The organism is Salsipaludibacter albus, assembly GCF_019798055.1.
In the GTDB taxonomy this organism is placed as follows: Bacteria; Actinomycetota; Nitriliruptoria; order Nitriliruptorales; family Nitriliruptoraceae; genus Salsipaludibacter; species Salsipaludibacter albus.
In genome coordinates this window covers 1-54,396 of the sequence record NZ_JAHOPH010000028.1, presented here as the reverse complement: position 1 = coordinate 54,396, position 54,396 = coordinate 1, and the positions used below count along the sequence as shown (strand labels likewise).

Sequence of the window (54,396 nt, the reverse complement as noted above, 5' to 3'; positions counted from 1 at the left end):
CGGTCGCCGTCGGCGCGGTCGTGGGTTCGCGGTCTTCCTGGCCGCCCTGCTGGGGGCGGGACTCGGCACCCTCGGCACGCTGGTCGCCACCGGCGGCCTCGACGAGGCCGAGCCGACCGCTGCCCCGGCCGTGCAGTCCCCGACGCTGGAGGTGGCCGGCGACGAGGCCACGATCGTGTCGACGGTCGCCGAGGCCGTGACCCCGTCGGTCGTGCGCATCGACGTGCTGGGCGGGGTGGCCGGCGCCGAGCAGGAGCTGGGCCTGGGCTCCGGCGTGATCTACTCCTCCGACGGCCACATCCTGACCAACAACCACGTCGTCGAGGCGGCGGACGCGCTGCGGGTGAAGCTGGCGTCCGGCGAGGAGTACGACGCGGAGCTGGTGGGCACCGACCCCCTGTCCGACCTCGCCGTCGTGCACATCGAGGCGGACGGACTGCCGGCGATGTCGCTGCGCACCGAGTCGCCGCAGGTGGGCGAGACCGCCATCGCCATCGGCTCGCCGTTCGGGCTCGACGCCTCGGTCACGGCCGGCGTGGTGTCCGCCGTGGGTCGTGACATCACGGTGCCCGACGACGGGTCGGTCAGCGTCGTCCCCGCGGTGATCCAGACCGACGCCGCGATCAACCCCGGCAACTCGGGTGGGGCGCTGGTGGACCGTGAGGGACGGCTGCTGGGCATCAACACGGCGATCCTGTCGGGCTCCGGCGGCTCCCAGGGAGTCGGCTTCGCGATCCCGACCGCCCAGGCCGTGGCGACCGCCGACCAGCTGATCGAGTCGGGCGAGGTGCGCCACGCCCTCCTCGGCGTCAGCGGGGTCGACGTCACCAACGTCATCGCGGAGCGCCTCGACCTGGACGACCGCGAGGGTGCCCTGGTCCAGACGGTCAGCCCGGACTCGGGCGCGGCCGAGGCAGGGCTCGCCATCGACGACGTGATCGTGGCGCTCGAGGATCGCGACATCTCCTCGATCACCGACCTGGTGGCTGCGGTGCGCGCCCACCAGCCGGGCGAGGACGTCGAGGTGACCTATGTCCGCGACGGCCAGGAGGCCACCGCGACCGTGACCCTGGGTGAACGTCCCGAGGACTGACGACACACCCGCGCGACCGGGCCAGCCAGGAGACAGCAGGTGGACAGTTTCGGCATCCAGGAGATGCTCGTCATCGCCGTGGTCGCGCTGGTGGTCTTCGGACCGGAGAAGCTCCCCGAGCTGGCACGCCAGGCGGCCAAGTGGGTCAATCGCTTCCGGTCCACGGCGACCTCCTCCCTGGACGAACTGCGCAAGGCGGCGGACCTGCAGGACCTGGAGGACGAGTTCGGCGCCATCCGGGACGACATCCGCAGCGTGCGGGAATCGGTCACGCGCCCACTCCGCGAGGTCACCCGGGGCGACACGCCGCGCAGCGCCGACCACGCCCCACCGATCGACCTGGAAGCCACGTGACCCGCCGCCCGCGGCGCGCGACCGGCTCGCACCGACTGGCCGCCGCGGCGGTGCTGGCCGTCGGTGGCAGCTGGCTGACCGTGCGCCGTGGGGCCGGATCCGACCGTGGCCTGTCGCGGTTCGACGACATCCTGGGGCTGCAGTGGCGTCGGCCACGGGGCACGGCCGTCGACCGGGTCGTGGCGGCCACCACCGACATCGGCTCGGTGTACGGCCTCGCCGGGACGGCGGCCCTGCTGGCGGTGACTGGTCGGCCCCGCCAGGCCGGCGACGTCCTGGCAGCCGGTGCGATCGCCTGGAGTGCGGCCCAGGCCGTCAAGCCGCTGCTGGACCGGGACCGGCCCTACGAGGGTGGGCTCGGCGAGCTGATCGTGCACCCACCTGCCGGGTCGTCGTGGCCGTCGGGTCACACCGCGGTGGCCAGCGCCATCGCCACGATCGTCGCGGACAGTGGTCCGGCCGGCTCGTGGAGCGGGCTGGTCAGCGCCCTGTGGGTCGGCTGGTCACGGACCTACGTCGGGGCCCACCATCCCAGCGACATCGTCGCGGGACTGGGGGTCGGCGCACTGTCGGCGATCGCGTGGCGCCGGCTGCTGGACCGCTTCCGCGACCCGGACCGCCCCCAGGGCTGAGCCCGGGGCGGGTCGGCAGCCGGTCAGACGTTCAGCGGCAGGGACCGGCCGACGACCTTCGAGGGGGCCCGTGCCACCAGTTCCTCGGCGACCTTGTCGACCTGCTGCGAGACCGGTGCATCGGGCTCGGAGACCACGATGGGCGTGCCCTCGTCGGAGCCGGCGCGCAGCCGCGGGTCGATCGGGATGCGGGCGAGCAGGTCGGTGTCGAGTTCCTCGGCCAGCAGTGCCCCACCGCCGGAGCCGAAGATCTCGTGGACCGTGCCGGTCGCCGGATCGGTGAAGCCGGTCATGTTCTCGATCACGCCGACGACGTTCATGCCGGTCTCCTCGGTGGCCTTGCCGGCGCGCAGTGCGACCTTCTGGGCCGCGGGCTGCGGGGTGGTGACCACCAGCATCTCGGCGTTGGGCAGCATCTGGGCCAGCGAGATGGCCACGTCGCCCGTGCCCGGGGGCAGGTCCATCAGGAGGAAGTCGAGCTCGCCCCAGTACACGTCGGCCAGGAACTGCTGGAGGGCGCGGTGGAGCATCGGTCCCCGCCAGATGACCGAGCGGTCGGGATCGGTGAAGAACCCGATGGAGATGAGCTTGACGCCGTGGGCCTGCAGCGGCATCACCATGCCCTCGAAGGCGACCGGGCGTCCCTCGGCGCCCATCATCCGGGGAATGGAGTAGCCCCAGATGTCGGCGTCGAGCACGCCGACCTCGTAGCCCTTGCGGGCCAGCGACACGGCGAGGTTGGCGGTGACGGAGGACTTGCCCACGCCGCCCTTGCCGGACGCGATCGCGATCACGCGGGTCTTGGAACCGGCCTCGGCGAACGGGATCGTCATGTCGGCGTTGCCGGAGCCCTTCTCGGCCCGGAGTCGGGACGACAGGTTGGTGCGCTCGTCCTCGGTCATCGAGCCGAAGGCGACCTGGACGTCGGTCACGTCGTCGAGTTGGGACACCGCAGCGGTCACCTCGCGGGTGATGGTGTCCTTGAGCGGGCAGCCCGGGATGGTCAGCTTGATCTTCACCCCGACACGGCCCCCCTCGATGACGACCTGCTCGACCATGCCGAGCTCGGTGATCGGCTTGCCGATCTCGGGGTCGTCGACGGTCGCGAGTTGTTGGCGGACGAGTTCCTCGGTGGGCACGATCAGCGGCCTTCGGTGCGGAATTCGGCGGTGTCACGACGGCGGTCGGGAGCCGGCGAGGTGGATCCTCGATGGTATCGAGGGGCGCGTCGCCCCCGGCCACCGGTCGGCTGCGCCGTCACGGTCCACGGTCCCGGATGGCTACCGTGGCGGCGATCCGGCCCTGCCGACCGCACCCGGACGTCCGGCCCGCTCGGGGCCGCACCATCCCACCACTGCACGAGGTCCGCGACGATGACCCCGAACCCGGCGCCGGCCGCCCCGATCCGTCCGGGGCGAGGGCGATGGTCGCGAGCGATCACCGCGCTGGCACTGCTGGCCGTCGTGGTCGGGCTGTCCGGATGTCGCCTCGACCTCGACACCCGGGTGGAGGTGGAGGCATCCGGGGCGGGGACGATGGCACTGACGTTCCGACTCGACGGCGAGTTGGCCGAGGCGCTGACGGCGACCGGCTTCGACCCGGTCCCGGCCTCGGTGGCCGACTGGGAGGTCACCTCGACCGACACCGACGACGGCGGGCTGGAAGTGGCGGTCGCCACCGCCTTCGCCGACCCGTCGCAGCTGCAGGACCGGGTCGACGCCCTCCGGGAGGGGCTGGACGACGAGGACCCGGTGGTCGTCGAGTCGATCGACCTGCAGGTGGCCGACGACGGGGCGACCGACGTGGACGCCCGGGTCGGCGTGCTCCTCCCGTCATCGACCGGGGCGGTCGGCGGGGGATTGTTCGACGGGGACCAACTGGCGACGCTGGCCGCAGACCCCGAGGCCTTCGCGGCCACCTTCACCGTGGTCCTGCCGGGCCCCGTCCAGTCCGCCGACGCGGACCGGGTCGACGGCAACGTCGCCGTCTGGGACCTCCCCGTGGACGAGCTGGTCGACGCGACCGCGAGCGCCGGCCCGCCCAGTCCGCTGGGGACATGGGTCGTCCCCGCCATCGGCGTCGGGCTGTTGCTGGTCGTGGTGGTCGTCGGCGTCCTGGTGTTGCGCCGTCGACGTCGCGACCGGCAGACCGCACCCCACGGCCGCGTCGAGCGCCTCCAGCGCTTCTAGCGACGTCCGGCGCTTCGAGCGACGTCCCGCGCTGCTAGCCGTGGAGGGTGAGCTCGACCATCGTCGAGTCGGTGCGCCAGCGCTCGGTCGCCTTGATCCCGTCGGCGTTGTTGAGCCGGTTGGCCAGGCCAAGGGTCGCGATCTCGGCGAACTCGTCGCTGCCGTTGTCGACCACGCGCACGTCTGCCCGCATCGTCCCCAGTGCGGCCTTGATGTCCTTGGACTTGACCACCACGTCGACGGTGTCGCAGGCCTCGAGGTTGGGCAGCTCCTGCTCGCCGCCACCCTTGATCACGAACAGCCGGCGGCCCTTCTGGACGTACCACATGGGCCGGGTCGCAGTGCCACCGCGTGGCTGGGGGATGGTGACCCAGGCGATCGACCCCTTCTTGAGCGCCACCTCGGCGGCGTCGCCGACCACGCCCAGCGCCAGCGCCGACTGGCTCGCATCGATGTAGAGCGGGATCCGGCCGACCTCGCCACCGTCGACGAGGAAGACCAGCTTGTGCTCGTCGGGGGAGGAGATCTCGATCGGCGCGCGGATGGTGTCGCGGAACAGGTCCTCGAACATCTCGCCACGCAGTTCGATGAACCGCCACGGTCGTTGCCACACGACGACGTCGTCGGGATCCAGGATGAGGATGGACTCCTCGTAGCGACCCTGCGCCGCCTGGTAGACCCGGTTGATGTCGAACGGACGCGTCGAGCCGGGCAGCTCGCCGACCACCTTCAGCACCGGGTCGGGCAGCCCCTCGTCGCGGAAGGTCTGGGCGTCGAAGGCCATCGCGGACAGCAGTTCGATGGTCATGGCGGCTCGTCGGTCCGGTTGGTGGGGTCGGGGTGTCGAGGCCGTCAGGATAGTGCCCGCCTCACCCGGCCGGCTCCCGCGCGGGCAGGCTCCGGCGGGCACCGGGTGAGCACCGACCCAGCCCCGACGACGCAGTATCGTCGCGGCCATGTCCGGCCACGACCTCCACACCCACTCCACCGCCAGCGACGGCACCACGTCCGTGCAGGCCAACGTCGCCCTGGCGCGGCGGCTCGGCNCTGGCCGGGATCGCCGTGACCGACCACGACACGATGGCGGCGGTCGACGAGGCCGTGCTGGCCGCCGGTGACGACCTCGAGGTGATCCCGGGCACGGAGTTCTCCGCCGAACTGGACGGGGTCTCCGTCCACGTCCTGGGCTACTGGCCCGACCCACGGGACGTGGCGCTGGCCGAGGAGATGGACCGCCTGCGCAACGAGCGTGAACGACGGGCGGTCGCGATCGTCGACCGCTTCCACGACCTCGACGTCCCGGTGTCCATGGCGCGGGTCCGCGAGCTGGCCGGCGCCGCGCCCATCGGGCGACCCCACATCGCGACCGCCGTGGTCGAGACCGGCGCGGCCGCCACGACCCCCGAGGTGTTCGACCGCTTCCTGGCGGACGGAGGACCGGCCAACGTGCCCAAGCACGCCGTCGACCCGGTCACGGCGGTCCGCCTGCTGGTCGGGGCCGGCGGGGTGGCCGTGCTGGCCCATCCGGGCCTGTTCGGCAGCCGGACCGGCGAGACGATGGACGACGCGGTGGTCGAGGAGATGGCGGCGGCCGGCATGGGTGGCATCGAGGCCGACCATCCCGACCACACGCCGGAGCAGCGGACCCACTACCGGGACCTGGCGAGGGGCCTGGGCCTGGTCGTGACCGCCGGGTCCGACTACCACGGGGACGGCAAGGAGCAGGAGCTCGGCGACGCGTCGTGTTCCCGCGAGACGGTCGAGGACCTGCGCGCTCGCCGCCCCTGAGTCTTCGGGGAGCGCGCGCCAGCCTGCCTGCGCTGCGGCCAGGGGCCCGCTCACCCCGAAGAGTTGCAGCCTGTGCAACGGTTGCGCGCTCGCCGCATCTCCGAGGGGATGCCTTGCTAGGGTCGGACGGGCCACGCTCCGGAGCACCTGCGGCGCGCCCCCCCACCTTTGCGAGGCCGCCCCCGTTCGGGGGACCACCCAGACAGCCTCCCGCGACCGCGAGCCCACGGGACCTTTCCCCGGCCGGCATCGGAGCCGACATCGGGAGGGCACCGGAATGGCCAAGCGCGACCTGACCGAGGTGGAACAGGCCTACGAGGAGTACGAGCACGAGGAGCACGAGGAGCGTCGCCACGCCGTGTACAACCGGCGGCGGTTCGAGGGCCTGCAGATCGACCCCGACGTGGACTTCTACCCGGAGGTCGCCGACCGGGAGCCCGGCGACACCAACATCGAGAAGTACGGGTTCGACCTGCACCCGCAGGTCACCTTCTGGGCTGCTGGCTTCCTGGTCGTCTTCATCGCCTACACCCTGATCTTCCAGGAGCAGGCGTCGGCGGTGTTCGAGTCCATCCTGGCGTTCGTCAACGACAGCTTCGGCTGGTTCTACATCCTGTCCGCCAACATCTTCGTGCTGGCCTGCCTGTTCTTCGCCTTCAGTCGCTACGGCAAGATCCGCATCGGTGGCCCGGAGGCCAAGCCGGAGTTCACCAACGTCGCCTGGTACGCCATGCTGCTGTCGGCCGGGATGGGAATCGGCCTGATGTTCTGGTCGGTGGCCGAGCCGATCTTCCACCTGTCGGCTCCACCGCCACTGTTCAACGTGGATCCCAACACCGGGCAGGCCGCCAGCGCCGCCCTGGCGACGACCTACTTCCACTGGGGCATCCACCCGTGGGGGATCTATGCCCTGGTCAGCCTGGCGCTGGCCTTCTTCGCCTACAACCGTGGCCTGCCGCTGACCTTCCGGTCGGTGTTCTACCCCTTGCTGGGAAAGAAGATCTACGGCAACTGGGGCAACCTGATCGACGTCCTGACCGTGCTGGCGACCCTGTTCGGGTTGGCGACATCGCTGGGCTTCGGCGTGGGGCAGGCGGCGGCCGGGCTGAACTACCTGTTCGGCTGGCCCTCCGGCACCCCGTTCCAGGTCCTGTTGATCGCGATCATCACCGGGATGGCCACGATGTCGGTCGTCGCCGGACTCGACGGCGGCGTGAAACGGCTCAGCCAGCTCAACATGGGGCTGGCCGGGGCCTTCCTGCTGTTCATGATCATCGTCGGCCCGACCCTGTTCCTGCTGTCGGTGTTCGTCGAGTCGTTGGGCACCTACGTGTTCGTCCTGCCCGAGTTGTCGTTCTACAACGAGGCCTTCAGCGGGACGGACTGGCAGGGGTCGTGGACGGTCTTCTACTGGGGGTGGTGGATCTCGTGGTCCCCGTTCGTGGGGATGTTCATCGCCCGCGTCTCCAAAGGCCGCTCGGTCCGCGAGCTCATCCTGGGCGTGATGATCGTGCCCTCGCTCCTGTCGTTCTTCTGGATGGCGATCTTCGGTGGCACCGCCCTCAACCTCCAGCTGACCGGGGCCCGTGACGTCGCCACCGCGGTCAACGAGGACGTCGCGACCGCGATGTTCGACATGTTCCAGGCACTCCCGCTGTCGACGATCACCTCGATCTTCGCGGTGATCCTGGTCGTCGGGTTCTTCGTGACCTCGTCGGACTCCGGGTCCCTGGTGGTCGACCACCTCACCTCGGGTGGCAAGCTCGACTCGCCCAAGCCGCAACGCATCTTCTGGGCGGTCATGGAGGGCACGATCGCCGCCGTGCTGCTGATCGGTGGTGGGCTGTCGGCCCTGCAGACGGCGGCCGTGGCCACCGGACTGCCCTTCGCGATCGTCCTGCTGGTGATGATCTGGAGTCTGCGCACGGCCTTCCACGAGGAGCTGGACCTGCTGGAGGGCCACTACGACGCAGCCGAGTTCCGGGCCCAGCACGGCACCCTGCTCGAACGCATCGGGGCGGGACGGCGGCGCCGTGGCGAGGCGGTCGCACCACAGGAAGGGGGGTCGTCATGACCCGCAACGACCGCGCGGCCTCTCGGCCGGTGAACCGCGTCCCGGCCATCGTGCTGGTCGTGCTGGCCCTGGCGCTGGCGGCCTGCTCGGATCCCACCGCGACCGGCGGTGACGGGGGTCCGGCCGGCGGCGACGGTGGTGGCGGCGAGGCCGTCACCATGGCCCGGGCCACGTGGGACACCGGCTGGTTCCAGGCCGAGGTGTACCGCCAGCTGCTGGGCGAGCTGGGCTACGAGGTGTCCGATCCCGCGGACGCCACGCGAGACGCCAACGGCTTCTACCCGGCGCTGGCGCGTGGCGAGTTCGACCTGTGGGCCAACGGCTGGTCGCCGTTGCACGAGCCCTACCTCGAGGGCGAGTTGTTCACCGGAGCGACCTACGACACGGCGATCACCTTCGTCGGCCAGCAGGTCGCCGACGGCGCCCGCCAGGGCTACCTGGTCGACGCCGCGACGGCCGACGAGCTGGGCCTGACGTCGATGTCGGACCTCGCCGACGCGTCCGTGGCCGAGACCTTCGACGACGACGGCGACGGCCTGGCCGACCTGCTCGGCTGCAACGACGGCTGGGGCTGCAACCTCACCATCAGCGAACACCTCGAGCAGCTGGACTGGGGCGCCAACGTGGAACAGGTCGTGGGGGACTACCCCGACCTGTTCGAGCAGGCCATCGCCGACGTCGAGGCCGGCGAGCCCACGCTGTTCTACACCTGGACGCCCAACTGGACGGTCGCCGAGCTGGTGCCGGGCGAGGACGTCGTGTGGCTGGAGTCCCCGTCCCTGCCCGACGTCGACCAGACCGAGGTCGAGGGCCTGGAGGGCTGTGCCGGCGACGCCGACCCGTGCGACCTCGGCTGGCAGATCAACGACATCCAGGTCGCGGCCAACACCGACTTCCTGGACGAGCACCCCGACGTGCGTGCCCTGCTGGAGGAGGTCCAGATCCCGTTGGACGACATCGCAGCACAGAACGACGAGATGTACCAGGCAGCCGAGTACACGACCGAGGACCTCGAGGCGGCGGCCGAGACCTGGATCAGCGACAACCGTGACGCCGTGGACAGCTGGCTCGAGGCCGCCCGGAGCTAGTCGTCGAACGCGCCGAACCACCGCTCCCGCAGCTGCTCGTAGGCCCCGCTCTCGATCATGTCGAGCAGTGCGAGGTTGACCTGCTCGCGCAACTCGTTGTCGCCGTTGCGCAACGCGACGCCGTAGCGCACCTCGTCGAACACCGGGCCGACGGTGCGCACCCGGCCCGCTCCCTCGCGGGCCGCGTGGTACTGCAGCACGGGGGCGTCGAACACCACGGCGTCGGCGTCCCCGCTGTCCAGCGCCGCGTACGCGGCGTCGATGTCCGGATGGGGGACCGGCCCGACGCCCTCCTGGATCAGCCAGCGCTCGGCCTCGGTGTCGGCGACCGTGGCCACCGTGTGTCCCGGCAGGTCCGACGGCCCGGCGATCGTGCCACGCAGCTCGCTGATCGCCAGCGTCGAGGTGATCGAGGCCGTGAACGACGCGAACACGAAGTAGCCGGCGATCATCCACAGCAGGGCGAAGGAACGACCGGCGTTGCCAGTCGGTGCCTTGTCGCCGTAGCCGACCGTCGTGATGGTCACGGCCGACCACCAGAACGAGTCCCAGATGCCACGGCGGTAGGTCTCGGGGAAGTCCGGGTTGTCCCGACGCTCGAACCACCAGATCAGGTGGGCCGCCATCAACAGCACCAGTCCGAAGCCCAGGATCCACCACAGGAGGGTCGGGCGCAGGATCGACCGCGCGATCGTGCCTGCACGACCGAGGAACCCCGTCTGGCTGGCCGTGGGGACGAGGATCGTCAGTCCCGACTGGAACACCGGCAGCGAGAAGTCGTTGTCGAGCTCGCGCTCGGCGGTGATGCTCAGGCCCGCCAGGGCGATGTCGGCGGCCTCACGGTCGAGGTCGTCCAGCTGCTTGGCGATCGAGTTGACCGCCAGGATCTCGACCTCGCGCCCCATCCGGCTGGCGAGCTGCTCCGCGAGCTCGACCGAGTAGCCGGTGTAGACCCGGTTCTCGTAGAGCACGAACGGCTCGAGGGTGCGCACCGAGACGCGCAGGAGCTCGCCGCGTTCCGTGCCGGCAGCCTGCTCCTCCGTGACGGGCACGGCGTCCGGGTCGGCAGCCGACACCCAGTCGTCGACCGTGGACCGGTTGTCGCGGATCCACGACGTGGCCGCCGCCCGGATGTCGGCCGGGCTGCCCTCGCCCTCGATCATCCGGGCGTTCTGGTCGAGGATGTCGTCCAGCGGGATCGTGACCTGTTCGAGCAGCCTGCGCACCGGCGGGTTGTCGTCGAGGAACCCCTCGTTGGCCACGGCCCGGATGTCGTTGGGCGGCCAGCCGGTCTGGCACGGGTCGTCGGGGCAGCCCGCCAGGCCGGCCACCCTCGTGACGTCGTCGGGCAGGTCCGGTTGGTCCGGCAGGCTGGCGCCGGGGGTCTGCAGCCAACGCACGTCGCGCCCCGGCACCAGCTCGCCCACGGTCCAGTTGGGCGTGAAGGTGTAGTACAGCACCGGCTCGCCGGCGGCGACCCGGTCCACGGCGTCCAGCATCAGCGGCGAGTAGTCGGCCTGGACCTGCTCGACGGTGTCGGCCAGCCCGAACACGGCGAGGTGGTGGTCGACCACCGGTCCGCACGCCCAGGCGAGGTTGCAGCCGACCAGGTCGGCACGTCCGTTGCCGTCGTCGTCGAACAGCGCGGCGACCTCGGGGTCGGCCAGGTCGGCCAGCTCGGTGATGTCGTGCTCGACGGCGGTCGCGAGGTCCACGAAGTACCCCTGCAGGGCGCCGGACTCGACCTGGACCCCGACGGGCGTCGCCCCGTCGGTGAGCAGGGGCTGGTGCAGGGGGAACCACCCGTTGGCCCACAGGTCGACGTCTCCGGACGCGACGGCGGTGAAGAACTCCTCGTTGGACATCGTCCGCGGGCCCTCGACCAGGTACCCCAGCTCCATCAACAACTGGCGGTGGACCTCGGCCTGGAACCACCCCGTGTCCCACGTCGCGCGGGCCATGCGGATCGTCCGTGGCTCCTGCCCGGGGGACCCGGACGCGTCGGGGGAGGAGGACGGGGACGGGGAAGGGGCAGCCGTGGACTCCGACGAGTCGGCGGGCTGGGCCTGGGCCCCACCCGTGGCCACGAGCATGGCGACACCGGTGAGCGTGACGACCCGCAGCGCGGCCGCCGCCCCCGCGTGCGCGATCCAGGAGGCCACGTCGACCGGGCCGCCGCCGATCATGGTCGCACCTCCGTCGTCGCACACCAGCATAGGAATGCCGGGCGTCCAGCTCCCCGAGGACGGGTCGAAATGCCGGCCGATCTCCCCCTGCCCAACCGTCCCGACGGGGATCCGGCAAGCGGTAGGGTTGTCGCCGACGTGCTGGGTCCACGGTGGACCCGACTCGCAACGAGGAGTTGCCCGTGTCCGACACGCCCGAGGTGCGCAAGGCCAGCAAGATCGTGCCCGTACCGACGATCCACTTCAGCGACGGCCCGCTCGCGGGGACGGTGATCCGACTGGACCAGGACGAGGCGACGCTGGGTCGTCGGACCGACAACGCCTACGTCATCAGCGACCCGCGCATCTCCCGGGTCCACGCCACCGTGCGCAAGGAGGCGGGTGCGGTGATCATCACCGACCTCGGATCCTCGGGTGGCACGTCGGTCAACGACGAGGAGATCTCCGGCCCCACCGTGCTCGACCACGGCGACAAGGTCGGGTTCGGACCGATCGTCGGCGTCTTCGAGGACCCGGCTGCTGCGTCCAAGGGCGAGGAGACGACCGAGGTGCTCGAGGTGCCCAAGGTCGAGACCGGTCCGCACCTGTCCCCACGCCAGCAGCAGGTGCTCGAGCTGATGGCCGAGGGCATGACCAACGCCGAGATCGGCGACCAACTCGGCGTCACCGAGCGGACCGTGAAGGCCTACGCCCAGGAGCTGTACGACAAGCTGGGCGTCCGCAACCGTGCCGGTGCCGTCGCCGAGGCCGCGAAGCTCGGCCTCCTGTAGGCCCGCCCACCCCGATCACGGCGACGAGAGGCGACCGGGTGGCAGGCGACCGACCCAACGACGTGGCAGGGGTGCTGGGCAAGGCGTACGGGTTCGAGGATCCGTCGGTGGTGTTCGGGCGACCACTGACGGCCGACCTGGAGGACACGGTCGACGACGTCGCGGTGAAGGTGCCCCTGGCGTCGCTGAACAAGCACGGACTGATCGCCGGCGCCACGGGCACGGGCAAGACCAAGTCCCTGCAGGTCATGGCCGAGGGGCTGTCGGCCGCCGGGGTGCCGGTCTTCCTGGCCGACCTCAAGGGTGACCTGACCGGCCTGGCCATCCCGTCTCCCGGCCATCCCAGGATCGACGAGCGCATGGACGGGATGGCCCTGCCATGGGCCCCCGAGTCCTTCCCGGTGGAGGTGCTGTCGATCTCGGGCGAGGTGGGCTCGCCGCTTCGCGTTCCGGTGTCGGAGTTCGGCCCCCTGCTGCTGGCCAAGGTCATGGACTGCAGCGAGACGCAGGAGTCGGTCCTGCAGGTGCTGTTCAAGTTCGCCGACGAGCAGGGCCTGGCGCTGGTGGACCTCGTGGACCTGGTCGAGGTGCTCAAGTACCTCACCAGCGACGCCGGTCGATCGGTCCAGGCGTCCTACGGCGGGATGGCGACCTCGACCCTCAACGTCCTGTTGCGCAAGGCGATGGAGCTCGAGACCCAGGGCGCCGAGCAGTTCTTCGGCGAGCCCGCGTTCGACGTCGCCGACCTGGTCCGCACGCGTGACGGGCGTGGGGTGGTCTCGGTGATGAACCTGACCGACATGCAGGACCGTCCCAAGATCTTCTCGACCTTCACCATGTGGCTGCTCGCCGAGCTGTACGAGACGTCGCCCGAGATGGGCGACCCCGACCAGCCGGTGCTGGCCTTCTTCTTCGACGAGGCCCACCTGCTGTTCAAGGACGCCTCGTCGGCGATGCTGGACGCAGTCGAGATGACCGTGCGGATGATCCGGTCCAAGGGCATCGGGGTGTTCTTCGTGACCCAGAACCCCACCGACCTGCCCGAGTCGGTGCTGGCCCAGCTCGGCAACCGGGTCCAACACGCCCTGCGAGCGTTCACGCCCAACGACAAGAAGGCGTTGCGGGACACCGCTGACACCTTCCCCGAGACCGATGTCTACGACGTACGGGCAACCCTCCAGGGACTGGGGACCGGCGAGGCACTCGTGACGGTGCTCGACCCGGACGGGTCCCCGACCGCCACGGTCGCGACGCGGATGGTCGCGCCGCGGTCCACGATGGACCCGATCACCGACGAGCAGGCCGCCGAGATCGCCGCCTCGGGCGACCTCGGCGACACCTACGCCGAGGAACTGGACCGTGAGTCGGCTCGTGAGGTGCTGGCCGAGCGGATGGCCGAGTCGGTGGTGCCCGCGACGGAGGACGATGACGCCCCGGCCGCCGAGGCCCCTGTCGAATCGCGCGACGACGCGCCCACGCCCGAGGCCCCCGAGGCCGAGCGCGACGAGCCCCTGCTGTCGACCTCCGGCTGGAAGACCGTCGAGGACGTCGCGGCCGCGGTCACGCCCCACGGCCACAAGGGGCTGGTGCGCCGAGGGGTCAAGGTCCTGCGTGGCTTCCTGGGGAACCGGCGGCGCTGAGCCGGTGCGGCCCCCGTCACATGACGTGGTCGTCAGGTGGCTGGCCACGGTCCGAACCCATAACGTGCCAGCCACCGGCCGCCCCGCTGACCCCCCAGGACCACCATGACCGCCATCGTCCGTGCCATCGCCAACCAGAAGGGTGGCGTCGGCAAGACCACGACGGTGCAGTCCCTGGCCGCGGCGTTGACCGAGCTGGGTCGTGCCGTGCTGGTGCTGGACGCCGACCCGCAGGGGTCGCTCACCTTCTCGCTGGGCTTCGAACCCGACGAGCTCGATCCCACCCTCAACGACGTCGTCACCAAGCGGGCGAGCCTGGTGGACACGATCCTCCAGCACGACGAGGTCGACCTCGTCCCCGCCAACATCGACCTGGCCGGCGCCGAGGTGACCCTGCTGTCGCGCACCGGTCGTGAATACCTGCTGCGCGGGGAGCTGGCCGACCTGCTGGATTCCTACGACGACGTCCTGATCGACTGCTCGCCGTCGCTGGGCGTGCTCACGATCAATGCCCTGACTGCTGCCGACGACGTGATCATCCCGGTCCAGTGCGAGACCCTGTCACACCGCGGCGTCGCACAACTGCTCGAGACGATCGACGACGTGCGACGGCTCACCAACCGCTCACTGCGGGTCGCCGGGATCGTGGCGACCATGTTCGACGGCCGCACCAACCACAGCAAGGAGGTGCTCGCCGACCTGTTGGCGCGCTACGAGCTCCCGCTGCTCGGGGCGCCCGTCCGCAAGTCGGTGCGGTTCGCCGAGGCACCGGCGGTCGGGACCAGCCTGCTGGCAAAGGGGACCAGGGTGCCGGGCACGGCGGCCTACCGGATCATCGCTCGTGAACTGATCGGCGCCGAGGTGTCGGACGAGTTGTGGGAACAGGCGCGCTGGACCGACGAGATCCGCGTCGCCGTGCTCGGGGACGGCTGATGGCCACCGAGCCGACGCGAGGTCGGACCTCGTCCACCTTCGACCGGGTCGACCGGAACCGCCGATCGGGCCACGGCCAGGACGCCGCGGGCAAGGAGGCGCTCTTCTCGACCGCCCCCACGTCGGCGCCCCCACGGCCGTTCGAGGTCACCTGCCGGCGCTGCCGGGTGCGGACCCCACTGGACCTGGCATCGGCCATGCCCCTGTTGCGGCCACCGTTCCTCTACAACCCACTGCGCGGGTCGTTGTGGACCCGCTGCCCGCACTGCGGGGAGCGGGCGTGGCTGGACTGGGGCTTCGGCCAGGCGATCCGCGCCCTCCTCGGCCGCACCTGAGCCCTCCTAGGGGAGGTGCTCGACGTCGACGCGTCGGTCCAGCCGAGGCGTGCCGGAGCCGCGGGCATCGCTGCCACGTCGGGTCGTCGAGGCGTTCTCGTCGGTGCGTCCGTTGGACGACCCGCGGCCCGAGCGATCGCCGTCGCTGCTGCGTCCACGACTGGTGCGCGACCGGTCGTCACGACCACGTCCGCCACGTCGGGAGGCTCCACCGCCGTCGGACGACGTCGACCCGCTGTCACGTTGGCTCGTGCCGCTGCCGGTCGACGAGCTCGCGCGCGACGACGTCGCGTCGTCGCGCTGCTCGTCCTGGCTGCGGCGGCCACGACGGGCGCGCTTGCGTGCCCCGCCGGTGGTCCGGCCCGAGGACTCGTTCGTACGGCTCGTGGTTGTGCCGTCGTCCTTCGAACGGCCCGTGGAACCGTCGTTGCCGCCGTCGTCGTTGCGGTTGCCCGTGCGGCGGTCGCGACCGCCGCGACCCGAGTCCTTGCGGTCGCCGCGTGCGCGGGTGTCGTCCGTGCGACGGCCGTTCGAGCCCCCGCCGTTGCGGCTGCTGGACGTGCTGTCGGCGTCGCGACGGTCACGGCTCGACGAGTCACGGCTCGACGAGTCACGGTTGGACGAGTCACGGCTGGACGACTCACGGCTCGAGCCGTTCGTGTCGCGGTCGGTGCGGCTGCCCGCGCGGGACCGGGTGCGCGTCCGGGTCCGGCTCCGGGACGAGTCACTGTCGGCGGAGGTGCGGCGCTGCTCGTGTTCGTCACCCTCGCCACCGCGGCGATCACTGCCGCGGCCACTGGACCGGTTGGACCCGGACGAGGAGGCCGACGAGCGTCGGCTCCCGCGCGACGACGACCGGTCGTCGCCACGCGACGAGCTCCTGCCGCCACCCGACGAGCCCTTGCCGCCCGACGAGCCCGTGCCGCCCCCCGACGAGCTCCGGCTCCCGCCGGATCGACCGGAGCTGCCACGGGAGCCGCGCCCACCGTCGTCGGACTTGCCGAAGTCGTCCCACGGCGTGGTCTCGGGGAGGTCGAACAGTTCGGTCAGCAGCGACGAGGTCGAGAACACCTCGGTCAGCTCGTCCTCCACGCCGACCCGCTTGCGGATCACGTTGACCCGGTCGACCTCGTTGAACTCGCCGAAGGTCACCGCGACGCCGGACTCGCCGGCCCGCGCGGTGCGCCCGATCCGGTGCAGGTACATCTTCTCGTCGTCCGGGCAGTCGTAGTTGATCACGTGGGTGACGTTGCTGACGTCCAGCCCTCGTGCGGCCACCTCGGTGGCCACCAACACGTCCGCCTTGCCGGCCCGGAACTGGTCCAGGTTCTTCTCGCGCGTGGACTGGCGCAGGTCGCCATGGACCGCGATCGCGCGCACGCCCAGGGGCTCGAGCTCACGGACCAGCCGGTCACACATCCGCTTGGTGCGGCAGAACACGAAGGCGCCGCCACGTCCGGGCATCTGCAGGAGCCGGGCGAGCACGCGGGGCTTGTCCATGCGGTGGACCAGGAAGAAGTGCTGGTCCACGGTCGGGGCGGTCTCGTGGAGGGTCTCGTCGGCCCGCATGAAGGTCGGCTTCTCCATGAACCGACGTGCCAGCTTGACGATGGCGGTCGGCATGGTGGCCGAGAACAGCAGGGTCTGGCGGTCGACCGGGACGTCGGCCAGCAGCTTCTCGACGTCGGGCAGGAACCCCATGTCGAGCATCTCGTCGGCCTCGTCGAGGACGACGGTGTGGATCTGCGAGACGTCGAGGTTGCCCCGGCCGAGGTGGTCCAGCGTGCGACCGGGGGTACCGACGACGACGTGGACGCCGGTGGTCAGGGCCTCGATCTGTTCCTCGTAGCCGACCCCGCCGTAGACGGCGATCGAGGTGATGCCGCGGGTGCTGCCCACGGTCAGGTCGTCGGCGACCTGGATGCACAGCTCCCGGGTCGGGACGATGACCAGGGCCTGCGTCTTGGCCTTGTCCGGGTCGATGCGCTGGAGCAGGGGCAGTCCGAAGCCCAGCGTCTTGCCGGTCCCGGTCCGCGCCTGCCCGATGATGTCGTGGCCCTTCAGCCCGAGCGGGAGGCTGAGCTCCTGGATGGCGAAGGGGTGGACGATGCCGCGTTCCCGCAGGGCGTCGGCCAGGTCCTGGTCCACGCCGAAGTCGGTGAACAGGGGCTTGGGCTTGTCGGGCGTGGCCTCGGGGTCTGCGATGGTGTCGGTGTCGGTCGTGTCGGTGGTCGTCGTGTCAGTCACGTGGTGGCAGTCCTGGATGATGTGACCACCAGTCGGACGTGCCCACGGACGGGGCGAGTGGGACGACGGCGATCACGCGCTTGTCGGCCGGTGGCGTCTGCCAGCGGCTGTCGGTCCGGACTCGGCGCCCACGGCCGGCGATCACACGGACGGTGTCGGTGGGATCGGCGAGAGGCCTCGCAACGGTGGGAGGCGACGGAACGTGCATCCGCGAGCGCGGTCGACGTCCGGATCGAACACCCCCATCCTAGCGCACGACGCCGGCCCGAGGCCTGCAGCGACGTCGTGGCAGGCCGCGGGGACGGCCCCGGCAACCTCGTCTAGACCGGGTTGCGACCGGGGCGACGTCCACTGTCGCGCACGCGGGCACCGATCTGCACCAGGCTCCAGACCAGCAGGCTCAGCACGATCCCGGGGATGATGAGGTGGGGGGCGCCGGCGAACCGGAGGCTGACCAGCCGCGATCCCAGGTTGGCCAGCATCAACCCCCACGAGATGTTGGGCAGCTGCAGGCCGACGCCGAGGAACGACAGGATCGCCTCCAGCGAGATGATCGTCGCCATGTAGGGCAGTGCGAAGACCACCATCGGGCGGATGCTGTGCATGATGACGTGGCGTCGCATGATGTAGCCGGACTTCGCCCCCAGGGCTCGTGCCGCCAGGACGTGCTCCTCGTTGCGCTGTTCCCGGACGGCTCCGCGCACCAGTCGCAGCATCGGTGGCCAGGCGAACAACGTGAGGACGAGCACGATCTGGAGGACCGTGCGCTCCTCGGTGATGCCGAACAGGACGAGCGCGGTGAGGATGATCGGGATCGAGAACAGCACGTCCGCCGACCGCGAGACCAGGGCGTCGACCCAGCCGCCGTACCACCCGGCAACGGTCCCCAGGACGCTGGCGATCAGCCCGGCTCCCAGCACGACCCCCGCGCCGATGACCATCGATGTCCGGGCGCCGTAGAGCGTCCGGGTGAGGTAGTCGCAGCCCATCAGGTCGGTGCCGAACGGGTGGGACAGGCTCGGCGGCTGGAGCGAGTCGCTGAGGAAGCAGGCGTTGACGGGGTGGGGCGCCAGCAGCCCGGGCCAGATGGCGACCAGGACGAACACGGCGACGATGATCCCCGGCCCGCCGAGGCTGCGCAGGGTGGTGCGAGCGCGTATCCAACGGTCACTGGCGACGCGGGTAGGGTGGGTCGCCGTCTGGCCGTCCACCCGGTCTCCGTCGTCTTGGTCCACTCGTGCTGCCGTTCATCCTACGCCGCGTGCTCATCGGGATCGTCACCCTCCTGGTGGCCTCGTTCGTGCTCTTCGCGGCCATCACGATCCTGCCGGGGGACGAGGTCCGGGCGCTGTTCGGGTTCGGCGCGGTGGACACCGAGCAGTACCGCCTGATCGTCGAGCGGCTGCACTACGACCGGCCGTTCCTGGTCCAGTACTGGCTGTTCCTGCAGGACTTCGTGGTCGGAGACTTCGGCCTGACGCTCCAGGGAGCGCCGATCGGGCCGATCATCCGGTCGCGGATCGCCCCGAGCTTGTGGATCCTGCTGGGCGTCACGCTCATCCAGCTGGTGCTCGGTCCCCTGCTGCTGTGGCTGTCGGTGCGCCGGCCCCGGACCCCGCTCGAGCGGGTCTCGTCGACCGCCACCATCATCCTCGTGTCGGTTCCCACCCTGGTCGCCGCGTTCGTCCTCCAGGCCGTGATGGTGTACTGGACCGACCTGCTGCCGTCGCCCAAGTGGATCTACCCGCCCAGCGAACTGGCGGGCTGGCGCAACTATGTCATGCCGATCCTGGCACTGGGCGTGGGAACGGCGGCCCACCTGGCGATGGTCGGCCGGGTCGAGCTGCTGGCCACCCTCAGCCAGCCATACATCACGACGGCGCGAGGCCTGGGCATCCCGCGGGACCGGATCCTGAAGGTCGAGGCGATGCGACCGACCGCCGGTCGTGTGGTCCAGCTGGTCGCGGCCAACACGGCCGTGCTGCTGACCGGGCTGATCGTGGTGGAGGACGTGTTCCAGGTGCCCGGGCTCGGGTCGGCCCTCCTCGAGGCCATCCAGGGCCAGGACCGGCTGCTGGTCATCACCATGCTGATGTTCGTGCTGGCGGGGGTCCTGGTCGTCAACACCGTCGCCGACATCCTCCACGGCTGGATCGACCCACGGGTCCGCGCCGAGGACTTCTGACCTCCCCCCCCACGGGGATGTGGCTCGTGGGGCCTGTGTTCCTGTTGGGTTCCGGAGTTCGCACGCGCCGTGCGACACGTGCGCGGCGGCTCCTCCACGGGCGCATCCGGATCGCGGACTCGTGGACACGACGCTCCCCTGGGACTAGGGTCCCAGCAACGCAGGGACGACGGTCACGGCATTGGGGTGCCGGACGATCTCCCGTCGCTGCGGGTACCGGGGGGCACGTCGAGGGTCGACGTCAGTGACCCCGGGGGGGCAAGACACACATTGCGTGCCGTGGACGGCTGAGCCGTCGCGGCCAGGCTCGGCCATGCCGAGCCGGGGGGAGCGGCAGGAATCGAGCAGCCGTCACGGCTGCCTGCATCCCCCTGTGCACACAACCGGTCGCGCCTGCGGCCGGCACCGATGGGGGATCCAACATGAAGACACCAAGACTCGTACCGAGGCGCCGAACGACCGTGTTCGCCGCCGTCCTTGCACTGATCGCCGTCCTGTTCGTCCCGTTCGCCGCCAGCGCCGACCACCTGTCGGTGCCGGGCTCGGACTTCGAGATCGACGCGGATGCCAACCTGGTGGTGGACAGCGCCGGCCACATCGACTGGGCCTCGGTGGAGGAGATCCGCCGCGACGACGTCCCGGCCGGCGCCAACGACGATTCGTTCACCCAGGGCACGAGCGAGGACACGGAGCCTCCGGTCCCCGACTTCGGATCCATCCCACCGAACAAGTCCGACCTCAAGACGTTCGGGCTCTACCAGGAGGGGCAGGGTTCCGACACGATCCTGCACCTGTTCTGGAGTCGGGTGCAGAACCCGAAGGGCACCACGAACATGGACTTCGAGTTCAACCAGTCCAACGTCGCGGGACCCAACGGCATCACGCCGGCCCGCATGTCCGGTGACCTGCTGGTGGAGTACAAGCTCGCCAAGGGCGGGACCGTGCCAGAACTGTTCCTCTACCGGTGGCAGGACGGCACCGAGGACACGCCAGCGGCGTGCGAGGCGTCCAATTCCTACCCGTGTTGGAGCGCGCGCGTGAACCTGACGGCGTCCGGCAGCGCGGAAGGCTCGGTCAACACGACCCAGATCACGGCGGGCAACGCCGACGGCCTCGGCCAGCTCGACGCCTTCACGTTCGGCGAGGCCTCGATCGACGCGAGCGTCATCTTCGACTCGGGCGAGTGCCAGAGCTTCGGGTCGGCCTACCTCAAGAGCCGCTCGTCGGACTCGTTCACGGCTGCGCTCAAGGACTACATCGCACCACAGCCGATCAACCTCAGCAACTGTGGCCAGGTCACGGTCGTCAAGAACACCGTGGGTGGCGACGACACCTTCGGGTTCACCTCCACGCTGGCCGTGCCGCCTCCGGGTGACGGCGAGCCGCCGCTGGACCCGGACCCTGCCGACTTCGACCTGACCACGTCGGGTGGAACGGCCTCGACGACCATCACCAACGTGATCGCCGGCGAGGACTACACCATCACCGAGTCGGACCTCCCGGCCGGATGGACCCTGACCAACTCGACGTGTGCTGATGCCGACGGGACCATCGTGCCCGACAGCACCTCGGACACGGTCATGTTTGACCTGGCGATCGGGCAGAACGTCACCTGCACCTTCACGAACACGGCCCAGGGGACGATCGCGGTCATGAAGCAGACGCTCCCGGACGGTGACTCGGCCACGTTCGACTTCACCGGCGACATCACTGCGACGCTGGGAGACGGCCAGACCTCGACACCCGTCTCGGTGCTTCCCGGCACGTACAGCGCGAGCGAGACCGTTCCGGACGGATGGGCGCTCACCGGCATCGGCTGCAGCGACGGCAACTCCTCCGGCACCGGCAACACCGCGACGTTCGTCGTGGCGGCCGGCGAGGACGTGGTGTGCACGTTCACCAACACCAAGGACGGGTCCATCAAGGTGACCAAGCAGACCGATCCCGACGGGGACCCGGCGACGTTCGACTTCACCGGCGACCTCGTGGGCACGATCGGGGACGGCGGGTCGTTGTCGACGGGCGTTGCACCGGGCTCGCACTCGGTCTCGGAGTCCGACGCCCCGGGCTGGGACCTGACCGACATCACCTGCTCCGACGACGACTCCGGTGGGAACACCGGGACGCGGACGGCGTCCTTCGACGTGTCACCTGGCGAGGACGTCGAGTGCACCTTCACCAACCAGAAGGACGCCAACATCGTCATCACCAAGCAGACGCTGCCGGACGGTGCGGTCCAGAGCTTCACGTTCGACGCCGACTACGACGGGGACGGCTTCTCGCTGGCCGACGGTGCGTCCGACGACTCGGGTGACCTCGACCCGGGCACGTACGACGTCACCGAGCTGGTGCCGACGGGCTGGGACCTGGCGTCCCTGACCTGCAGCGACACGGGCGATGCCGAGGGCGCGTCCAGCGTGGACCTCGAGACCGAGACCGCCTCGGTGAACCTCCAGGCCGGCGAGACCGTGAACTGCACGTTCACCAACCGACAGGACGGCTCGATCACGATCGCCAAGGAGACCATCCCGGACAACGACGACGCCGACTTCACCTTCACCGGTGACGTCGGGGGCATCCTGTCCGACGGCGAGACGGCCAGCCAGTCCGTCGACCCGGGCCAGTACACCTCGACCGAGGGGGCGCTGGCGGGCTGGGACCTGACCAGCCTGGTCTGTGACGACGGCAACTCGTCCGGTGACGTCGAGACGGCAACCGCGACGTTCAACGTCGAGGCCGGTGAGAATGTGACCTGCACCTTCACCAACACCAAGCGGAGCCAGATCGACGTCAAGAAGGTCGACGACGCCGGCAACCCGCTGGAGGGCGTCACGTTCAGCCTGTGGCTCGACACCCCGACCATCGGGGTGTTCGACGACGCGGTGGACACGGACACCGGCGAGGACTGCACGACCGACGCGAGTGGGGAGTGCAGCTTCACCAACCTGGTCCCGGGCACCTACTTCGTGGTCGAGGACGCCCCACCAGCCGGCCACGTCGGGGCCGACCCAATCGCGGTGAACCTGGCCGCGGGTGACCTCGACGCGTCCTACGAGGCGGAGTTCGTCAACGAGCGCCTGCACAAGGCGATCGTGCTGACCTGCCACATGGGCACCGACGACCTGGTCGCCAGCGACGTCACCCTCGACGGCGAGACGATCGTCTCGGCGGTTGCCGACGACCTCGTCGGCACCGACCTCGAAGGCCTGCAGGACGCGCTCTGCGCCCTTGCCGGCTTCGACGAGCTCGGCCACGAGGAGATCGACCTCGGTGTCGACGTCGGGTCCGTGGGGGGAGTCGTCCACGGGGGGGTCACCCCGTGACCTGAGGACCGGTCGGGTCGGCGGCGCCATGCGCGGTCGACCCGACCGGACCGTGCGGTCGGGCGGATGGCTCCCGTTCCCGGGGGTGAATCCTCGGCTCGAGCGGCCAGGGCCCGTGACGACGCCTGTCGTCGCGAGGATCCTTCCGCAGCCCCATCGGGCCAAGACCCCGACCGGCGGCGGGTGGCGGCATCAGTCGCCACCCGCCGTTTCCGTCGACGTCAGCGCGCAGGGGGGGCGCCAACCATCGCGCCGTAGAGCACGGCGGCGACGGACGTGGCGAGGTTGAGGCTGGACACGCCCGGGCGCATGGGCAGCGCGACGCGGTGGTCGGCGCGGGCGAGCAGGTCGTCGGACAGGCCGTGCCGCTCGGTGCCGAAGACCAGGATCGCGCGCTGGGGCAGGGGAGTGGTGGCGATGGGTGCTCCCGCCGGGTCCAGGGCCACGACGGGCCGGTCCGACACGGGTAGTTCGTCGCGACGCCCGACGGGCAGGGCGAACTGCAGCCCGGCCCCTCCCCGCACGGCGCGGGCGTGCCAGGGGTCGCTCGATCCCACGACGAGCACGCCCGCGGCGTCGGCCGCTGCGGCCACGCGAACGACCGCGCCGACGTTGCCGAGGTGGGTCGGGTGCTCGAGCAGGACGACGATCCCCGTCCCGGCGGCCAGGACGTCGTCGAGGACGTCCTGGGGCCGATCGGCGAGCGCCAGGGCGGGCGACGGGAGGCCACCGCCGGTCATCGACTCCCACGTCGCCGCGGTGACACCCTCGACGTCGACTGGAAGGTGAACGTCTGGCGCCAGGGTGCCGAGCAGGGCGTCCAGCGCCGCAGGGTCGGGGGAGCCGATCCGGCGGATCGTCGCGCCGAACCGGATCGCGTGCTTGAGCGCGTGCACGCCCTCGAGCACGACCAGGTCGTCACCACGTCGGGCGGCCTCGACCTCGGCCTGCCACCCGGCCGTCACGGGATCGGGCCCAGTTCGAGGCGTCGTCCCGCGACCACCAGCCACGCGCGGTCGGCAGCCCGCGACCAGGTCGCATTGACCCGGCCGAGGAGGTCGCGATAGCGCCGGGTGTCGGCATCGGCCGGGACGATCCCGTCACCGACCTCGTTGGTGACCACGATCGTGGCGCCCGGCCTGCCCGCGGCCAGGTCGGCGTGGCGTGTGGCGGTGGTGAGGACCTCGTCGTCGGGCCGGTCGAACATGTTCATGGTCCACAGCGTGAGGCAGTCGACCACCACCGTGGCGTCGGGCCCGGCACGGCGGAGGGCGGCGGCCAGGTCGACGGGCTCCTCGACGGTCGCCCAGTCCCACGGCCGCTCGGCCTGGTGCGCAGCGATCCGTGCCGCCATGTCGACGTCGTCGGGCGTCGCCGTGGCGACGAACACGACCCCGGCCCCCGCGTCCTGCTCCGCCAGCCGCAGTGCAGCCGACGACTTCCCACTGCGCGCCCCCCCAGTGATCAGCGTCAGCATCCGGTGCTCTCCTCGTCGTCGTGCATGCGCCCCGTCGGGGTTGTCGTCTGCGATCGAACCCCAAGCGTGAGAACGAGCGCAGCGAGTTCTCAAACCTGCCCGAGCGCAGCGAGGGCAGGCGTCTAGTAGTCGATGCCGCGGCGGGCCATGATCCCCTGCTCGAAGGCGTGCTTGACGTTGTCCATCCGGGTGACCGTGTCGGCCACGTCGATCAGCGCCTGCGGGGCGTCGCGCCCGGTGGCGATCACGGTCGTGGTCTCTGGCCGGTCGGCGATGGCCGCCACCACCTCGTCGGTGTCGATCCATCCCCAGTTCATGGGGTAGGTGATCTCGTCCAGCAGCAGCAGGCGGTAGTCGCCCGAGGCCAGGCGTTCCCTGGCCTCCTCCCAGGCGGCCCGTGCACGCGCCTCGGACTCGTCGAGGTCCTGGCTCTCCCAACTGAAGCCGTCGCCCAGCGACCACCAGTCGGCGCCCAGCCGGGTCAGCATCTCCTCCTCGCCGACCCGCCAGTTGCCCGACTTGATGAACTGGATGACCCCGACCGGCCAGTCACGTGCCAGGGCGCGCACGGCCGTGCCGAAGGCCGCGGTGGACTTGCCCTTGCCGTCGCCGGTGTTGACCAGCACGATCGACTCGACGTGCTTGCGGCGGGGCCGGTCGGTCGTGTCCTTGTCGACGGGGGGTGCGGTCGGGTCGCGGTCGGTCATCTCGTGCTCCGGTCGGTGGTGGTCGGTCGGGTGGAGGACCCGGCGCGCGTCGGTCGGTCGCGGCGCACCGGGACCACGATGATCCCGCCCTCGCCGTCGTCGAGGATCTGCACGTCGGCGTCGTAGTGCCGTGCGAGTCGCTGCTGGGTCAGGACGTCTCGGGGTGCACCGGTGGCGACCGTGCGGCCCTGGTCCAGCAGGACCACCCGGTCGGCGAACTGGCTCGCCAGGGTGAGGTCGTGCATCGCCGACAACACCGTCAGGCCACGCTCGATGCGCAGTGCGTCGATCAACTCGAGCACGTGCTGGCCGTGGCCGATGTCCAGCGCCGACGTCGGCTCGTCCAGGAGCAGGATCGAGGCTTCCTGGACCAGCGCGCGGGCGAGCACCACCCGCTGCAGTTCGCCCCCGGAGAGTGCGAGGACGGGTCGATCCGTGAAGTCGTGGAGGTCGAGTCGCTCCATCGCCGCGGCCACGGCGTCCAGGTCCGTGGTCGTCTCGATCCCGAAGGTCGGGATGTGGGCGGTGCGCCCGAGCAGGACGTAGTCGGTCACCGTCAGTCCCGGTGGGATGATCGGTCGCTGCGGCACCAGGGCGACGGCGGACGCCCACTGGCGTGGTCGCCACCTGCCGGGGTCGGCGTCACCGATGCGGGTGGACCCCTCGTGGGTCACCAGGCCGCTCACGACTCCCAGTGCGGTGGACTTGCCGGCACCGTTGGGGCCGAGCAGGCCGACCCACTCGCCGGCCGCCACCTCCAGGTCGAAGTCGACGAGCACCGGTCCGTCGCCGTAGTCGACCGTCACGCGCTCGAACACCACCGCGGGCGCGGTCGACGTCGTGGTGGTCGTGGGGCCCACCGACGAGGAGGTCCGGTGCGACGCGAGTCCGTGGCTCATGCGCCCACCGATCCCCGGCCACGACGCAGGACGAAGGCGAAGAACGGCGCACCGACGAACGCGGTGATGACCCCGATCGGCAGTTCTGCGGGTGCCACGACGGTTCGGGCGACCAGGTCGGTGCCAACCATGAACGCGGCGCCGAACAGCATCGACAGCGGCAGGACCGCGCGGTAGGACCCGCCGAACATCAACCGCACCGTGTGCGGGACCACGATGCCGACGAAGCCGATCAGGCCACTCGCGGCCACCGCGCCGGCCGTGGCCAGCGATGCGGCGACCACCACGACGACCCGCGACCGCACCGCGTCCACGCCCAGGGTGGCGGCCTCGGCCTCGCCCACCGACAGGACGTCGAGGATCCGACGGTGGAACAGGATCACCGACAGGGACAGCACGGTGGGGATGGCCAGCATGCCGACGTCGCTCCACCCACTGGTGCTCAGCCGCCCCAGGATCCACCCGTAGACCTCGCGGATCGTCTCGGCGTTGCGCTGCAGCAACCACGTCTGGCCGGCGGTGAGGAAGGCCGACACGGCCACGCCGCCCAGGATCAACGCGGCCGTCCCACGGCCGCCGGTGCTGCGGCCCACGAACCACGCCATGGCCACTCCTCCCAGGGCGCCGACGAACGCCGCCGCGGGCACGCCGATGCCGGCCAGCGCGCCAGACCCGCCACTGGCGACGACCGCCGTCGCGGCCAGTCCCGCCCCCGCGGCGGCCCCCAGCAGCCACGGGTCGGCCAACGGGTTGCGGAACACGCCCTGGTACGCGGCCCCGGACGTCGCGAGGCAGGCACCGACCAGCGCACCGAGCACGACACGTGGCAGGCGCAGTTCCCACAGGATGTTGCGGGCGACCTCGTCCAGACCCGAGTCCACCTGCACGCCCGGGATCCGGTCCGCCAGCTCCACCAGCACGGCGGTGGGCGACAGGTCCGCCGCACCGAGCAGCACGCCGGCCAGCGCCATGAGCACCAGCAGGACCCCGCCCACCACCAGCCCGGCCGTCGGCAGCCGGCTGGGCGTCACGACCGGCCGTGGGCGACCACGCCCGGCCGACCTCGAGGTGGACGCAGGCGTCGGCCCCGACGCCTCGTTGGGGACCTGGTGGACGCTCACTGGGCGAAGGGCTCCAGCGAGTCGGCCACGACCTGGGCGAAGTCGACGACGCGTGGGCCCCACCGACTCGGGATGTCGGCCGGAAGCACGACCACGTTGCCCTCGGTCACCGCGGTCAGGTCCGCCCATCCGGGTCGGTCGGCGACGGACTCGGTGGACTCGCCGGCACCCCCGGTCGCGAGGTAGATCAGCTCGGGGTCGGCCTCGATGATGACCTCGGGTGACAGCTGTGGGTAGTCGGTGTCGGCCTGCTCGGCCGCGTCGTCGGCGATGTTGACCAGGCCGAACAGGCCGTAGACCTGGCCCACGAAGCTGGCGGACGAGGCGGTGTAGAAGTCGCTGCTGATCTCGTGGTAGTAGTGCAGCGGCTCGGCGGGGACGGGGGCCGACGAGGCGAGCTCGTCCAGGTCGGCCTCCATCTGCTCGGTCAGGTCGACCGCCGCGTCGTGGTGGCCGGTCAGGGCGCCGAGGTTCTCGATCTGCGTGTAGACGTCGTCGAAGTTGGTCGCCGCGGTCTCGACGACGGTGGGGATGCCCAGCGCGTCGAGCTCGCCGACGATGTCGCCGGGGGCGGACAGGACGACCAGGTCCGGCTCGTAGTCCGCCACGGCCTCGGCGTTGGGCTCGTAGCCGCTGAGGTCGGTGACCGGCGCCTCCTCCGGGTAGTAGGAGAACTCGTCGACGGCGACGACCTGGTCACCGGCACCGATGGCGAACAGTGACTCGGTGGCGGTCGGGGACAGCGACACGATCGCGTCGGCGGGGGCGTCCAGGGAAACCTCGGTGCCGACCGAGTCGGTGATCGACACGGGGCCGTCGGCCGGCGCATCGGTGGCAGCCGTGGTCTCGCCGGTGGTGGCGGCCGTGGTCGCCGAGGCAGCAGGAGCCGTGGGGGTCGCGGTGGCGCCGTCGTCCGCGGCGTCGGATGCGCACCCGGTCAGCAGGGCCGCCAGCGCGACGCCGACCGCGGCGAGGCGGAGGCGCCCGACGGGGCGGCGAGGGGTGTGGGTGGTGGTCACGGGATGGTTCCTCGGTCTGCGAGGTCGTGAAGCAGACGTGGAGGGACCCCGGGCCACCGATGCACGGCACCTGCGGACTGGTCCGACACGAACGCCCCCCGTTCCTCGCGGGTTGTCGTTTCGCACCACGAGGTCAGGCGACCTGGCTCACCACCGCAGGGGTGGATTCACAGTTGCGGGACAGCGCCGGATTCGCACCGGACTTCGCTGGCCCTCGTGGTCCCGGCGTGTGCCGGGAACGTCACGGTAGCACTGCCCCTGCCGGGGTGGCCGGGGCCGTCCTGCGTCGCCACGGCGCAGGAGTCCTGCGCGGCGGGGATCGAAGGGACCGTGGTCGACGGCCACCAGGACCTACAGTCGAACGGGAGAGAAGGTGACCGTCGTGCCGATCCTGCTGTTCCTGGCATTCATCGCCGTCCCGTTGGTCGAGTTGTTCGTCATCGGGCAGGTCAGCGACCTGATCGGCCTGTGGCCGACCATCGCCCTGCTGGTGGTTGACTCGCTGGTGGGAGCATGGCTGGTCAAGCGCGAGGGCCGCCGGGCCTGGGACTCGCTGCGCACCGCGTTCACGTCCGGCCAGTGGCCGGCGGACCAGGTCACACAGGGTGGGTTGATCATCTTCGGCGGCGCGTTGCTGCTGACCCCGGGCTTCGTCACCGACGCCCTCGGGCTCCTGTCGGTCCTGCCTCCCACCCGCGCTGCCATGTCGCGGCTGCTGCGTCGCTGGACCACGACCTGGGCGAGCCGCCGAATGGCGTCGGGCTCGATCTTCACGGTCCGCACCGGCCCGTCGGACAGCCAGTCGGACGGGCAGCCGCGCGGACGGTCGTCGGTCGGCTCGTCCGGGACGACGCGCCGCCGCCCCGCCAGCGACCCAGGGGCCACGCGCTCTGCTGGCGCGGCCCGTGACCGTCGCCGCGACCGGGACGAGGACGCCCCCGACGTGGAGGTCATCAGCGTCGAACGTGACGCGCCGGACGCCTGAACCGGTCGGCCCGGGCCGACGACACAGGTGCGCGAGCCGGACCCGCGCCACCCTTGCCGCGCGCGTCGGGTCTCAGGCCAGGTGGTAGAAGCGGAAGAAGCCGAACTCGCCGGTGGCGAGTTCCTGCAGGTCGTCGAAGCCCGCTGCGCGGGCGTACTCGCGCAGGATCGACCGCCGGATGACCGTGCCGGTGGCTGCGCTGTCCTCGCCGGACTTGCCGTCGGGCAGGCACACCAGCAACGAGAACCCGTACATCAGCCGCTCGACCTCGTCGCCGGGAGCCTGCAGCTCGTCGGCCACGGCCTCGTCCATCACGACCACCGCGCCGTCGGGCGCCGTCATGCGACGCATCGCGGCCAGCACCTCGACGGGTCGGGGCATGTCGTGGACGCACTCGAAGGCGAACACGACGTCGTGGCCCCCGGGCAGGTGCTCGCGGCCGACGTCGGCCACCTCGAAGCGGACCCGGTCGGCGACCCCCGCATCGGCGGCGTTGCGTCGCGCCAGCTCGATCGAGGGCGCGTCCACGTCGTAGCCGACCACGGTCGCATCCGGGTGGGCGACGGCCAGGGCGATCGACGACCAGCCGCCGCCGCAACCCACGTCCGCGATGGAGGCGTCGGGGCGTGCGAGCAGCGGGGCGATCGGGGTGCCGGCCAGTGCGCCCGCCAGTTCGTGTTCGAACCACGGCCGGTTCATGTCGGACTGCGACTCGCGCATGTCGACCCCGAAGTCCTCCCAGGACACGCCCGTGTCGGCGCGGTAGGCATCGACCAGGTCGTGGAACCTGGCGCCGGCCGCGGCCAGCATGCGGGCCAGCGGGGCGACGTGCGCCAGGCTGGTCCGGTCGGTCATGACCTCGGCCACGGCGGGAGACATCCGGAAGCGCCGGGGATCGCCCTCCTCGACCTCGAGGAGCCCGGTGGTGGCCTGCTGTTCGAGCCACTCCCGTGCGTAGCGGACGCTGGTCCCCGTGGCACCGGCGAGCTCGCTGGGCGTGCACGCGCCTCGCTCGGCCAGGGCGTCGTACCAGCCCAGGCGGTCCCCGAGGGCGATGGACAGGGTGTCGATGGCGCCCAGTGCGCTGGCGAGCACGCGCTCGGCGACGTGGTCGCTGGTGGAGGTTGGGGTGAGGACGTCGGTCATGTGGATGGCTCCGATGATGGGCAGTCGTGGGTCGGGGCATCGGGCCCCGCGTGGACTCGCATGGTGTGGGGGCCCACCCACGGAGCGCCTACCGTTCGCCTACGACCGCCGTCCGAGTAGCGTGGATCCGGTGGAAGCGCCCCCGCAGTTCCAGATCCTGCGACCCCTGCAGGTGCGTGCCGCCGACGGTGGGGTCGTGGCGATCACGGGTGCCCGCGAGCGGGCCCTGCTGACCCGCCTGCTGGTCGACGTCGGACACCCCGTGACCGACACACGGCTGCTCGACGACCTGTGGCCCGACCTCGGTGACTCGGCACGCAAGTCGCTCCAGGTGCGGGTCTCCACGCTGCGACGCCAGTTGGCCGACCTGGCGACCATCAGCAGGATCGCCAACGGCTACCAGCTCGAGGTCGACCCCCGTCAGGTCGATGCGAGCCGGTTCGAACACGCACTCGACCTGGCCACGCGCCGGCCCCCGAGTGAGGCCGCCGAGCTGCTCGAGCACGCGCTGCAGTGGTGGACACCGTCCGCGCTGGCCGAGCTGGAGGGCACGCCGGCCGAGGTCCTGCGCGAGCACTACGAGCGCCTCGCCCGGGACGGGCGCCAGCGCCTCGGCGACGCCCTGGTCGCGGCCGGACGACCCGCGCGTGGTGCCCGGGTCCTGGCCGGCCTGGCCGACGGGCACCCGCAGGACGAGTCCGTGGCGACCTCGCTCGTGCATGCCCTGTACGCCGACGGGCGGTCGGTCGACGCCCTCGCGGCGCACCGCCGGACGGTCGAGGCGCTCGCCGCCGACGGGCTCGACCCCAGTCCGGCCTTCCGTGCCCTGGTCACCGGGGTCGTGCGCCACGACCTCCCGGTGGCCGACCGGTCGCCGTCATCGGACCCCCCGGCTGCCACTCCGGCGCGAGGGGAGCACGCGGCGGCCGATGCCTGGTCGTCCCTCCTGCACCCGGTGCCCACGCCGTTCCTGGGACGTCGTGCCGCCGTGACCGCGGCCGTCGAGGCCCTGGTGGAGGACCGCGTCCGGCTCCTGACGCTGTGGGGGCCCGGTGGGGTCGGCAAGACCCGGCTGGCCCTGGAGGTGGTGGATCGTGTCGCCGCCCTGTTCCCCGAGCCCGCCATCGTGGTGGACGGCGCCCGGATCGACGATCCTGCCGACCTCCCGGCGGCGATGGTGCGCGCAGCCGACCTGCCGGAGCGTGGTTCGCCGATGGAGGTGCTGGCGGCGGGGCTCTCCGACCGCCGCGTCCTGGTCGTCGTCGACAACGTGGAGCACCTCCTGGCGGCGACGCCGGTCTTCACCCGGCTGCTGGCCGCGGGGGACGGCGTCCAGGTGCTGGTGACCAGCAGGGCGGTCCTGAACCTGCGGACCGAGCGGGTCCAGGCCGTCGAGCCCCTGGGGTCGACCACCAGCGAGGGTGAGGTGTCCGCGGTCGACTTCCTGCGTGGTCGAGCCCGGGAGATGGGGGCCACGGACCTCGACGACGATGCTGCGCTGGGGCGGATCGCGACTCGCCTGGACGGGCTGCCGCTGGCGCTCGAGCTGGCCGCGGCCCGGCTGCGAGGCACGACCCCGTCGCGGCTGGAGACCGACCTCACCGCGCGCATGGACGCGCTGGGGGTGCTCCACGACCTGCCCGAGCGCCAGCAGACCCTCCGGGCGACCGTTGCATGGAGCGTGGCCCGTCTGGACCGGCCGACCCGCGACCTCCTGCTGGCACTGGGCGTCTTCGCCGCCCCCGCGCGGCTCGAGGCGATCACGGCCATCAGCCCCCCCGCGCAGCTGGACCGACTGATCGTGCTGGTCGACCACGCCCTCCTGCGTCGCGTCCCGACGCCTGACGGTGTCGGGGCATTCGGACTCCTCGAGACCGTGCGCCGCTGGGCTGCCGACGAGTTGGCGTCGTCTGGCCGGGGCGACCCGGTCCGGCGTCGCCATGCTGACCACCACGCCGCCGAGGTGGCGGTCGCCTCCGCGGCGCTGGAGACCTCGTCCCAGGCGTCGGCGACCCGACGCCTGGCAGAGCTGGAGGCCGACGTCGAGCGTTCCCTGCGGACGTTTCGCGACCTGGAGGACCACCGGGCACTGCGCACGCTGGTGCTCGACCTGTGGCGCTGGTGGTGGGGGGTGGCGGCGACCCGCACGGCCGCCCGTTGGCTCCAGGTCGCCGCCGGCGGGCCGGACTCCGTGGACCGAGTCCGGGTGCTGTCCCACCTCGCCCTCGTGCGCGCGACCCTGGGCGACCCATTGGGTGCGCGCGGCGCCCTGCGGGCGGCCGAGTCGGTCGACCTGCCGGCCGATCCTCCTGAACTGGACGTGGCGCGCTGGATCGTCGCCCTGGACGACGGCGCCCTCGACGAGGCGGCGTCGGCGGCCGACCGCGCCGCCCGTGCCTACGACGCGCTGGGCCGCGACGTCCTGGCCGCCGAGATGCGGGTCCGGGGCGCGGTCGTCGCCGCGACGGCGGGTGACCCCTCGTCCAGCGAACAGGCCAACCGAGACGCACTGGCCGTGCTGGCGCGCCACGGCCCCCGTTGGGAGGAAGCCAGCGTGCGCAACAACCTCGCCCACCTGGCCCTGATGCGTGGCGACACCGACACCGCGCTGGCCGAGGCGAGGGCGAGCCTCGCGACGTTCGACCGGTTGCCGTTCGCCCGTGACCGGTGGGTCGCACTCGAGACCCTGCTGACGATCCACGTCGCCCGTGGGGAGCTCGACCGGGCGCGGGAGGTCGGGCAGGTGGCGATCCGGGAGGCCCGTCGGGTGGGCGACCGCGAGTCCGTCCAGCGGGTCCGGATCGGCCTGGCGGAGGCTGCGATGCGGGCCGACGACCCGGCCGAGGCAGCCGAGCTGCTGCTGCAGACCCCGCCCGAGAAGGTGCCCGTGGCACTCCAGTGGCACCTGCTGGCAGTGTGCGTGGAGGTGCTCGCAGCGGCGGAGGACGACGCCGGGGCCTCGGACGCCGCGACCCTCGCCAGCCGCCACGACCCCAGCCTGCTCGTGTTCGGTGGCGATCGGCTCGCCGCCGGCGTCGCTCGGTGGGCGACGCGGGCGGGGTCGGGCGTTGACGGGGTCGAGCCCGACCTCACCGCGCTGGCCACCAGGTTGCGCGTCGTCGCGACCCGCCGTCGCCCGTCGACCTGACGCCGACAGGGCGGCGTCCCCACTCGGCGGTCAGGGCGTCACGGTCACCCGGTGGGGTGCGACGGGGAGGGCGCCGGGGTGGTCGCCCCGACCCAGCGGTTCCAGCAGGGCCAGCGGCTCGCAGGTGAGGTCGACCGTCCGGCTCCCGCCGTGGCGGGCCTGGTCGATCACGGCGAGCTCCCACGCGACCACCGAGCCCAGGTGCGCCACCCGGTCGCCCACCTCGGCCTGCACGGTCCGTGCGAACTCGGCCCCTTCGCGGTCCGCGTACTGCTGGGGCGGACGGGCGGCCCAGTGGAGCCGGAACAGCCGCTCCACCTCGTCGCGGCCCAGCTCGAGGCGGAGCAGTCGCAGGGTCAGGGGCAACGCACTGACGGCCAGCCCGCGCCGCACCGCCCGTACCAGGTCCTGCATGACGGCGATGCGGTCACGCTCGTCGTCGTCGCCGTCGTCGCCGGCCGGTGCATCGGGTCGGTCGGTGACCCGGGCCGCGAGGACCCGTTCGCGCTCGCGCTCGTGGACGCCGGCGGGCGGGTCGGCCCCGATCCGACGGGTCCGTCGTTCCTGCTCCCCGCCTCGGGCCCCGCGGCCGACTCCGGGACGACGCAGGTCCCACAGGTCGTGGAGACGACCCAGCTGGCCCCGCACCTCCCTGGTGGTGAACCCGCCGACGTGGAAGTACTCGGGCATGATCTCGAACGTGATCGCCCGCAGGCCGGGCAGGCGGGGCACCAGGTCCGCCGCGATGGCGAGCAGTTCGGGGTCGACCAGCCCGTCGTGGGCGTCCAGCCACACCCCGTCACGCTGCTCGCCGGCCGCGAGGTGCAGTTCCCAGACCCGGTCCAGGGGCAGGTCGTCGAACAGGTCGTCGAGTGGCTGGCGACCGTTGCGGGCGTTGCACCAGACGTTGTGGAGGTCGAGGAGGATGCCACAGTCCGCAGCCTCGGCGACGCGCCGCCAGAACACGCCGTCGGCCAGGTCGCCCGGGGTCTCTGGCAGGTAGTTCACGCCGGTCTCGAAGGCGAAGGGGCGATCGAGTCGGGCCCGGACGTCCCGGATCGTCCCGGCGACGTGCTCGGCTCCCGCGGCGGTCTGGGGCGGTGGCAGCAGCAGCCCCGTCCAGTCGGTCCCGTCGGCGTCGTCGACCGCGGTGAAGCTGAGGTGCTCGCTGACCCAGGGTGCGTCGACCCGGTCCGCGAACGCGGCGAGGTTGGCCAGGTCGTCCACGGGGGGTGGGGCACTTCCACCGACCGGGCACCCCACCCCGTGGACGAGGGCAGGGCGATGGTCCACCCCGGCGGCCGCGACGACGGCCTCGACCCGCTCGCCGACGCCGCCACCCTTCCGGTCGCCGAACCAGAACGTCTGTGGCTCGATCTCGACGTAGTCGAGCAGCCCGTTCCCGGCCGCGAGCAGTGGCTCGAGACCGGGGACGAAGATCGCGCCCACGCCGAGCGCAGGCAGCGTGGTCACTGGGCCAGCACTTCCAGGTCCTTGGTGACCCGGAAGCGGTCCTCGAGTCCCCACCTGATGTCGTAGCCACTGGTGCAGCCACCACAGCCGAGCCGGTCCAGGATCGAGGCCTGGACCTTGGTGAAGGTGTCGAGGTCGTGGGCCACCCTGGCCGGCAGGCTCACGTGGATCGTCGTGCTGGTCGCGCGTTCGAAGCGTTCTGGCATGGTCGTGCCCCTGGTCGATGCTCGCGGGCACCGTCGAGGCGCCCGGAGGACCTGGCGGCCCTCCACCACGGGAGGGCCATCGCGCATGGGCTGATACCCACGGGGGGGCCGAGCACGGTCGAACCTGACGTCGACATCGAGTTCCCGGGGTGCTTGCTGCAGCTAGCGTCGCTTCGGACGCCGACCAGGACGCCGCCGTGAGCATGCAGGAGATCCACGACGCCATCGCCGCCGACGCCGACGGCGACACCCTCGCGGGCCTGGAGCTGCCCGACACGATGCGGGCCGCCGTGGTGCGCAAGTCCGAGGTCGGGATGTTCGACGGGCTCGACACCCGTGACAAGGACCCGCGCGAGTCGCTCCACGTCGACGAGGTCCCGATCCCACCGCTCGGCCCCAACGAGGTGCTGATCGCGCCGATGGCGTCGGCGATCAACTTCAACACGGTGTGGACGTCGATCTTCGAGCCCGTGTCCACCTTCGGTTTCCTCGAGCGCTTCGCGCGTGAGGGAGATCTCGGTGCACGTCACGACCTTCCCTACCACATCGTCGGCTCGGACGCGGCGGGCGTGGTCCTGCGTACGGGGCCGGGCGTGACCCGCTGGCGGCCCGGGGACCGGGTCACCGTCCACTGCAACTACGTCGACATGGAGGGTCCGGAGGGCCACGACGACTCGATGCTGGACAGCTCCCAGCGCATCTGGGGGTTCGAGACCAACTTCGGGGCGCTCGCCGAGGTGTCGATGGTCAAGGCCAACCAGCTGATGCCCATGCCGACCCACCTCACGTGGGAGGAGGCGGGGTCACTCGGCCTGGTGATGGCGACCTCGTACCGGATGCTGGTCGGCCAGAACGAGGCCCGCATGAAGCAGGGCGACATCGTGCTCGTGTGGGGTGCCACGGGCGGACTGGGTGGGTTCGCCACCCAGTTCGTCCTCAACGGTGGCGGCATCCCGGTGTGCGTCGTGTCGTCACCCGAGAAGGTGGCGCTGCTGCACGACCTGGGTGTGGAGCACGTCATCGACCGCAGAGCCGAGGGCTACGCCTTCTGGACCGACGACGGCGAGCCCGACTTCGACGAGTACCGCCGCTTCGGCAGCCGGATCCGCGAACTCGTCGGGGCGGACCCCGACATCGTCTTCGAGCACCCGGGCCGGGCGACGTTCGGCGCCAGCGTGTTCGTGGCCCGCAAGGGGGGCACGATCGTCACCTGCGCCTCCACGACCGGCTACGAGCACCGCTACGACAACCGGTACCTGTGGATGAACCTCAAGAACATCCTCGGCTCGCACTTCGCGAACTACAACGAGGCATGGGAGGCCAACCGGCTGGTCGCCCGCGGAATGATCCACCCGATCCTTTCGGCCACCCACCCGCTTCACGAGGTCGGCGAGGCGGCCCACCAGGTGCACCACAACCTCCACACCGGCAAGGTCGGCATCCTGGTCGGGGCGGCCGAGGAGGGCCTGGGCGTGCGCGACCACGACCTGCGCGCCGCCCATCGCGACGACATCGACCACTGGAAGACCCTGGCCTGACTCGGGCGCACCCCGCCGGGCGGGCGTGCACGTCGCGCTAGCCGAAGACGGGGATGATCGTCTGGAGCCAGATCGTGGCGGCCAGGGGCACCAGGGCGGTCGCCCAGGTCCGGCCGGCCTGCACGGCGGCGCCCATGCACAACGCCAGCGTGCCGGCCGTGGCCGCCCCCGCCAGACGGGGGAGCAGCGGTCCGCCCAGCAGGAACCCGCCCTGCACGATCCACAGCGCCGCAGCGACGATCGCCGGGGTCAGGATCGCGGCGCGGGTGGCGGCCAGCCCGGGCGGGACCAGCCGGTCCGCCAGGAGCACGGTCACGGCCAAGGCCACGCCCACGGCGAGGCCACGACTGAACGGTTGGTCGTAGGCCAGCGAGAAGAGCAGTTGCAGCACCGCGGCGGCGGCGGCGAAGCCCATCCCGTAGGTCCGCAGGCCGGCCGTGACCGACATGTCGGGTGAGCGGAAGGCGTGCGCTGCCCGGCGGGCGACCAGCACGACCAGCAGGAAGCTTCCCAGCGCGGCGACGACCAGCAGGGTCATCTGGGCGATGCCCTCGGGGCTGACCGGGATCACGGCCAGTCGACCGAAGGCGGCACGGTCCAGCGGCAGGCCGGCGGCCAGGGAACTGAGGATGCCCGCGGCGACGATCGGCAGGCCCAACAGGGCCGACCGGCCGACGTCGCCGGCGTCCAGCGGCGCCGGTGTCGCACTGGTCTCGCCACGCTGGCGGGCCAGCCACGTCGGCCACCCGATCATCACCACGATCGCCAGGACGACCGTGACGATGGTGCCGACCAGGCCGTCGGGCCATCCGGGCACCAGGCGCAGCAGGCCGACGACGCCGGCACCGACGACCACCCCGGCCGGGGCCAGGACGACGTCACTGAAGGCTGCCTCGCGCGAGATCCACATGGCGGGCGACGCTACCAGCGCGGGGTGGGCACCCCACGCCGTGGAGGACCCGGTCGGTCCGGGCCGGCCAGCCCGTCTGGCTACCCTCGCGAGCCGGGTTTCGCCGGGCGATCCGCCCCTTGCGACCCGACCCGATCCGACCGACCCGATCCGACCCGGAGGCGCCGTGGGCACCGTGCAGGCATCGCTGGTCGTCATCGGGGACGAGATCCTCGACGGCCACGTCGCCGACGCCAACACCGGGGTGCTGGCCCGTGCGCTGGCACGTCATGGCGTGGCCCTGCAACGCACCCACACGGTGGGCGACGACCCGGACGCCATCGCCGAGGCCGTCCACGCCGAACTGGCGCGCTCCCGGCCGCGCCTGCTGGTCACCTCCGGCGGGATCGGGTCGACGCCGGACGACATCACCTTCACGGCGGTCGCGGCCGCGCTGGACCGGCCGGTGGAGCGCAACGACGTGGTGGCCGCGCGACTCGAGGCCTCGCTGGACCGCCAGCGCGACCTCGGCATCCCGATCGGCCCCGACGTCGTCGAGCCGATGATGCGCATGGCCGACCTGCCGGTCGGCGCACGGCTGTTGGCGGACGTCTCCGGATGGGTGCCTGCGGTGGTCGTGGACCTCGACGGCGGGGTCGCCGCCGACGGGGTGACCGTCGCGATCCTGCCCGGTGTGCCGGGCGCCTTCGCCCACATCGTGGACGAGGGGCTGGTGCCGATTGTCGCGGGCCGCAACCCGGTGCCCGAGGTCGTGGAGGTCACGCACGGGCTGCCGGAGTCGTTGCTCAACCCGGTCTTCGCGGTCGTGGGCCGCGACTTCCCCGACGTCAAGCTGGGCTCGTACCCCGGTCGTCCCATGCTGGTGCGCCTGACCGGGCCCGGCGACCGTGCCCGCGCGGCCGCCGATCGCGTGGCCACCCACCTCGAGGACCTGCTCGCGACGGACGGCGGGCGTCGACTCGCCCGCCAGTGGGGCGGACGTGAGGACGTGGCGACCCGCTCGAGTGACCAGGCGATGGCGGCCCGCACCGACGACGATCCCGAGGAGGAGGACCTGTGAGCGACGTCACGCCACGCCTGCTGTTCGTCCATGCCCATCCCGACGACGAGTCCTCCAAGGGCTCCCCGACCGCGGCGGCCCATGCCCGACGTGGTGACCGGGTGGTCCTGGTGTGCTGCACCGACGGCTCGGCCGGGGACGTGCTGAACCCGTCCCACCCGCCCGTGGACCCCGCCGACATGCCGGCCCTGCGCGAGCGCGAGCTCGCCGCGGCCGTCGAGATCATCGGCTTCGACGCCGTCCACGAGCTGGGCTTCGTCGACTCGGGGCTGCCCGAGGATCCCGCCGACGTCCCCGCGGGCTGCTTCGCCGACCTGTCGGTGGAGGAGACCGCGGCGTCGCTGGCCGACGTGCTGCGGGCGGAACGGCCCCACGTGGTCGTGACCTATCCGCCCGACGGTGGCTACCCGCACCCGGACCACATCCGCGTGTACACCGTGACGATGCGGGCGCTCGAACTGGCGGCCGAGGACGGTGACGAGCCCGGCTGGACCGTGCCCCGCACCGTCTTCGGGACCGGCTTCCCCCGGGCGCGGACCCAGGCGATCCACGAGGCCCTGGTCGCACGCGGCATCGAGTCGCCGTTCGCCGGGTGGCTGGAGGAGCGCGGCGAGCGCGACGCCGACACCGAGCCGGACATCGTCGTGGACGTGCGGGAGTTCTTCGACGTCCGGGACGACGCCCTGCGGGCCCATGCCTCCCAGGTCGACCCGGACGGGCGCTGGTTCAACATCCCGCGCGAGGTCGAGGTGGAGTGCTTCCCGTGGGAGACCTACGTGATCCTCGACGGTGAGCCTGCACCCGAGGACGCCACCGACCTGTTCGCCGGGATCGACCTCGCCGACTAGACCGACAGATCCTGGTCCGGCGAGTCCTGGTCCGGCGAGTCCTCGTGCGGCACGTCGTGGTCGTCGGGCGACGCACCGTCGCGGCGCTCCAGCATCGCCTCGACCTCCTCGAGGATCCGCTCGACGGCCAGGCCCACCAGCTGGCCGTCGCGCTCGAACTCGACCTGGGCTGCCCGGCGGGCGAGGACCACCTGGGTGGGGATGACGACCAGTGCCGCGACCACGCCGGCGAGCATCGACACGCCCAGCTCACGCGCGAGCCCGGTGGCCGACACCACCAGGACCGTGCCCAGCCCGGTCGCCCCGACGACCGCCACCAGCGGCCAGGCCCAGAACCGGACGAGCTCGACCAGTGGGAGCCGGATGGGGTCCGGGGGTTCGGCGTGGGTGAGGCGGTCCACCTCGCGGGCGGTGGTCCAGTTGCGTCGACGGTGCCGGGCGGCGCGGGCCCACGACGCCTCGCGGTGCAGCCAGGCCGGGCGACGAGGACGAGGTCGGTCGCCGGACGGGCCGGTCGGGGCGCCGATCGGTCAGCCCCGAGGTGGGGGCAGGTGGTCGGACAGGTACAGCAGCACGTCCTTGCGTGCCGCCGGCACCGTCCGGGTCATCATCACCGGCGTGGTCGGGTGGGTCAGCACGACCCGGCCGTCCCCGGTCACCGCCAGGTGGTCGTGGGTGACGTCGTCGCCCCGGGGGTGCCGCGCGACCAGGGGCAGGTCCGCCCCGGGACGGACCCGGCCAAGCACGTGGCCCGCGTCGACGTCGACGAAGTTGGCCGTGTCCGCACCGTCGGCCACCACGAAGTCGTGGGTGTCGAGCGTGCCGTCGAAGGTGAAGTCGATCTCGGGCCGGACCCGGACCTTGACGAGGTTGCCGAGCATGTCGACGTCGAAACGGACCCGGTCGTCGCGGAAGCGACGCGTGCCCAGGAACCGACGCAGGCCGTCGACGGCGAAGGCGCGGGACTCCGGCAGGCCCGGCAGGCCGCACTCGACGGCGATGCCCGAGACGTCGGGGGGCATGGACTCCATGAGGGTGTTGACCCCCAGGTCCCAGCGCAGGACCGTCGTGGTGAACAGCGTGGCCACGTTGACGTCGCGGGCGTCGTCGGTCGTCACGATCGCGTAGAACGGGTTGTTGCCGGTGTTGTTGTGGATGTCGACGATCGCCTCGAGGTCGGCCTCGAGCAAGTGGTCGTGGATCGCCGCGGCGGCCGCCCGCTGCGGCGAGTCGATGTCCAGTCCCCAGACCCGGTTGAAGTCCTCCTGGCCGTCCAGGAAGCGGTGGGCGAACCCACCGTCGGCGACCGCGGCCGGGACGTTGCCGATGACCAGGTAGAGGTCGAACGCCCGCACCGCGGGTCGACGCAGCACGGCCAGTGCCGCCTCCAGACCGGTCGACTCGTCCCCGTGCAGCAGGCACGCGAACGCCCGAGGTGGGCGCATCCCCGCACCGGGGACGCGGACCAGGGTGGGGACCTCCAGCGCGCGGGCGAACTGCAGGGGGGACAGCGACAGCAGGTCCGCGTCGAGCCCGTCGGGCAGGAAGCGGTGGGTGGGCGTGCCCAGCGCGGTGGTGTTGAGTCCGGTGTCCATGGGGACGAGAGTCTAGGGCGAAGGACCCGCGGGACCCTGCGCGCGTCGCGCGGAGTCAACCGGGGGAGTCTGCGACGAGGAGGTGGTTGACTTGCCTCCGGCGGGCTGATGAGGTGGCGAACGGCGTGCCGGTGATCGTCGACCGACCACGAGAATCGGCGGGTCCTCGTCGACCGCGGTGGAAGGGTGGCCGTGCGGATCAGCGAATCCTCCCGCGTCGGAGGTGTCGGTCTGCTGGCACTCGTGGCCACCTACGGGATCGGGCGACAGGCGTACGGCCTGTTCGTACCGATCTTCCGCGCCGAGTTCGACCTGTCCCTCGACGTGCTGGGGTTCTACGCCAGTGCCGCCCAGGCGGGATACCTGGTCGCCACCGTCGTCACCGGCGTCGTGACGTCCCGTCTCGGGCCCCGCATTCCGGTCGTGGCCGGGTGCCTGCTGTTGGCAGGCGGCGCGATGCTGACCGCCGTTGCGTCGGACCCGACGCTGCTCGTGGTGGGGATCGTCGCCGCAGGCACGAGTGCCGGCGGTGCCTGGGGGCCGTTCTCGGACGCGGTCGACCTCCAGGTCCCGAAGTCCGGGAGCCGGCGTGCCCTTGCGTTGGTGAACGCGGGTTCACCGGTCGGCCTGGTGGTCGCCGGCGGCCTCGTCCTGGTGGCGGGAGACCGGTGGCGTCCGGTGTGGTGGGCGTTCGCCGCGATGGGGCTGCTCGCCGCCGTGGTGGCCTGGCGCGTGTTGACCCCACGTGTCGAGGGTCCGGTCTTCGACCACGGTCCGCCTGACCCGCGGTGGTTCCTCAACCCTCGGTCGGCGCGACTGTTCGTCGTGGCACTCGGCGCATCGATCACGTCTGGTGCCTACTTCGCCTACGCGCCCGACACGGCCCAGGACGCTGGCCTGCCCGCATGGACGGGGGCGGCGATGTGGACCGTCCTGGGCCTCGCCGGGGCCGCGGCGGGGGCCCACGGCGGCGGGATCGCCGACCGGTACGGGCTGCGCTGGCCGCTCGCGGCGATGCTCGCGGTCCTCGCCGGATCGACCCTGGTGCCTCTCGTGGCGCCCACGTCCCTGGCCGCGGCCCTGGCGTCGGCCGCCCTGTTCGGCGTGGGGTTCACCACGGGGTTCGCCCTGGTGGTCATGTGGAGCGACCGGGTCTTCCGCGAGGGCCCCACCGCCGGGTTCACGCTTGCGATCGTGTTCATCGCCGCCGGGTTCATCGTCGGACCGAGCCTGTTCGGCCTGGTGGTCACCCGCGTCGATCGGTCCCCGGCCCTGCTGGCCGCGGCCGCCCCGGCCCTGCTGGTCGCCGCGGTGCCCCCCTCCAGCATCGATCGCCTCGGATCGCACGGTCACCATGGGCACGACGAGGCCGGCTCCGGCTGACGACGCCAGGTCCCCCGGCGAACGGGGCGCCGAGTGCGCGGGTCACCTCGCTCGTCCCGTCACACGCCATCGGGTGTCAGCGGAGGACGAGGGTGTGGTTCACGCTCGACCACGGCACGTCCAGCCGCCGCATCCCGCGCAGTGAGGCGTTGGTGCTCGACGTCGTCCAGCACCAGTCGAACACGTTGGTGGGCAGCCAGGTGAACAGGTCGCCGGCCCACTGGAGCCCGGTGTTGGTCTCGCCGTACCAGAAGTACTTGGCGCCGTTGGACGCGCCGCCCCGGACGGTCACGGTGCCACCCGGCGGGATCTCCCACCACCCCTGCTTCGCCCAGTTCTCGCCGTCACAGTTCGGGAAGTGGTACGCGAAGGCGAACCAGATCCGCGCGTTGCCGTCGTTTCGCACGTAGACCGCCATGTCAGTCCTCCTCGGTCAGGCTGCGGGGTGGCGGGAACGGGTCGTCGTCATCGTGGTGTTCGCCCGACGACTGGTGCACGACCCCCGGGGAGTGGACCTCCGCGGTGAGGCTGGCCGTCCGGCCGTCGCGGTCGGTCGTCGGGCTCACGCCCTCGTCGGCCGGCATGGGCCCGAGTGCCTCGACCTCGTCGGCATCGAGGGTCCGGTACAGGTCGTCCTGGTCGGGCATCTGACCGTCCTTGTCCGCAGTGAACCTGGGGCTCCCGCGTGGGGAGCCCGGCGGGCCGCTGGTCCCCCGTGGATCTGCGACCCGCCGGACCACGACTCTCGCACAGGGGCCCCACGTCTGTCAATAGCCATTGTCATACAGGGCTGGCCCCTCCAGGGGCTGACCCCGGTCACCGTCGTCACGCCTGGACCCAGGCGCAGGTTCGGGGAAGAGGATGACACCCGCGCAGCGCCGGATGGCGCCAGCCGGTGCCACGAGGCTCGACAGTGGTCGAGAGCGGCCACCCTCTCCTCGTCACCGCGCTGGACTTCGGTGCCGTGATGGTGGAGGCTTGCGGGATGTCGGAACCCTCACGTGTGGCGGATGCCTTCGAACCCTCGCGCAACGGGCTCGTCGGACGGACGGCGGAGCTCGCCGTGATCGCGCGAGCGGTGGGCGAGCTCGTGGGCGGGCAGGCATCGGTGCTCGTGCTCGACGGCGAAGCCGGCATCGGCAAGACCCGTCTCGTGCAATGCATCGTCGACGAGGCGCGGTCGCATGGCGTGACCGTCTTCCGGGGCGGGGCCCACCCCTTCGAGCGCACCCGCCCGTTCGGCGTGATCGCCTCGGCGCTGGGCCTCGACCGTCGGTCAGGAGACGCCCGCAGGGCGGCAGTCGGCGCGCTCCTGACGGGCGAATCGGCAGGGCTGATCGAGGACGTCCAGTACCGGATCGTCGAGGAGATCGTCGACCTGGTGGAGGCGTCGTCCGCCGACCGTCCCGTGCTGCTGGTCGCGGAGGACCTGCAGTGGGCGGACCGTGCCAGCCTGTGGACGATCCTGTCCATCGTCCGACAGCTGACGCTGGCGGCCATCCTCGTCGTGGTCTCGTCCCGCCCCTCGCCGCTGCCGGCCGAGGTCGCCAGGCTGGTCGATGACCTGGTGGCCCACGGCGCACGAACCCTGCAACCCCAACCGCTGGAGCCTGAGGACCTGGCCGCGCTCGCCGGGACCCTCGTGGGGGCGCCGCCCGGGCCACGGCTGGCCGAGATGCTGGCCACGACCGGCGGCAACCCGCTGTGGGCCGTGGCGCTCCTGCGCTCGCTCGCCGACGGGGGGATGCTGCACCGCGTCGGGGAACGCGTCGAGCCGACCACCTTCGAGCTGCCGGATTCCCTGGCTGACCTCGTCGTCCGCCGGCTCCGCTACCTGCCGACGACGACACTCGAGTTGCTCGAGGTCACGGCGGTCCTCGGCGATGCGGTCTCGCTGCGTGACGTCGCCGCCGTCAGCCGGCGGTCACCGCCCGAGGTGGTCGGGCAGCTGCGCGAGGCCTTCGAGGCCCGGCTCCTCGAGGAGGTCGGCGACCGGGTGGTGTTCCGGCACCAGCTCGTGCACGACGCCGTGTACCAGCACGTGCCGCCACCCTCGCGCCGGCTGCTGCACCGGGAGGCGGCGGAGGCGCTCATGGCTGCGGGCGCCGATCACCTCGACGTGGCCCACCACCTGATGCTCGGATCGGAGCGGGGTGACGAGCAGGCCATGGCCTGGCTGCGTGAGGCTGCCCGCGAGGCATCGCCGCGGTCGCCGGCGGTGGGCCTCGAGCTCGTTCGTCGAGTCGAGTCGCTGCTGCCGGAGGGTCATCGCGACGCCGACCGGGTGGCCACCGAGGTGGTGCAGGCCCTGCTGCGTGCCGGCGAGGTTGCCGAGGCGTCCACACGCGCAGAGGCGGTGCTCGCCAGGCCGCACCCCGACGAGGTGGACACGCCGTTGCGGCTCGGGCTCCTTGCCGCGCTGGCCCTCCAGAACCGGGGCGCGGAACTGATCGCCCTCGTGGAGACCAGCCTGGCCAGTGCCCGGCTTCGGCCCTCCGAACGGGCGTGGATGCTGGCCCAGCGGAGTTGGGCCCTGACGTACGGGGACGATCCCCGGGCAGGTGAGTCGGCCGCCGCCCGGGCGCTGGCCATCGCCGAGCAGTCGGGCGAAGCCGCGATGACGGTCTGGGCCTCGACGGCGCTGCTCGTCGCGGTGGGGAGGCAGGGCCGCTTCGACGAGGCGCTGGCGCACGCCCGGCGCGCCGCCGCGGTGGCCGCGGCGGCGCACGACATGACGTCGCTGCCGCTGCAGCCGACGTTCATGCTCGGCCTGGCACTGGTGGACTGCGACCTGATCTCGGAGGCGCGGGCCGCGTTCCGGCAGACGCTCGAGGGCGAGTTCGGGTCGGGCTGGTGGCTCTCCGACACGTTGATGGCCGACGCCCAGGCCGCGTTCGTGCTCGGGGAGTGGGACGACGCGCTGCCGGGGCTGATCGCGGGCGGCCAGGCCGCCGAGGAGAAGGGCAACCCGCTCCTGACCACGCAGTCGCTGGCCTACCGGACGATCATCGCGACGGGGACCGGCGACCTCCGTGCGGCCCACGAACTGGCTGCCCCGCTCACCGCGGCGCTGCAGGCCGACCAGCTCGCCTACAACGCGGGGATCCTGGCGTTCGCCGTGGCCGGGCTGCGCGCGGCCGAGGGTGACCCGGACGTCGCCTACGGGGTGTTGCTGCGGTGCTGGCGGTTCGACGCCGGGCGGGACAACCGCTACTACCACCGCTGCCTGGCCCCCGACCTGGTCCGCCTCGCGCGTGCGCTCGGCCACCGTGACGTCGCCGCCGAGGTGGCCGACACCGTCGAGGCTGGCGTCGCCCTGGCACCCGAGGTGCCGACCGTGCGCAGCCTCGCGCTGCGGTGCCGAGGCCTGGTCGACGACGAGGTCGAGCCGCTGCTCGAGGCGGTCGCGCTGGCCCGCGGTACGCCGCTCCTCCTCGAGCACACCGGTGCATGCGAGGACGCGGCCACGGTGCTGGCCCGGGACGGTCGGCGGGCCGAGGCCGCGGACCTGCTGTCGGAGGCCCTGGAGCGCCACGAGCAGGCCGGCGCCGACGCCTGGGCGCGACGCGTCCGGGCACGGCTGCGGGACCTCGGCGCCCGGCCAGCGGTGCGCGGCCCGCGGCAGCGCCCGACCCGCGGCTGGGACAGCCTCACCCCGACCGAGAAGACCGTGTCGAAGCTCGTCGCCGAGGGGCTCACCAACGGTGCTGTCGCCAAGCGGCTGTACGTCTCGCCGCACACGGTGAACACGCACCTCCGGCACGTCTTCGCGAAGCTGGATGTCACCAACCGGGTGGCGCTCGCCGCCGAGGTACATCGCGCGAACGAGTGATGTCTCCGCCGTCCACCGGGAGCACGCTCGTGCCTCACACATCCGCTCGTGGACGGAGAGGCAGTGACAGGACCAGGAACAGTCGAGGGGAACAAGGACGTCGTCCGGCGGTTCATCAAGGAGGTGCTGGATGCCGGTGAGCTCGATCGCATGGACGACCTGCTCGCACCCGACTACGTGAACCGGGCGTTCGACACCGACCTGACCACCTTCAAGGGGATGATCGCCGCGCTGGTGGCCGCGCTGCCGGATCGTCGCTACGACATCGAGGAGTTGGTCGCCGAGGGCGACGCGGTCGTCGCGCGCTTCGCGGGCGAGATGAGCGACGGGGCTGGCACGCAGATCTCCCTTCGCGGCCTCACCTACTACCGCCTGGCCGACGGGAAGATCGTCGAGGACGACCCGTTCTCGACACCCGACCTCGCAGAACAGATCGGTGCGCTCGTCGCGCCGGCATCTGCCTGAAGGAGCACGACCATGTCCAATGCTGACACGCTTCGACGGGTCTTCGCCCTGATGGACGCCCACGACCTGGCGCCGATCCGCGACCTGCTCGCCCCGGGGTTCACCGCCGTCATCTCGGGCGGCCCACCGATGACCGCCGACGAGTGGGAGGGGATGGGCCAGATGATGTTCGCCGCCTTCCCCGATGCGACGCACACCATCGACGAGATCATCGAGGTCGATGACCGCGTGGTGCTGCGCGGCCGCTTCGCCGGCACGCACACGGGCGAGTTCATGGGCATGCCGCCGACCGGCAAGCAGGTCTCGATCACCTTCATGAACTTCGATCGCTTCGTCGGCGACAAGCTCGTCGAACACCGCGGGGAGGCCGACATGGTCGGCCTCATGCAGCAACTCGGGGCGATGCCGGCCGCCGCCTAAGCGCCGGACCGCACGAGGACCGCCACCTCGCGACAGACCTCGTGGGACACATGGTCCCGCACGGAAAGGGAGAGAAGATGAAACGACGACTGGCCCTTCTTGGCGCCATCGCGCTGGTGCTGATCAGCCAGGCGGTTGCGGCCACGGCCGACGAACACGACGCACTTCCGGAGCATCCCCACGTGCTGGTCCTCGACGCGCAGGTGGACTTCAGTGGTGAGGAACCGGTCCTGCTCGACGCGCGCAAGTGCGTCGACCTGGCAGGGAACCTGCCGCTGTCGCTGCGTGCACACCACACCAACGTCCACTTCGGGCCGGCGGGGCAGGCGCTGCTCACCGAGGCCGGCCACGTCGTGGCGCCGACGGCGCCGTTCCCCGGCGTCCCGTGGACCGACTGCGAGAGCTTCCTCGCGTTCTTCGGCGTCGACTGACGCCGTCCGCCCTCGGGGTGGATGACGGGTCGACGTCGTGCGGCACGACGCGCCATGAGAGGATGAGCCATGACGATCTTGGGTCTCCTGCTCGTGGTCAACGCGCTGCTGCACGGCGTCGTCGTCGGACGCTTCGGGATCACGGGGAACCGGCCGCCAGCGCTGTTCGGGGTCGCGTACGCAGCGCTGGCGGTCGCCGTCTTCGGCGGATGGACCTACGCGGTGCCCGCCACGCTCATCGTGACGAGCGTCGGTCTCGCCGGCCTCGTCCTCAACTTCCGCAGCTTGCAGCACGATGCGACGGTCGAGAAGGTCATCCTCGTCGTCGGAGTTGCGATCGTTGCCTGTGCCGTCTACCTGCTCATTGCGTGATGGAGCACGGTCCCTGTCCATTGATGGGTCAACGGCCCGAGGTGGGCCAGCTGGCATTGGCCGCAGCCAGCTGACTTGGGCTGGCGGGATCCTCCCGGTCGTGACCGCTTCGTAGCCGGGGTCGGCGTCATCCCGTTCGGGGTCACGGAGTGGACGATCGATCGACACATGAGAGCCGCAGCACCCCCGAGGCTCTCACGCACGGCCGAACTCAGTTGTGCCCCGCGGCTCGAACGGCGTGCTCGAGAGTGGACTGAGCGCTGGCTACGAGAGGGATGGGTCCGGGGCATCGAGGTGGCCCGGATGACCGAGGCTTGGTCGGCGAGCCCCGGCTGGCACGGTCACCCGATGATCACGCCGTCCTCCACCGCGAAGGCGCGCACGTCCAACGCTTTCACCAACGAGGTCGCGCCTGCCGGCACGCGGCGATGTCTCCTCGACAGTGCATCGCGAAGTGGGCAACCGGATCGCTCGGCATGTTGAGTTCGATGTCGAAGCCAGGCCCTTCCCAACGAACCAACTCGGGGTCGCTGTCGTTGATCGTGCCGATGTCGAGGGCGTGGGCGATACGGACGACCGAGGCTCGGTCAAGTTGAAGTGGCGTCGGTTGAAAGTCGCCCGGGATGTCTTTCGGACGGTTCGCGTTGTGGGGGATGTCCTGCACGAAGACGTCCCAGCTCACGTCAGTCCCAATGGCCCGGTCGTTGGCCATGCTAGGTGCGAGGGGATTCCGCGCGTGCCGGCAAAGTGGACAGAGCGGTGGATCTCGACACTTCGGACGCCGTTCTCGATCCCCCTGGCGAACTGTGGGATATCCGCGAGTATGGGTGCTGCCTCGCGGTCAGTCGCTGACCGGGTTGAGGACCACGTCTCCTTCAAGCGAGACGGACGCGACGGCGCCTGTGGCGCTGGACCAGGTGATGAATCCCCCCGCGAAGTTGCTGCGCCGGCGGTCTCCGTCCTGGAACTCGTCGCTGGTCGGGTACCCGAGGGCGCCACGTTCCCATCTGAGTTGCCCCCACTTGTCGCGAATCGCGCCATGCACCTCATGAGCACCCGTCTCAGGGGACCAGTAGATCGAGCCGTGCTGGCAGTGGATGAAATGGCCGCGGCCATCCGGAGCGACCTTCTCGTCCTCGATCGGGTAGCCGATCCACGAACGCTCCCGCATCCACTTCGGCGATACCTCCCCGTACATCATCATTGCACCGGTTTCTCGCGTCCACACGATGGTGCCGCCCATGAAGTTGCTGTAGCGGCCCCTGCCATCGCCCATGCCGGTCTCGTCTTCGATCGGGTACCGCAGGCTGGAGCGCTCCCAACCCAGCGATGCCCACTTGTCACGGATTGCGCCGTGAACTTCTGCGGCGCCGGTCCCGCTTGTCCAGTAGATGGAGCCACCCCTGAAGTGGTTGTAGCGTCCGATGCCATCGGGCGTTCCCGTTTCGTCGGTAAGAGGCTCTCCGAGGAACCCGTTGGCGCCGCCGAGGCTCGCCCACTTCGCGCCGATCGCGCCGTACACCTTGAAGCCCACGTCGATGACCTTTCGAAGGATTGGTCGAAGTGCCCTTGCGGCATTGACGCCCTTGGACCAGCGCCGGTGGACGAGTCCAATCCCCACGTGACGGCGACGGACGTCTCATCGTTGAACCCTAGGTGCGCAAAGGAGACATCGTCAATAGCTATTTCCGTAGTGGGCCCCTTGGCGGCGTTCTCGACGGGGCAGTCGAGAGCCCGAAGCTCAACGATGGACTGGCCACGGCCCGTCATCGGCGCGGCATCATCCAGCGCGCTCAGCAGGCAGAGGACTCAGTGGCATCTCGACCGTGGGACGCTCGGTTCCTGCCCCCGAGGGTTCGACGCCGCAGCATCGAAGCGATCTGCAGGAACGGATCGCCGGGTGGCAGCCCCCCCTCGATCGCCTCGAGGGGATCACGTCCGCCGACGTGGTGGAGGACGGCCCGGTCGTCGGCCTCGGCAGGCCGCTTCACCATCGACACCGGCATCCAGATCTACTTCTGTGATCCGAAGAGTCCGTGGCAGCGCGGCACCAATGAGAACACCAACGGGCTGCTGCGCCAATACTTCCCCCGCCGTACCGACCTCAAGCCCTACACCCAGGACGACCTCGACGCGGTTGCGGCCGAGCTCAACGGCCGACCGCGCAAGACGCTGGAGTTCATGACACCATCAGAGAAGTTCACCGAGGCTGTTGCAGCGACCCGTTGAATGCGCACCCGTTCCCGTCACTTTGGTGGTCACCGGCAAACCTCGGATAGCCCCAGATATCAGTGGTCATTGCCTCCTTCGTCGGATGGCGCGACTGGGCTGCTCTCGGGTTGGTGAGCCGCCGTTGCGAACACGATGACGTTGTCGTTGTAGTGGCCGGTGTCCCGGTCGAAGGTGCCGCCGCAGGTGACCAGGCGGAGTTCGGATCCGCGGGATTGGCGGTACACGGCGTCGGTGGGAAAGTCGTCCTTGGGCCAACGCTCGACCCGGTCCACGACGAAGACACGCTGTCTGCGATCGGCGTCGTGGACGGTGATCCGATCGCCCGGTCCCAGTTCACCCAGTCGCCAGAACACCGCTGGGCCGACCCGCGAGTCGACATGGCCAGCGATGACGGCCGGGCCGTCCTCACCCGGCTTGGGGCCTCGGACAAACCAGCCCGCTCGGGCAGGATCGTCGGGCACCTCGAGCCGGCCACCTTGGTCCAGGTCGAGGTCGACCAGCGAGGTCTCGACTCCGATTGTCGGAATCTCCACGGTGACAGGTCGTGCCACCGGTACGACTGGCGCTGCTGCTTCACTCCCGTCCGCCAACGTCGACCGCGCGGCAGACGGAGACGTCGCCGGTGACCGGCCGGCGGTGGGGCTGCCGTCAACGGCGGGTCCGGCGGTCGGGTCGCGCCCAGACCGAGACCGCTCCGTGTCGGGAATCGGCGATGGTGGCGCTGGGGTCGTCGCGTGCGGCACGTCGCCCGGCGGTGTGGCCGGAGCGGCTGACACCACCATGGCGGCGGCCAGTGTGGCGATGCCGGCCACGAACAGTGCGGCAGCGACCAGCGGCTGGGCGCTCGTCAGCCGCTGATGGGTGGCGGGCGGGCGAGGGGGCACCCGGTTCAGCCGATGCGGCGGCGCCACGTCAAGGCAGCGGCACCAAGCAACACCAGGCCGACCGCCGACAGCGCGAACACCCAGCCGTTCTGGGTCAGGCCTCCGCCCTGCCCCGTCGCGACCCCACCGGCCGGGACGTCATGGACCAGTTCGACCACGACCCGGGACGGATCGTCGACCACCCCGATGCGGTAGGGCACCTCGTCGTCCAGGCCGATCACGAAGGTGTGGTGGCCCTCGAAGATGCCGTCGTTGACCACCTCGTTGACGATCCCGCCGTCTGGGCCGGCCACGTCGTCCTCGAACGTCACGGCCGTGGCGTCTGGTGGCAAGGCGATGCCGGTCAGCACGACCCGCAGCCCGACGTCCCCGTCGACGTCGATCGGCAGTCCGCTGCCGTCAGACATCGGTTCATCCTCGTAGAGGACGAACCAGCCGGGCTGGCCATCACCGGCGTAGGTGAACGTCACCCGGTCAAACCCGTCGAAGCGTTCGGCCTCGACGTCCACCACGGTCTTGAGGTCGTCGCCAACTGATTCCGCCTGGCTGGGCTCGGTCGTCCCGTCGCCTGACAGCAGGGCCACGTCCTGGGCCGCCGAAGACGTGGCCGACGCGACCAGCATCGCCAAGGCCACGACGGACGCCACCGTCGTGCGAATCGATCGTTGTCCCCGTCCGCTCATGGAGTGCTCCCACCTCGGGTCGACGACAGGCCACGCCAGCCAAGGTGAGACGCCGTGGCCAACCGAACAGCCGCCTTCGACGATGTCGCTGCTGCAGGGAACCCTAATGTTTCGGCCAACCCCCGGCAAGGATCGATCTGCAACGAGATGCCGGGCCGGCGTGAGGCAATCGAACCCACGGGTATTCCCCTCGCCATCAGAGGGTTTCGAGCTGGTCCGCCAAGATCTGGCATCCCGCGGAAGTCCGGGTTCGGCCTGGCGGCTGTGGACGTCGTGTGAGGCAGAACGCGGGGTCCGGCCGGGTCACCGAATTGGTGGCGGCCACGTGGGGCGGGCTTCGTTCAGTCCGCGAGGTCGCGCGGGTGGTCGCGGATGCGGTCGGGCGGCCAGGGCCAGTCGTCCTCCAACCACCTCCGCACCGTTGTCGCCAGCAGGACGTCGAGGTCGGCGTGGTCCTCGCGGACCCAGGTCCGGACCCGGACGTCGGACCCGGGCTGGTCGTCCGGGTAGACGTAGACGCACCCGATGACGTCGGCCCCCTCGGCCGGACCACCCGGCTCCAGCACCGTCCACGTGAACCCCGTGCGTGCGCGGAAGTCGTCCCGGTGCTGCTCGATGTCGCGGAGGTTCTCCTCGGCGGACATCGGGTGGGGCCACGAGGACTCCTCGAAGCCGGGCGTGGCGTGGATGTGGTCGATGGACCCCATCCACGCGTCGTGGTCACGAGCGTTGTGCTCGCGGGCCAGTGGCCGCAGGCGGAACGACGGATGGTCCAGGTCCGTCGCCGGATCGAAGTCGTCCGGGACGAACGGCTCGTCGCCGGACAGGGCCGGGGCGTCGGGCATCAGGACCTCCAGCGGTCGCGGGCCGTCCGGAACGCGCCGTCAGCGGCGCCGCGGCCAGGTGTGGACCGGCTCGTTGGAGGTCATGTGGTCGATGTAGCGATTGGTCAGCGCGACCAACCGCTTCCCGGGGTCCGGCACCTCGTCGGCGAGGTCGGCGAACGTGTCGATCTGCCAGATCGCGCCGTTCATCCGACGCAGGCAACGGTGCTCGATGATCCCGAGGTAGTGGTCCCGGTCACGCCGGTCGACGTTCCAGGCATCCAGCCCGGCGTGCGCGATCGGGAGGAGCGTCCGCAGGATCAGCTCGGGAGCGGGCACCTCGCCCACGCCCGGCCAGTACAGGTTCGATTCCAGCCCGAACTGGGCGCCGGCGCGGAAGTTGGACTGCGCGGCCGAGAACGACAGCTGCGAGCTGATCGGCTTGTCCGCCTCGACCAGGCCACGGATCAGCCCGTAGTAGAACGCGGCGTTGGCCATCGCGTCGACCATGGTCGGCCCGGCCGGCAGGACCCGGTTCTCGACCCGCAGGTGGGGCTTGCCCCGGGCGACCGCGTAGATCGGCCGGTTCCAACGCCAGATCGTGCCGTTGTGGAGGTTGAGCTCGCCGAGGTGGGGGACCCCGCCGCGGTCGAGCTCCTCCAGTGGGTTCTCGTCGTCCAGCAGCGGCAGCAGGGCCGGGAAGAACCGGACGTTCTCGTCGAACAGGTCGGTGACGTCGTTGATCCAGTCCTCGCCGAACCAGACCCGGGGACGCACGCCCTGCGCCTGCAGCTCCTCGGTCCGCGTGTCCACGACCTGCTCGAAGACCGCGATGCGGGTCTCGTGCCACAGCTGGTGACCCAGGAAGAACGGCGAGTTCGCGCCGACCGCGACCTGGGCGCCGGCAATCGCCTGCGCGGCGTTCCAGACGGGCGCGAAGCCCTCCGGCGAGACCTGCAGGTGCAGCTGCGTCGAGGTGGCGGCGGCCTCCCAGATGATCGAGGAGGCCTCGACCCGCAGGTGCTCACGCCCCTCGATGTCGATCAGCACGTGCTCGCCACGGGCGGCCAGGACCTGTTCGTTGAGGGCGCGGTAGCGCGGGGCGTCCGACAGGGTCTGCTCGTCGATGGACAGGTCGTTGAGCGACGGGAGGATGCCGATCATCACCACGTTGGCGTCGATCTCGCCCGCGCGACGCTGCGCGAACGTGAACGAGGTGAGCAGCTCCTCCTCCATCTCGCGGAACACCGTCCCGGACAGCTTGTGCGGGGCGAGGTTGAACTCGATGTTGAACTGGGCGAGTTCGGTCTGGAAGTCCTCGTGGGCCAGCAGGCTGAGCAGCTCGTGGTTGGCGTTGGCCGGGTTGCCCTCGTGGTCGACGACGTAGAACTCCATCTCGAGCCCGGCCAGCTTGCGCTCGCGCTCGAACCGGTCCTGTTCGAGCATCCGGTGCAGGGCGGCGAGGTTCGCCTTGACCTTGTTGCGATAGCGCTGGCGGTCCTCGTTGGTGAAGGAGGTCCGTTCGATCTCCTGGCCCATGGGGACTCCACTCGCTGGGCGCGGGCACCGGCCCGCAGGCACCGGCGGAGCGCCGGCCCGGCCGATGGTAGGCGGGCCACCACGCGGATCCGAAGTGTTTGGCCCCGGCCGCGGACCCCGCCGACGGGTGCCCCGCGTCGTGGGAGCACCCCCGGACGCTGGGCACCGGTCCGGATCGGGCATGAACGTCTTGGCCTGGGCGTGCGTAGTCGATGGTGAGGACCCCGACCAGAGGATCTCGACGATGCGCACGACACCCCCCGCCCCGGCGACCCGCTCCGTGACCCGCCCCCGCGCCCGCATGGCTGCCCTGCTCGCCGCGGGATTGCTGCTCGCCGCCACAGGCCGACCCGGCGGCCGAT

49 protein-coding genes, 1 pseudogene and 1 riboswitch are annotated in these 54,396 nt (G+C 71.3%); of the genes and pseudogenes, 25 read left to right on the top strand and 25 right to left on the bottom strand.

All coding sequences use genetic code 11. The annotated features are described in order from the left end of the window. From KR546_RS14905 to KR546_RS19785, 3 genes are all read left to right on the top strand, one after another. Positions 1-1,093: S1C family serine protease (locus tag KR546_RS14905; RefSeq protein WP_238445515.1), on the top strand; the 1,093-nt coding region annotated here is incomplete at its 5' end. Between the two features lie 39 nt (positions 1,094-1,132). Further along, positions 1,133-1,447, top strand: a complete 315-nt coding sequence (gene tatB / locus KR546_RS14900; RefSeq protein WP_238445514.1) for a Sec-independent protein translocase protein TatB — start codon at positions 1,133-1,135, stop codon at positions 1,445-1,447. Further along, a complete protein-coding gene (locus KR546_RS19785) occupies positions 1,444-2,079 on the top strand; it encodes a phosphatase PAP2 family protein (RefSeq protein ID WP_238445513.1) in 636 nt (211 codons plus the stop codon). Before tatB ends, KR546_RS19785 begins: the two co-directional genes overlap by 4 nt. Before the next feature lie 23 nt (positions 2,080-2,102). Here the strand turns inward: KR546_RS19785 and KR546_RS14890 are convergent, their stop codons facing one another. Continuing rightward, positions 2,103-3,218 carry an Mrp/NBP35 family ATP-binding protein gene (locus KR546_RS14890; protein ID WP_238445512.1) on the bottom strand — a complete coding sequence of 372 codons (1,116 nt, stop codon included), beginning with the start codon at positions 3,216-3,218 and terminating at the stop codon, positions 2,103-2,105. A gap of 234 nt (positions 3,219-3,452) precedes the next feature. Here KR546_RS14890 and KR546_RS14885 point away from each other — a divergent pair, with 234 nt between their 5' ends. Next, entirely contained in the window at positions 3,453-4,268 is an 816-nt protein-coding gene (locus tag KR546_RS14885; protein WP_238445511.1) for a hypothetical protein, read from the top strand. 34 nt (positions 4,269-4,302) lie between these two features. Here KR546_RS14885 and KR546_RS14880 read toward each other — a convergent pair whose 3' ends face one another. Beyond that, positions 4,303-5,076, bottom strand: coding sequence for a hypothetical protein (locus KR546_RS14880; protein WP_238445510.1), 774 nt, complete (start codon positions 5,074-5,076; stop codon positions 4,303-4,305). 254 nt (positions 5,077-5,330) lie between these two features. Between KR546_RS14880 and KR546_RS14875 the strand changes: the two genes are divergently transcribed. The 3 genes from KR546_RS14875 to proX (KR546_RS14865) all read left to right on the top strand — a co-directional run bounded on the left by KR546_RS14875 (position 5,331) and on the right by proX (KR546_RS14865) (position 9,218). Then, complete coding sequence (locus tag KR546_RS14875) at positions 5,331-6,056, top strand: PHP domain-containing protein (protein ID WP_238445509.1); 726 nt, start codon at positions 5,331-5,333, stop codon at positions 6,054-6,056. Positions 6,057-6,333: 277 nt separating this feature from the next. Continuing rightward, positions 6,334-8,130: a BCCT family transporter gene (locus KR546_RS14870; RefSeq protein WP_238445508.1), complete on the top strand. Its 1,797-nt coding sequence runs from the start codon at positions 6,334-6,336 to the stop codon at positions 8,128-8,130. After that, positions 8,127-9,218 (top strand): glycine betaine/L-proline ABC transporter substrate-binding protein ProX, encoded by a 1,092-nt coding sequence (gene proX, locus KR546_RS14865; RefSeq protein ID WP_238445507.1) that lies wholly within the window; start codon positions 8,127-8,129, stop codon positions 9,216-9,218. The genes KR546_RS14870 and proX (KR546_RS14865) overlap by 4 nt, the downstream gene beginning before the upstream one ends. Here the strand turns inward: proX (KR546_RS14865) and proX (KR546_RS14860) are convergent. Continuing rightward, positions 9,215-11,404 carry a glycine betaine/L-proline ABC transporter substrate-binding protein ProX gene (gene proX, locus KR546_RS14860; protein ID WP_238445506.1) on the bottom strand — a complete coding sequence of 730 codons (2,190 nt, stop codon included), beginning with the start codon at positions 11,402-11,404 and terminating at the stop codon, positions 9,215-9,217. The genes proX (KR546_RS14865) and proX (KR546_RS14860) overlap by 4 nt on opposite strands. Positions 11,405-11,586: 182 nt before the next feature. On the opposite strand from proX (KR546_RS14860), the gene KR546_RS14855 reads away from it, so the two are divergent. The 4 genes from KR546_RS14855 (at position 11,587) to KR546_RS14840 (ending at position 15,082) form a co-directional block, all read left to right on the top strand. Continuing rightward, complete coding sequence (locus KR546_RS14855) at positions 11,587-12,174, top strand: LuxR C-terminal-related transcriptional regulator (protein WP_238445505.1); 588 nt, start codon at positions 11,587-11,589, stop codon at positions 12,172-12,174. Between the two features lie 38 nt (positions 12,175-12,212). After that, complete coding sequence (locus tag KR546_RS14850) at positions 12,213-13,814, top strand: helicase HerA-like domain-containing protein (protein ID WP_238445504.1); 1,602 nt, start codon at positions 12,213-12,215, stop codon at positions 13,812-13,814. Between the two features lie 105 nt (positions 13,815-13,919). Further along, entirely contained in the window at positions 13,920-14,747 is an 828-nt protein-coding gene (locus KR546_RS14845; protein ID WP_238445503.1) for a ParA family protein, read from the top strand. After that, entirely contained in the window at positions 14,747-15,082 is a 336-nt protein-coding gene (locus KR546_RS14840) for a hypothetical protein (protein ID WP_238445502.1), read from the top strand. Before KR546_RS14845 ends, KR546_RS14840 begins: the two co-directional genes overlap by 1 nt. Before the next feature lie 6 nt (positions 15,083-15,088). Here the strand turns inward: KR546_RS14840 and KR546_RS14835 are convergent, their stop codons facing one another. Then, the gene (locus KR546_RS14835; protein WP_238445501.1) at positions 15,089-17,329 is read right to left on the bottom strand and encodes a DEAD/DEAH box helicase; all 2,241 of its coding nucleotides are present in this window, start codon (positions 17,327-17,329) and stop codon (positions 15,089-15,091) included. A 320-nt stretch (positions 17,330-17,649) separates the two neighbouring features. Next, the gene (locus tag KR546_RS14830; RefSeq protein ID WP_238445500.1) at positions 17,650-18,540 is read right to left on the bottom strand and encodes an ABC transporter permease; all 891 of its coding nucleotides are present in this window, start codon (positions 18,538-18,540) and stop codon (positions 17,650-17,652) included. Positions 18,541-18,566: 26 nt separating this feature from the next. Between KR546_RS14830 and KR546_RS14825 the strand changes: the two genes are divergently transcribed. Both KR546_RS14825 and KR546_RS14820 read left to right on the top strand, forming a co-directional pair. After that, on the top strand, positions 18,567-19,514 hold the full coding sequence (locus KR546_RS14825) for an ABC transporter permease (protein WP_238445499.1): 948 nt from the start codon (positions 18,567-18,569) through the stop codon (positions 19,512-19,514). Positions 19,515-19,975: 461 nt separating this feature from the next. After that, positions 19,976-22,837 (top strand): prealbumin-like fold domain-containing protein, encoded by a 2,862-nt coding sequence (locus KR546_RS14820; RefSeq protein WP_238445498.1) that lies wholly within the window; start codon positions 19,976-19,978, stop codon positions 22,835-22,837. Positions 22,838-23,058: 221 nt separating this feature from the next. Here the strand turns inward: KR546_RS14820 and KR546_RS14815 are convergent, their stop codons facing one another. The 6 genes from KR546_RS14815 to KR546_RS14790 all read right to left on the bottom strand — a co-directional run bounded on the left by KR546_RS14815 (position 23,059) and on the right by KR546_RS14790 (position 28,060). Continuing rightward, positions 23,059-23,802 carry a TrmH family RNA methyltransferase gene (locus tag KR546_RS14815; protein WP_238445497.1) on the bottom strand — a complete coding sequence of 248 codons (744 nt, stop codon included), beginning with the start codon at positions 23,800-23,802 and terminating at the stop codon, positions 23,059-23,061. Then, positions 23,799-24,314, bottom strand: a complete 516-nt coding sequence (locus tag KR546_RS14810; protein WP_238445496.1) for a bifunctional adenosylcobinamide kinase/adenosylcobinamide-phosphate guanylyltransferase — start codon at positions 24,312-24,314, stop codon at positions 23,799-23,801. Before KR546_RS14810 ends, KR546_RS14815 begins: the two co-directional genes overlap by 4 nt. A gap of 122 nt (positions 24,315-24,436) precedes the next feature. Beyond that, the gene (gene cobO, locus KR546_RS14805) at positions 24,437-25,021 is read right to left on the bottom strand and encodes a cob(I)yrinic acid a,c-diamide adenosyltransferase (RefSeq protein ID WP_238445495.1); all 585 of its coding nucleotides are present in this window, start codon (positions 25,019-25,021) and stop codon (positions 24,437-24,439) included. Next, a complete protein-coding gene (locus KR546_RS14800) occupies positions 25,018-25,920 on the bottom strand; it encodes an ABC transporter ATP-binding protein (protein WP_238445494.1) in 903 nt (300 codons plus the stop codon). Before KR546_RS14800 ends, cobO begins: the two co-directional genes overlap by 4 nt. Further along, positions 25,917-26,951 (bottom strand): FecCD family ABC transporter permease, encoded by a 1,035-nt coding sequence (locus KR546_RS14795; RefSeq protein ID WP_338019161.1) that lies wholly within the window; start codon positions 26,949-26,951, stop codon positions 25,917-25,919. Before KR546_RS14795 ends, KR546_RS14800 begins: the two co-directional genes overlap by 4 nt. Before the next feature lie 86 nt (positions 26,952-27,037). Further along, positions 27,038-28,060 carry an ABC transporter substrate-binding protein gene (locus KR546_RS14790; protein WP_238445493.1) on the bottom strand — a complete coding sequence of 341 codons (1,023 nt, stop codon included), beginning with the start codon at positions 28,058-28,060 and terminating at the stop codon, positions 27,038-27,040. Positions 28,061-28,147: 87 nt separating this feature from the next. Continuing rightward, positions 28,148-28,294: riboswitch (adenosylcobalamin (AdoCbl) riboswitch) on the bottom strand. A gap of 139 nt (positions 28,295-28,433) precedes the next feature. On the opposite strand from KR546_RS14790, the gene KR546_RS14785 reads away from it, so the two are divergent. Next, the gene (locus KR546_RS14785; RefSeq protein WP_238445492.1) at positions 28,434-29,045 is read left to right on the top strand and encodes an FxsA family protein; all 612 of its coding nucleotides are present in this window, start codon (positions 28,434-28,436) and stop codon (positions 29,043-29,045) included. Between the two features lie 72 nt (positions 29,046-29,117). Here KR546_RS14785 and KR546_RS14780 read toward each other — a convergent pair whose 3' ends face one another. Further along, positions 29,118-30,191 carry a class I SAM-dependent methyltransferase gene (locus tag KR546_RS14780; RefSeq protein ID WP_238445491.1) on the bottom strand — a complete coding sequence of 358 codons (1,074 nt, stop codon included), beginning with the start codon at positions 30,189-30,191 and terminating at the stop codon, positions 29,118-29,120. Between the two features lie 130 nt (positions 30,192-30,321). Between KR546_RS14780 and KR546_RS14775 the strand changes: the two genes are divergently transcribed. Then, positions 30,322-33,339 carry an AfsR/SARP family transcriptional regulator gene (locus KR546_RS14775; RefSeq protein ID WP_238445490.1) on the top strand — a complete coding sequence of 1,006 codons (3,018 nt, stop codon included), beginning with the start codon at positions 30,322-30,324 and terminating at the stop codon, positions 33,337-33,339. Between the two features lie 30 nt (positions 33,340-33,369). Here KR546_RS14775 and KR546_RS14770 read toward each other — a convergent pair whose 3' ends face one another. Both KR546_RS14770 and KR546_RS14765 read right to left on the bottom strand, forming a co-directional pair. Further along, positions 33,370-34,812 carry an MbnB/TglH/ChrH family RiPP precursor modification enzyme gene (locus KR546_RS14770; protein WP_238445489.1) on the bottom strand — a complete coding sequence of 481 codons (1,443 nt, stop codon included), beginning with the start codon at positions 34,810-34,812 and terminating at the stop codon, positions 33,370-33,372. Further along, positions 34,809-35,018, bottom strand: a complete 210-nt coding sequence (locus tag KR546_RS14765; RefSeq protein WP_238445488.1) for a hypothetical protein — start codon at positions 35,016-35,018, stop codon at positions 34,809-34,811. Before KR546_RS14765 ends, KR546_RS14770 begins: the two co-directional genes overlap by 4 nt. Positions 35,019-35,221: 203 nt before the next feature. On the opposite strand from KR546_RS14765, the gene ccrA reads away from it, so the two are divergent. Further along, positions 35,222-36,556, top strand: coding sequence for a crotonyl-CoA carboxylase/reductase (gene ccrA, locus KR546_RS14760; protein ID WP_238445516.1), 1,335 nt, complete (start codon positions 35,222-35,224; stop codon positions 36,554-36,556). Between the two features lie 37 nt (positions 36,557-36,593). Here the strand turns inward: ccrA and KR546_RS14755 are convergent, their stop codons facing one another. Continuing rightward, positions 36,594-37,466: a hypothetical protein gene (locus KR546_RS14755; RefSeq protein ID WP_238445487.1), complete on the bottom strand. Its 873-nt coding sequence runs from the start codon at positions 37,464-37,466 to the stop codon at positions 36,594-36,596. 166 nt (positions 37,467-37,632) lie between these two features. Between KR546_RS14755 and KR546_RS14750 the strand changes: the two genes are divergently transcribed. Together KR546_RS14750 and KR546_RS14745 are read left to right on the top strand one after the other, a co-directional pair. Then, the gene (locus KR546_RS14750) at positions 37,633-38,526 is read left to right on the top strand and encodes a competence/damage-inducible protein A (RefSeq protein WP_238445486.1); all 894 of its coding nucleotides are present in this window, start codon (positions 37,633-37,635) and stop codon (positions 38,524-38,526) included. Continuing rightward, positions 38,523-39,374 (top strand): PIG-L family deacetylase, encoded by an 852-nt coding sequence (locus tag KR546_RS14745; protein WP_238445485.1) that lies wholly within the window; start codon positions 38,523-38,525, stop codon positions 39,372-39,374. The genes KR546_RS14750 and KR546_RS14745 overlap by 4 nt, the downstream gene beginning before the upstream one ends. Here the strand turns inward: KR546_RS14745 and KR546_RS14740 are convergent. Next, positions 39,371-39,775, bottom strand: a complete 405-nt coding sequence (locus KR546_RS14740) for a hypothetical protein (protein ID WP_238445484.1) — start codon at positions 39,773-39,775, stop codon at positions 39,371-39,373. The genes KR546_RS14745 and KR546_RS14740 overlap by 4 nt on opposite strands. A 129-nt stretch (positions 39,776-39,904) precedes the next feature. Then, a complete protein-coding gene (locus tag KR546_RS14735; protein WP_238445483.1) occupies positions 39,905-40,969 on the bottom strand; it encodes a M14 family metallopeptidase in 1,065 nt (354 codons plus the stop codon). Positions 40,970-41,161: 192 nt separating this feature from the next. Here KR546_RS14735 and KR546_RS14730 point away from each other — a divergent pair, with 192 nt between their 5' ends. Then, a complete protein-coding gene (locus KR546_RS14730; RefSeq protein WP_238445482.1) occupies positions 41,162-42,352 on the top strand; it encodes an MFS transporter in 1,191 nt (396 codons plus the stop codon). A 76-nt stretch (positions 42,353-42,428) separates the two neighbouring features. Here KR546_RS14730 and KR546_RS14725 read toward each other — a convergent pair whose 3' ends face one another. Continuing rightward, positions 42,429-42,770: a DUF1036 domain-containing protein gene (locus tag KR546_RS14725; protein WP_238445481.1), complete on the bottom strand. Its 342-nt coding sequence runs from the start codon at positions 42,768-42,770 to the stop codon at positions 42,429-42,431. Between the two features lies 1 nt (position 42,771). Further along, a complete protein-coding gene (locus KR546_RS14720) occupies positions 42,772-42,999 on the bottom strand; it encodes a hypothetical protein (RefSeq protein ID WP_238445480.1) in 228 nt (75 codons plus the stop codon). 320 nt (positions 43,000-43,319) lie between these two features. On the opposite strand from KR546_RS14720, the gene KR546_RS14715 reads away from it, so the two are divergent. The 5 genes from KR546_RS14715 to KR546_RS14695 all read left to right on the top strand — a co-directional run bounded on the left by KR546_RS14715 (position 43,320) and on the right by KR546_RS14695 (position 47,872). Beyond that, positions 43,320-46,184 carry a helix-turn-helix transcriptional regulator gene (locus tag KR546_RS14715; RefSeq protein WP_338019162.1) on the top strand — a complete coding sequence of 955 codons (2,865 nt, stop codon included), beginning with the start codon at positions 43,320-43,322 and terminating at the stop codon, positions 46,182-46,184. Positions 46,185-46,247: 63 nt separating this feature from the next. Then, the gene (locus KR546_RS14710; RefSeq protein WP_238445478.1) at positions 46,248-46,649 is read left to right on the top strand and encodes an ester cyclase; all 402 of its coding nucleotides are present in this window, start codon (positions 46,248-46,250) and stop codon (positions 46,647-46,649) included. Between the two features lie 12 nt (positions 46,650-46,661). Beyond that, positions 46,662-47,069 (top strand): ester cyclase, encoded by a 408-nt coding sequence (locus KR546_RS14705; RefSeq protein WP_238445477.1) that lies wholly within the window; start codon positions 46,662-46,664, stop codon positions 47,067-47,069. Between the two features lie 77 nt (positions 47,070-47,146). Further along, positions 47,147-47,500 carry a hypothetical protein gene (locus KR546_RS14700; RefSeq protein WP_238445476.1) on the top strand — a complete coding sequence of 118 codons (354 nt, stop codon included), beginning with the start codon at positions 47,147-47,149 and terminating at the stop codon, positions 47,498-47,500. 69 nt (positions 47,501-47,569) lie between these two features. Next, on the top strand, positions 47,570-47,872 hold the full coding sequence (locus KR546_RS14695; RefSeq protein WP_238445475.1) for a hypothetical protein: 303 nt from the start codon (positions 47,570-47,572) through the stop codon (positions 47,870-47,872). A 394-nt stretch (positions 47,873-48,266) separates the two neighbouring features. Here KR546_RS14695 and KR546_RS14690 read toward each other — a convergent pair whose 3' ends face one another. After that, positions 48,267-48,554 carry a hypothetical protein gene (locus tag KR546_RS14690; protein ID WP_238445474.1) on the bottom strand — a complete coding sequence of 96 codons (288 nt, stop codon included), beginning with the start codon at positions 48,552-48,554 and terminating at the stop codon, positions 48,267-48,269. Between the two features lie 159 nt (positions 48,555-48,713). Continuing rightward, the gene (locus tag KR546_RS19780; protein WP_238445473.1) at positions 48,714-49,406 is read right to left on the bottom strand and encodes an LGFP repeat-containing protein; all 693 of its coding nucleotides are present in this window, start codon (positions 49,404-49,406) and stop codon (positions 48,714-48,716) included. 476 nt (positions 49,407-49,882) lie between these two features. On the opposite strand from KR546_RS19780, the pseudogene KR546_RS14680 reads away from it, so the two are divergent. After that, positions 49,883-50,101 (top strand): annotated as a pseudogene (locus KR546_RS14680) (IS30 family transposase); the annotation flags it as partial. A gap of 59 nt (positions 50,102-50,160) precedes the next feature. Here the strand turns inward: KR546_RS14680 and KR546_RS14675 are convergent. The 4 genes from KR546_RS14675 to KR546_RS14660 all read right to left on the bottom strand — a co-directional run bounded on the left by KR546_RS14675 (position 50,161) and on the right by KR546_RS14660 (position 54,034). Next, positions 50,161-51,015 (bottom strand): class F sortase, encoded by an 855-nt coding sequence (locus KR546_RS14675; RefSeq protein ID WP_238445472.1) that lies wholly within the window; start codon positions 51,013-51,015, stop codon positions 50,161-50,163. Then, positions 50,994-51,671, bottom strand: coding sequence for an AMIN-like domain-containing (lipo)protein (locus KR546_RS14670; RefSeq protein ID WP_238445471.1), 678 nt, complete (start codon positions 51,669-51,671; stop codon positions 50,994-50,996). The genes KR546_RS14675 and KR546_RS14670 overlap by 22 nt, the downstream gene beginning before the upstream one ends. 341 nt (positions 51,672-52,012) lie before the next feature. Continuing rightward, complete coding sequence (locus KR546_RS14665; RefSeq protein ID WP_238445470.1) at positions 52,013-52,516, bottom strand: GNAT family N-acetyltransferase; 504 nt, start codon at positions 52,514-52,516, stop codon at positions 52,013-52,015. 39 nt (positions 52,517-52,555) lie between these two features. Then, positions 52,556-54,034 carry a glutamate-cysteine ligase family protein gene (locus KR546_RS14660; protein WP_238445469.1) on the bottom strand — a complete coding sequence of 493 codons (1,479 nt, stop codon included), beginning with the start codon at positions 54,032-54,034 and terminating at the stop codon, positions 52,556-52,558. Between the last annotated feature and the right edge of the window lie 362 nt (positions 54,035-54,396).

What these genes read in the sequence shown, in the direction of transcription:
- KR546_RS14810 (WP_238445496.1), bottom strand. Translation starts at nt 24,314, where the DNA reads ATGCTGACGCTGATCACTGGGGGGGCGCGCAGTGGGAAGTCGTCGGCT.
- KR546_RS14695 (WP_238445475.1), top strand. Translation starts at nt 47,570, where the DNA reads ATGACGATCTTGGGTCTCCTGCTCGTGGTCAACGCGCTGCTGCACGGC.
- KR546_RS14705 (WP_238445477.1), top strand. Translation starts at nt 46,662, where the DNA reads ATGTCCAATGCTGACACGCTTCGACGGGTCTTCGCCCTGATGGACGCC.
- proX (WP_238445507.1), top strand. Translation starts at nt 8,127, where the DNA reads ATGACCCGCAACGACCGCGCGGCCTCTCGGCCGGTGAACCGCGTCCCG.
- KR546_RS14880 (WP_238445510.1), bottom strand. Translation starts at nt 5,076, where the DNA reads ATGACCATCGAACTGCTGTCCGCGATGGCCTTCGACGCCCAGACCTTC.
- KR546_RS14755 (WP_238445487.1), bottom strand. Translation starts at nt 37,466, where the DNA reads ATGTGGATCTCGCGCGAGGCAGCCTTCAGTGACGTCGTCCTGGCCCCG.
- KR546_RS14720 (WP_238445480.1), bottom strand. Translation starts at nt 42,999, where the DNA reads ATGCCCGACCAGGACGACCTGTACCGGACCCTCGATGCCGACGAGGTC.
- KR546_RS14845 (WP_238445503.1), top strand. Translation starts at nt 13,920, where the DNA reads ATGACCGCCATCGTCCGTGCCATCGCCAACCAGAAGGGTGGCGTCGGC.
- KR546_RS14700 (WP_238445476.1), top strand. Translation starts at nt 47,147, where the DNA reads ATGAAACGACGACTGGCCCTTCTTGGCGCCATCGCGCTGGTGCTGATC.
- cobO (WP_238445495.1), bottom strand. Translation starts at nt 25,021, where the DNA reads ATGACCGACCGCGACCCGACCGCACCCCCCGTCGACAAGGACACGACC.
- KR546_RS14780 (WP_238445491.1), bottom strand. Translation starts at nt 30,191, where the DNA reads ATGACCGACGTCCTCACCCCAACCTCCACCAGCGACCACGTCGCCGAG.
- KR546_RS14725 (WP_238445481.1), bottom strand. Translation starts at nt 42,770, where the DNA reads ATGGCGGTCTACGTGCGAAACGACGGCAACGCGCGGATCTGGTTCGCC.
- KR546_RS14665 (WP_238445470.1), bottom strand. Translation starts at nt 52,516, where the DNA reads ATGCCCGACGCCCCGGCCCTGTCCGGCGACGAGCCGTTCGTCCCGGAC.
- proX (WP_238445506.1), bottom strand. Translation starts at nt 11,404, where the DNA reads ATGATCGGCGGCGGCCCGGTCGACGTGGCCTCCTGGATCGCGCACGCG.
- KR546_RS14885 (WP_238445511.1), top strand. Translation starts at nt 3,453, where the DNA reads ATGACCCCGAACCCGGCGCCGGCCGCCCCGATCCGTCCGGGGCGAGGG.
- KR546_RS14670 (WP_238445471.1), bottom strand. Translation starts at nt 51,671, where the DNA reads ATGAGCGGACGGGGACAACGATCGATTCGCACGACGGTGGCGTCCGTC.
- KR546_RS14870 (WP_238445508.1), top strand. Translation starts at nt 6,334, where the DNA reads ATGGCCAAGCGCGACCTGACCGAGGTGGAACAGGCCTACGAGGAGTAC.
- KR546_RS14800 (WP_238445494.1), bottom strand. Translation starts at nt 25,920, where the DNA reads ATGAGCCACGGACTCGCGTCGCACCGGACCTCCTCGTCGGTGGGCCCC.
- ccrA (WP_238445516.1), top strand. Translation starts at nt 35,222, where the DNA reads ATGCAGGAGATCCACGACGCCATCGCCGCCGACGCCGACGGCGACACC.
- KR546_RS14765 (WP_238445488.1), bottom strand. Translation starts at nt 35,018, where the DNA reads ATGCCAGAACGCTTCGAACGCGCGACCAGCACGACGATCCACGTGAGC.
- KR546_RS14660 (WP_238445469.1), bottom strand. Translation starts at nt 54,034, where the DNA reads ATGGGCCAGGAGATCGAACGGACCTCCTTCACCAACGAGGACCGCCAG.
- KR546_RS14715 (WP_338019162.1), top strand. Translation starts at nt 43,320, where the DNA reads ATGGTGGAGGCTTGCGGGATGTCGGAACCCTCACGTGTGGCGGATGCC.
- KR546_RS14735 (WP_238445483.1), bottom strand. Translation starts at nt 40,969, where the DNA reads ATGGACACCGGACTCAACACCACCGCGCTGGGCACGCCCACCCACCGC.
- KR546_RS14840 (WP_238445502.1), top strand. Translation starts at nt 14,747, where the DNA reads ATGGCCACCGAGCCGACGCGAGGTCGGACCTCGTCCACCTTCGACCGG.